The sequence below is a fragment of the Streptomyces sp. NPDC059003 genome, assembly GCF_042740445.1.
Taxonomy (GTDB): Bacteria; Actinomycetota; Actinomycetes; order Streptomycetales; family Streptomycetaceae; genus Streptomyces.
Window position 1 is genome coordinate 1 of record NZ_JBHYJH010000058.1, and the last position, 51,935, is coordinate 51,935.

Annotated in this window: 37 protein-coding genes; 16 read left to right on the forward strand and 21 right to left on the reverse strand. The window is 73.7% G+C overall.

Annotation, left to right across the window (positions count from 1 at the left end):
* The first annotated feature begins 171 nt into the window (after window positions 1-171).
* Entirely contained in the window at window positions 172-1,215 is a 1,044-nt protein-coding gene (locus tag ACFWZ5_RS21120; RefSeq protein ID WP_384792851.1) for a Ppx/GppA family phosphatase, read from the forward strand.
* 89 nt (window positions 1,216-1,304) lie between these two features.
* On the opposite strand, the gene ACFWZ5_RS21125 is transcribed toward ACFWZ5_RS21120, so the two are convergent.
* From ACFWZ5_RS21125 to ACFWZ5_RS21170, 10 genes are all read right to left on the reverse strand, one after another.
* On the reverse strand, window positions 1,305-2,507 hold the full coding sequence (locus tag ACFWZ5_RS21125; protein WP_384792854.1) for a Rieske 2Fe-2S domain-containing protein: 1,203 nt from the start codon (window positions 2,505-2,507) through the stop codon (window positions 1,305-1,307).
* A gap of 73 nt (window positions 2,508-2,580) precedes the next feature.
* Window positions 2,581-5,349: a PEP/pyruvate-binding domain-containing protein gene (locus ACFWZ5_RS21130; protein ID WP_384792857.1), complete on the reverse strand. Its 2,769-nt coding sequence runs from the start codon at window positions 5,347-5,349 to the stop codon at window positions 2,581-2,583.
* Window positions 5,346-6,443 carry an SAM-dependent methyltransferase gene (locus ACFWZ5_RS21135; RefSeq protein WP_384792860.1) on the reverse strand — a complete coding sequence of 366 codons (1,098 nt, stop codon included), beginning with the start codon at window positions 6,441-6,443 and terminating at the stop codon, window positions 5,346-5,348. Before ACFWZ5_RS21135 ends, ACFWZ5_RS21130 begins: the two co-directional genes overlap by 4 nt.
* A complete protein-coding gene (locus tag ACFWZ5_RS21140) occupies window positions 6,431-7,303 on the reverse strand; it encodes a thioesterase II family protein (protein ID WP_384792863.1) in 873 nt (290 codons plus the stop codon). Before ACFWZ5_RS21140 ends, ACFWZ5_RS21135 begins: the two co-directional genes overlap by 13 nt.
* A 54-nt stretch (window positions 7,304-7,357) precedes the next feature.
* Complete coding sequence (locus ACFWZ5_RS21145; protein ID WP_384792866.1) at window positions 7,358-15,232, reverse strand: aminotransferase class I/II-fold pyridoxal phosphate-dependent enzyme; 7,875 nt, start codon at window positions 15,230-15,232, stop codon at window positions 7,358-7,360.
* A gap of 11 nt (window positions 15,233-15,243) precedes the next feature.
* Window positions 15,244-16,914, reverse strand: a complete 1,671-nt coding sequence (locus ACFWZ5_RS21150) for an amino acid adenylation domain-containing protein (RefSeq protein ID WP_384792869.1) — start codon at window positions 16,912-16,914, stop codon at window positions 15,244-15,246.
* Between the two features lie 5 nt (window positions 16,915-16,919).
* Window positions 16,920-18,818, reverse strand: coding sequence for an aminotransferase class I/II-fold pyridoxal phosphate-dependent enzyme (locus ACFWZ5_RS21155; protein WP_384792872.1), 1,899 nt, complete (start codon window positions 18,816-18,818; stop codon window positions 16,920-16,922).
* Complete coding sequence (locus ACFWZ5_RS21160; protein WP_384792875.1) at window positions 18,815-19,099, reverse strand: acyl carrier protein; 285 nt, start codon at window positions 19,097-19,099, stop codon at window positions 18,815-18,817. The genes ACFWZ5_RS21155 and ACFWZ5_RS21160 overlap by 4 nt, the downstream gene beginning before the upstream one ends.
* The gene (locus tag ACFWZ5_RS21165) at window positions 19,096-19,344 is read right to left on the reverse strand and encodes an acyl carrier protein (RefSeq protein ID WP_384792879.1); all 249 of its coding nucleotides are present in this window, start codon (window positions 19,342-19,344) and stop codon (window positions 19,096-19,098) included. Before ACFWZ5_RS21165 ends, ACFWZ5_RS21160 begins: the two co-directional genes overlap by 4 nt.
* A 78-nt stretch (window positions 19,345-19,422) precedes the next feature.
* Window positions 19,423-20,454 (reverse strand): beta-ketoacyl-ACP synthase III, encoded by a 1,032-nt coding sequence (locus tag ACFWZ5_RS21170; RefSeq protein ID WP_384792882.1) that lies wholly within the window; start codon window positions 20,452-20,454, stop codon window positions 19,423-19,425.
* 1,583 nt (window positions 20,455-22,037) lie between these two features.
* Between ACFWZ5_RS21170 and ACFWZ5_RS21175 the strand changes: the two genes are divergently transcribed.
* The 6 genes from ACFWZ5_RS21175 to ACFWZ5_RS21200 all read left to right on the forward strand — a co-directional run bounded on the left by ACFWZ5_RS21175 (window position 22,038) and on the right by ACFWZ5_RS21200 (window position 27,821).
* The gene (locus ACFWZ5_RS21175; protein WP_384792957.1) at window positions 22,038-23,246 is read left to right on the forward strand and encodes a beta-ketoacyl-[acyl-carrier-protein] synthase family protein; all 1,209 of its coding nucleotides are present in this window, start codon (window positions 22,038-22,040) and stop codon (window positions 23,244-23,246) included.
* Window positions 23,247-23,319: 73 nt separating this feature from the next.
* On the forward strand, window positions 23,320-23,757 hold the full coding sequence (locus ACFWZ5_RS21180) for a DUF6041 domain-containing protein (RefSeq protein WP_384792885.1): 438 nt from the start codon (window positions 23,320-23,322) through the stop codon (window positions 23,755-23,757).
* Window positions 23,758-23,766: 9 nt separating this feature from the next.
* Window positions 23,767-24,657 (forward strand): DUF6206 family protein, encoded by an 891-nt coding sequence (locus ACFWZ5_RS21185; protein WP_384792888.1) that lies wholly within the window; start codon window positions 23,767-23,769, stop codon window positions 24,655-24,657.
* 4 nt (window positions 24,658-24,661) lie between these two features.
* Window positions 24,662-25,423 carry a 4'-phosphopantetheinyl transferase family protein gene (locus ACFWZ5_RS21190; protein WP_384792891.1) on the forward strand — a complete coding sequence of 254 codons (762 nt, stop codon included), beginning with the start codon at window positions 24,662-24,664 and terminating at the stop codon, window positions 25,421-25,423.
* Window positions 25,424-25,497: 74 nt separating this feature from the next.
* Window positions 25,498-26,730: a RedV protein gene (locus tag ACFWZ5_RS21195; RefSeq protein WP_384890933.1), complete on the forward strand. Its 1,233-nt coding sequence runs from the start codon at window positions 25,498-25,500 to the stop codon at window positions 26,728-26,730.
* A 422-nt stretch (window positions 26,731-27,152) separates the two neighbouring features.
* Entirely contained in the window at window positions 27,153-27,821 is a 669-nt protein-coding gene (locus tag ACFWZ5_RS21200; protein ID WP_384792897.1) for a response regulator transcription factor, read from the forward strand.
* Between the two features lie 131 nt (window positions 27,822-27,952).
* Here ACFWZ5_RS21200 and ACFWZ5_RS21205 read toward each other — a convergent pair whose 3' ends face one another.
* The 4 genes from ACFWZ5_RS21205 to ACFWZ5_RS21220 all read right to left on the reverse strand — a co-directional run bounded on the left by ACFWZ5_RS21205 (window position 27,953) and on the right by ACFWZ5_RS21220 (window position 33,828).
* On the reverse strand, window positions 27,953-28,285 hold the full coding sequence (locus tag ACFWZ5_RS21205) for a RedY protein (protein ID WP_384792900.1): 333 nt from the start codon (window positions 28,283-28,285) through the stop codon (window positions 27,953-27,955).
* Between the two features lie 16 nt (window positions 28,286-28,301).
* Window positions 28,302-29,531 carry an L-prolyl-[peptidyl-carrier protein] dehydrogenase gene (redW, locus tag ACFWZ5_RS21210; RefSeq protein ID WP_384792903.1) on the reverse strand — a complete coding sequence of 410 codons (1,230 nt, stop codon included), beginning with the start codon at window positions 29,529-29,531 and terminating at the stop codon, window positions 28,302-28,304.
* A complete protein-coding gene (locus ACFWZ5_RS21215; RefSeq protein ID WP_384792906.1) occupies window positions 29,528-32,887 on the reverse strand; it encodes a polyketide synthase in 3,360 nt (1,119 codons plus the stop codon). The genes redW and ACFWZ5_RS21215 overlap by 4 nt, the downstream gene beginning before the upstream one ends.
* Before the next feature lie 236 nt (window positions 32,888-33,123).
* Window positions 33,124-33,828 carry a BTAD domain-containing putative transcriptional regulator gene (locus ACFWZ5_RS21220; protein WP_384792909.1) on the reverse strand — a complete coding sequence of 235 codons (705 nt, stop codon included), beginning with the start codon at window positions 33,826-33,828 and terminating at the stop codon, window positions 33,124-33,126.
* A gap of 370 nt (window positions 33,829-34,198) precedes the next feature.
* Between ACFWZ5_RS21220 and ACFWZ5_RS21225 the strand changes: the two genes are divergently transcribed.
* The 3 genes from ACFWZ5_RS21225 to ACFWZ5_RS21235 are packed head-to-tail and all read left to right on the forward strand — an operon-like array spanning window position 34,199 to window position 36,310.
* Window positions 34,199-34,867, forward strand: a complete 669-nt coding sequence (locus ACFWZ5_RS21225) for a TetR/AcrR family transcriptional regulator (RefSeq protein ID WP_384792912.1) — start codon at window positions 34,199-34,201, stop codon at window positions 34,865-34,867.
* Complete coding sequence (locus tag ACFWZ5_RS21230; RefSeq protein ID WP_384792915.1) at window positions 34,864-35,526, forward strand: ABC transporter ATP-binding protein; 663 nt, start codon at window positions 34,864-34,866, stop codon at window positions 35,524-35,526. Before ACFWZ5_RS21225 ends, ACFWZ5_RS21230 begins: the two co-directional genes overlap by 4 nt.
* On the forward strand, window positions 35,513-36,310 hold the full coding sequence (locus tag ACFWZ5_RS21235; RefSeq protein WP_384792918.1) for a hypothetical protein: 798 nt from the start codon (window positions 35,513-35,515) through the stop codon (window positions 36,308-36,310). Before ACFWZ5_RS21230 ends, ACFWZ5_RS21235 begins: the two co-directional genes overlap by 14 nt.
* Window positions 36,311-36,344: 34 nt before the next feature.
* Here the strand turns inward: ACFWZ5_RS21235 and ACFWZ5_RS21240 are convergent, their stop codons facing one another.
* The 6 genes from ACFWZ5_RS21240 to ACFWZ5_RS21265 form a co-directional block, all read right to left on the reverse strand.
* Window positions 36,345-37,853, reverse strand: coding sequence for a SufS family cysteine desulfurase (locus tag ACFWZ5_RS21240; RefSeq protein WP_384792921.1), 1,509 nt, complete (start codon window positions 37,851-37,853; stop codon window positions 36,345-36,347).
* Window positions 37,840-39,243, reverse strand: coding sequence for a family 2B encapsulin nanocompartment shell protein (locus ACFWZ5_RS21245; RefSeq protein WP_384792924.1), 1,404 nt, complete (start codon window positions 39,241-39,243; stop codon window positions 37,840-37,842). The genes ACFWZ5_RS21240 and ACFWZ5_RS21245 overlap by 14 nt, the downstream gene beginning before the upstream one ends.
* Before the next feature lie 297 nt (window positions 39,244-39,540).
* Window positions 39,541-40,611, reverse strand: coding sequence for a mechanosensitive ion channel family protein (locus ACFWZ5_RS21250; RefSeq protein ID WP_384792927.1), 1,071 nt, complete (start codon window positions 40,609-40,611; stop codon window positions 39,541-39,543).
* Window positions 40,612-40,746: 135 nt separating this feature from the next.
* Window positions 40,747-41,646: a hypothetical protein gene (locus ACFWZ5_RS21255; RefSeq protein ID WP_384792930.1), complete on the reverse strand. Its 900-nt coding sequence runs from the start codon at window positions 41,644-41,646 to the stop codon at window positions 40,747-40,749.
* Window positions 41,643-42,671 carry an SPFH domain-containing protein gene (locus ACFWZ5_RS21260; RefSeq protein ID WP_384792933.1) on the reverse strand — a complete coding sequence of 343 codons (1,029 nt, stop codon included), beginning with the start codon at window positions 42,669-42,671 and terminating at the stop codon, window positions 41,643-41,645. The genes ACFWZ5_RS21255 and ACFWZ5_RS21260 overlap by 4 nt, the downstream gene beginning before the upstream one ends.
* Window positions 42,672-42,743: 72 nt before the next feature.
* The gene (locus tag ACFWZ5_RS21265; protein WP_384792936.1) at window positions 42,744-43,553 is read right to left on the reverse strand and encodes an SAM-dependent methyltransferase; all 810 of its coding nucleotides are present in this window, start codon (window positions 43,551-43,553) and stop codon (window positions 42,744-42,746) included.
* Window positions 43,554-43,805: 252 nt separating this feature from the next.
* Here ACFWZ5_RS21265 and ACFWZ5_RS21270 point away from each other — a divergent pair, with 252 nt between their 5' ends.
* The 6 genes from ACFWZ5_RS21270 (at window position 43,806) to ACFWZ5_RS21295 (ending at window position 50,219) form a co-directional block, all read left to right on the forward strand.
* Window positions 43,806-44,933, forward strand: coding sequence for an ROK family protein (locus ACFWZ5_RS21270; RefSeq protein WP_384792939.1), 1,128 nt, complete (start codon window positions 43,806-43,808; stop codon window positions 44,931-44,933).
* Window positions 44,934-45,011: 78 nt separating this feature from the next.
* The gene (locus ACFWZ5_RS21275; RefSeq protein WP_384792942.1) at window positions 45,012-46,274 is read left to right on the forward strand and encodes an ABC transporter substrate-binding protein; all 1,263 of its coding nucleotides are present in this window, start codon (window positions 45,012-45,014) and stop codon (window positions 46,272-46,274) included.
* A complete protein-coding gene (locus ACFWZ5_RS21280; protein ID WP_384792945.1) occupies window positions 46,274-47,218 on the forward strand; it encodes a carbohydrate ABC transporter permease in 945 nt (314 codons plus the stop codon). Before ACFWZ5_RS21275 ends, ACFWZ5_RS21280 begins: the two co-directional genes overlap by 1 nt.
* The gene (locus ACFWZ5_RS21285; RefSeq protein ID WP_384792948.1) at window positions 47,211-48,104 is read left to right on the forward strand and encodes a carbohydrate ABC transporter permease; all 894 of its coding nucleotides are present in this window, start codon (window positions 47,211-47,213) and stop codon (window positions 48,102-48,104) included. Before ACFWZ5_RS21280 ends, ACFWZ5_RS21285 begins: the two co-directional genes overlap by 8 nt.
* 82 nt (window positions 48,105-48,186) lie before the next feature.
* On the forward strand, window positions 48,187-49,203 hold the full coding sequence (locus ACFWZ5_RS21290) for a Gfo/Idh/MocA family protein (protein WP_384792951.1): 1,017 nt from the start codon (window positions 48,187-48,189) through the stop codon (window positions 49,201-49,203).
* Window positions 49,200-50,219 (forward strand): Gfo/Idh/MocA family protein, encoded by a 1,020-nt coding sequence (locus ACFWZ5_RS21295; protein WP_384890936.1) that lies wholly within the window; start codon window positions 49,200-49,202, stop codon window positions 50,217-50,219. Before ACFWZ5_RS21290 ends, ACFWZ5_RS21295 begins: the two co-directional genes overlap by 4 nt.
* A gap of 144 nt (window positions 50,220-50,363) precedes the next feature.
* Here the strand turns inward: ACFWZ5_RS21295 and ACFWZ5_RS21300 are convergent, their stop codons facing one another.
* Window positions 50,364-51,797 carry a hypothetical protein gene (locus ACFWZ5_RS21300; RefSeq protein ID WP_384806921.1) on the reverse strand — a complete coding sequence of 478 codons (1,434 nt, stop codon included), beginning with the start codon at window positions 51,795-51,797 and terminating at the stop codon, window positions 50,364-50,366.
* Between the last annotated feature and the right edge of the window lie 138 nt (window positions 51,798-51,935).

Below are 51,935 nucleotides of genomic sequence, written 5' to 3' on the forward strand. Positions count from 1 at the left end.
GGCTGGATCTTGCCGCAAGATCCAGCCCGTCCGGCGTTTGAGGACGAGGCGCGGAGCGCCGATGAAGCGGGGTGCCAGGGGCGGCAGCCCCTGGTTTTGGGTGAAGGGGCGGGACTGGGGCGCCCCGCGAGGGTCGTGCGTGGCGTGGCGCGCCCTGGGTACTGACGGTGCATGCGAGTCAGCGTGTTGGATGTCGGGTCACGTACGGTGCGCCTCGTCGTGGTGGACGCGGACAGCGGGGCGCCGCTGCCGGTGCACACGGCCAAGTGGAAGCTGCGCCTCTACGAACGGGTGCGGCCGGGCGAACCGCTCGGCTCACGCGCCCAGCGGGACCTGGCGCAGGCCGTCGCCGCCGCGGCCGGCCTCGCCGAACGCTGGGGCTCCGCACCGCCGTTGGCGTTCGCGACCGCCGTCGTACGGGACGCGCCGAACCGGCCCGACGTGCTGCGCACCGTCCACGCGCGCACCGGTGTGCGGCTGTGCACGCTGCCCGGTGAGCTGGAGGCCGAGCTGACGTTCCTCGGCGCCCGGCGGTGGCTGGGCTGGCGGGCCGGGCCGCTGGTCCTGCTCGACCTCGGCGGCGGCTCCCTCGAAGTGGCCTTCGGGCGGGGCCGCCTGCCGGACTTCGCGGTGTCGCTGCCGCTGGGTGCGCACCGCCTGACGTACGAGCACTTCCCCGGCGAAGAACCGCCGTCCGAACAGGCCGTCAAGGAGCTGCGCCGCCAGGTGCGCCACCAACTGCGGGACGTGGCGGCCCGGATCCGCTGGGAGGGACCGCGCAGCGCCGTCGCGACATCGCGGACGTTCCAGCAGTTGGCGCGCCTGACGGGCGCGGCACCCGGGCGGCACGGGCCGTTCGTGCCGCGGACCCTCGACCGGTCGCGGCTCCGCCAGGCCCGGGACCGGCTCGCGGGCCTGCCCGCCGCCGAGCGCGCGCGGCTCCCCGGCATCTCGGCGCCGCGGTCCGGGCAGAGCCTGGCAGGGGCGGTGGTCGGGCACACGGCGATGAAGCTCATGGGGCTCAAGTCGGCGGCCGTCTGCCCCTGGGGGCTGCGCGAGGGCGTGCTCCTGCGCCGGATCGAGGACGGCGCCCAGTGGTGGGACGACCTGGGCGAGGACGGCGAGGACAGCACGGAGGGCGAGGGCAGGGAGAACGGCGAGAAGGGCGCACGGGCCAGGGCAACGCTCCGGGTCGCGAGGCTCGCGACGTCCTGACACTCCCTGCGGCGCACATACGGCCGCACCCCCCACCCACCGGCACGCACGCCCCGGCCCTCCGGCCGGAACCGGAACGTGCGCCGGTGTCAGGACGCGGACACCCCGACGCCTTTCGTGCGGGCCGGGGCCTTCCTGGCGGGCTTCGGCGTGCGGTCGCCCGTGGCGGTCCCGTGGCCGTTGCTGCCGTTCGTGGGGGCCGTCGGCGCCGGTTCCCCGGCGGCGTCCGGTTCCGGCTGCCGCGTCGCCGCGCGGGCCTCCGCCTCGGCTCGGGCCTCGGCCTTCAACCGGTCCCGCATCTGCAGGTACTTGGCGTTCATCTCGTCCACGGCGATGAACTTGTTGACGCCGCGCTCGCTGACCTTGGGCTCCTGACGGGCCATGATGTCGTTGTCCTGGCGGTCCTGCACGTACTGCTCCATCATCAGCGAGAGGCGCAGGATCAGGGGGCGCAGCGGCTTGACCGGGACCATCCACTTCAGCAGCGGATACTCGTAGAGCCGCATGATCGCCTGGGTGTGGTGCTCGTCGATGGGCACGAGCCAGGTCGTGACCTCCAGCAGGCCCTGCCGGACGTGCGTCATGCACGGGGCCTGGTAGATCAGGTCGAAGTGCCAGGTGTTGGAGGGGTTGCCCTCCTCGCACTGGTCGAAGGTGTTGCGGATGACCGTGCCCTCGACGTCCACGCGATGGTTGACGATCTTGTTGGCGGCGATGTAGCGCTCCCGGCCGTCGGTCCACAGCTTGCGCCAACTGCCGTACATGAACGTGTAGTCGATGATGTTCGCCCAGTGATCACGGTGCACGAACGTCACGTGGTAGAACTCGAGCAGGCTCTCGATGTAGCGCGTGTAGTGCACCGGCCTGCTGAAGGTGATGGTCTCGTACGGCCGCGGGTGCTCCGCGAGCTCGTGGGGCAGCTCGATCTCCGGCAGGCTCGCCCGCTTCTCGCCCCACCACAGCCACACCAGGTCGTGCTGTTCGCGCACCTCGTACGTCTCGATCCGCAGCGACGCCGGGATGCGGCCCTCCGTGCCGAGCGCCGGGACCAGGCGGCAGGCGCCCTCGGTGTCGTACCGGAAGCCGTGGTACGGGCAGGCGATCGAGTTGCCCACCAGGCGCCCGTCGGACAGGTTCGCGCCCTTGTGCGGGCAGCGCGCCGACTGACAGACCAGCTTGCCGTCGAGGTCGCGCCAGAGCACGAGCTCCTCGCCCAGGCGGCGCACGCCCGTCGGCTTGTCGCGTGCGATGTCCTCGGTCCGCAGGATCGGATACCACTGGTTGGGGATCACGCGGTTCCTCCTCTTCTCGCTCTCGTTTCCCTCTCGTTGTCCCTGTCGGCCGCGCGACGTGGCGTGCGGGGCCTCAGCCCTCCACGACCTCGACGACACCGGTGTCGCCGTCGACCATGACCATGTCGCCGGTGTTGATCACTTGCGTGGCGTACTTGGTGTTGACCACCGAGGGCACGTTGAACTCCCGGGACACGATGGAGCTGTGCGAGAGCATCGAGCCGATGTCCGTGACGACGCCCCCGGCGATGGCGAACAGCGGCGTCCACGACGCGTCGGTGTGCCGGGTCACGAGGATCTCGCCCGCCTGGAACTCGTCGGCCTGCCACACCAGGTCCTCCACGATGCGGGCACGCCCCACGATCCGCCCCGGGCTCGACCCCAGCCCCTCCAGGCGCGCGCCGTCCTTCACGGGCCGCACCGCCCGCGTGCTGTCGTGCTCGCCGACGAACGTCAGCGGCGGCTCCGGAAGGCGGTTGTGGTACTCGTGCACGCGCCGCCGCTCCTCGACGCGCGCCCGCGGGAACGCCTCGCGCAGCGAGAGCTCGCCGCCCACATAGCGGCGCACGTCTTCGAAGTCGAGGAAGGCGACCTCGTCCAGGGAGTGCAGGACGCCCTCGTCGACAAGCCGCCGCCCCACCTCGTACACGACGTTCCTGACCAGCCAGATCGACGTGATCATCGACATGCGGGTGGTCTCGCGCAGCTCGCTGCAGAGCGAGTACATCGCGATGACGCCCTCGATGGTCTTGCGCCGCGGCAGCGAGAGCTCCTTCAGGACCGCCCAGGTGTCGCCCTCCTGGCGCGCCCGGCTGCGGCCCATGATGTCGTCGGCCGTGAAGCCGTCGGCGGCGTAGCGGCGGATCATCTGGAAGAGGTACGACGGGTCGTCGATCCAGCGCTGGTGCGTGAGCTCCATCTCCTGGCGCCCCCGCGTGCCGTTGGCGCGCAGGAACGGCTCCATCTGCGCGTCCCAGAACGCCCGCCCGTCGGCGTCCTCGCGCAGCCGGTCCGCGACCTCCTCCAGGGGCGCCGCCTCGATGATCTCCATGACGCGCGGCCTGGCCTTCGCGGCCTGCGCGACGCTCCAGATCTCCTGCGCCGACGCCACCGTACGCAGGCTCGACATATCGGTCTTGATGCGGTTCTGGAGGTTGTCGCCCGCCGAGCCGAGCCACTTGGCGCACAGCTCCGTGAGGATGCCGTAGAACCCGAACGCGTTGATGTAGTACGGCATGTAGCCGACGTGCGCGTCGTGGAAGTAGTCCAGATAGCGGGTGAGCTCGGCGGCGAGGTCGCGGCGGCTCATCCGGGTCAGGTCAAGGCGCCGGGCGCGGTCGAACTCGTAGAGGCGGGTCGTGACCATGGCGCGGGCGCGGCCCTTCATGACCAGCATCTCGCGCGCCGTCTCGCGCAGCCAGTGCGCCGTGGAGAGCAGGTCCTCCATGCCGCCGGGGAAGGTGCCGAACGGGTTGGCGTACGTCGCCAGGTCGACCTCCTCGCTGACGAAGCGGCGCGTGAAGTGCCGCTGGTCGCGCGTGGGCAGGGCCTGGCCGAGCAGATACGCCGTGTAGGAGATGTTCAGATACACATGGCCCTGGAAGTAGCCCATGTGCAGGCCCACGTCCCCGATGTCGCGCACGCCGAGGGCCCGCGCGCAGTCGCCGTGCACATGGTCCTGGTAGTAGCGGGCGAAGCTCAGGCCGAGCGGCGACATCAGGCCGACGAAGATCTCGCCGATGTCCATGCGGGACCACAGCGTGCCGCCGCGCACCTCGTCGGGGACGGCCTCCAGGTGCCGGGGCAGATACGGGCTGTGGGCGCCCGCGGCGGCCTCGGGCCGCGGCTGCGTGGTGATCGGCCGCGCCTGCAGCAGGTGCAGCGCCCCGTCGCGCAGCGCCCACTCGATGTCCTGCTCGCAGCCGTAGCGGGTGCGCACGTCGAGGGCGAGCCGGGCGAGGGCGGCGAGCTGGTCCCCCGTCAGGCAGGGGGCGTCGCGGTCGGCGGCGTCGACCTTCGTCATGCCGATGCGGCCCGGCGCGATCGGCGCGCACTTGGTGACCTTGTAGCGCACGCGCTCCTCGACGACGTCGAACGTGCGGTCGTCCACGACGAAGAAGTCACTGGAGACCCTGCCGGACACCAGGCCCTCGCCGAGCCCGCAGCAGGCCTCCACCACCAGGCGGTGCGGCCGGCCGCCTACGGGATCGACGGTGAACAGGACGCCGCTGACGTCCGCGTCCACCATCTCCTGCACGACGACGGCGATGGCGTCCACGGCCCCCGGCTCCGCCCGGTACGCGGCGGCCCGGTCCGACCACAGCGACGCCCAGCAGACCTTGACCGCCTCCAGCAGCGCCGCGTCGCCCGCGACGTCGAGGACCGTGTCGTGCTGGCCCGCGAAGGACTGCCCGGCGGAGTCCTCGCGCACCGCGGACGAGCGCACCGCGACGCGCGGCCGGCCCAGGTCCTCGTACGCCGCGACGACCGTGCGGGCGATGGGCTCAGGGATGTCCCGGGCAAGGATCAACTCGCGTACGACGGAGGCGGGTTCGGCGCGGGCCTCGGCCGCGCGGAGCTCGGCGCCGACGCCGCTCTCGCGCAGGAACGCCTCGAAGAGGCCGGTGGTCAGACAGAACGCGGGCGGCACCGGAAGGCCCGCCTGTGTCAGCTCGTCGAGCCGGGCGCCCTTGCCGCCGAGCTCCTCGGGCGCCGCCGTGTGCGGGCGGCCGAGGACGACGACCAGGTCGGCGTGCGGGGCGGTGGTGGTGGGGGCCGGGGACTCCTCCGTGCTCTGCGTCGCCTGAGTCGTTTCCGTCGCCTTCGTCGTATTCGTCGTCACGACGCGGCCTCCTCGGGGTGCGTGTTGGTGCCGGTGAACGCGCGGAACGGCTGGCCGGGGACGGGACGCGTGGCCCGTACGTCGTCGAACCCGGCGGCGCGCAGCTGGCCGAGCAGCTCGTCCTCGCGCGGCAGCGGCCCGCCGAACCCGGCGTACTCGAACCACAGGTTGAGCACGTCGAGGCCGAGGACGCCGCCGCCCCGGCACGACGAGGTGAGCAGGAGGGTGCCGCCGGGGGCGAGGAACGAGCGGACGCGGGCGAGGACGTCGGCGCGCTCGTCCTCGGGGAAGTAGTAGATGTTGTTGTGCAGCGTCACCACGTCGAACTGCGGCTGGAGCTCCAGGGTGCGCAGGTCGGCCTGCCGGGTCTCGACGCGGTCGGCGAGGCCCCACTGCGCCATGTTCTTCGCGGCCCGCTCGGCGACCTCGCCCTGGAGGTCGACGGCGAGGGCGGTCAGGCGCGGGTTCAGCTCCGCCGCGTACCGGACGTAGGCGCCGCTGCCGCAGCCGACCTCCAGGAGCCGGACGGGCGCCGTGCGCGGCAGTGTCCTGCCGAGCGCCTCCTCCACCATGCGCCGCACCACGAGCGAGGAGCGGGCGATGACCAGGCCGTCCTGGTCGGACAGGTCGAAGCGGCCGCCGTCCGCCAGCATCCGCGGCGCGTCCCGCAGGGCCGGCACGTGGAAGCGGAGGAGCTCCTCCAGGGTCGCGGCGACGGCGTCGTTGCCCGGCCTCGCGAGCGCCTTGGCGGTGCGGCTGCGCAGGCGGTAGCAGCCCTCGCCGCGGCTCAGCTCGCCGAGGCGCACGCCGATCTCCAGCCACGCGCGCAGGCGCTGCCGGTCCTCGGGTGCGGCCCCGATCCGCTCGGCGATGCTCTCCAGGTCGCACGGGCGCGTCGCCATGCAGCCGAGCACGCCGGAGCCCGCGGCCGCCGCGAGGAACGACGCCCGGTACAGCGGCGTGAACAGGGTGCGGTTGAGCACGAGCAGCAGCGGTATCCGCGGGTCCGTGACGATCCGGGCGACGGCGAGCGCGTCCGTGAACGGCTCCTGCGCCCGGTCCTTGACGGCCCTGGCCAGGCTCAGTAGGTCCATGAGGGTTCCTTCTCCTCGGTGCTGCGGGTGAGTTCGGTGCGCAGGTCGCGCAGGAGGGGCTGCCGTCCGGTTCCGGTGAGGAAGAAGTGGTCGCCCGCCACGTGGCGGCGCAGCAGCGATGCCCTTGTGTACGCGCGCCACGCCTCGACGAGCGGGGCGGGCGCGAGCGGGTCACGGGTCGCGGAGTACGCGGTCATCGGGCAGTCCAGGGGGCGGCGCGGCCGCCAGCGGTAGCGCTCGCACGCCGTGAGGTCGGCGCGCAGCACGGGAAGGCGCCGCTCCAGGTACGCGCCGCCGACGCGGTCCCCGGGGTCCAGGGCGCCCAGGTCGTGGACGAGGCGGCGCAGGTCGGCGTCGGCGAGCGTGTGGTCGGACCGGTCGCCGTACAGGTGCGGCGCCCGGCTGCCGGACACGAACAGATGGCGGGGCTCCGGCTCCCCGCGCTCGCGCAGGGCGCAGGCCACCTCGTACGCGAGCAGCGCGCCCATGCTGTGCCCGAACAGGGCGTAGTCGTGGGCGAGTCCGGCCGCGAGCAGCGCGTCCGTCAGGTCGGTGACCAGCGCTTCCAGGTCTGTGTACGGCGCCTCGCCGAGCCGCGGCCCACGGCCGGGCAGCTGCACCGGCACGACCCTTATGCTCCGGCCCAGGAGGCCCTGCCAGTCGCGGTACACGGACGGGGTGCCGCCCGCGTAGGGGAAGCAGATCAGGCGTGGCGGGGCGGCGGTGGCGGGGGCGGGGCTCCGGGCGCCGTCGGGACTCCGTCCGGTGTCGGGGCCCGGCTCGATGCCGGGGTCCGGTGCGAAGCCGGGGCCGGAGAACCAGGCGCGGGCCGGCGCCGTGGGCCGCTCGGTGAGGTGCACGGGTGGGGTCCTCTCGATGAGCGGGAGCGGGAGCGGGGAGGCGGGGGGAGGTGGTCAGCGTGCGACGTGGGCGCGGCCCTCGGGCGAGTCGAGCCAGTCGAGCGTGAGCCGCACCCCCTCCTCGAAGCCGACCTCGCTCTTGAAGCCGAAGTCGTCCCGGGCCCGGTCGGTGGCGTACGACTGGTCGCGGTCGAAGAGGTGCACGGCGTGGCGCGTGAGCACGGGCCGGGACTTCACCCGCAGCGCTCCGTAGACGCCCTCCGACAGGGTCGCGACGCCGCGCGCCACCGGCGCGGGCAGGCTCAGGCCCGGCGGCTTCACGCCGAGGCCGCGGGCGAGCGCCTCGACGTACTCGCGCCAGGTCGTGCGGTCCGGGTCGCGCAGGTTGTACGTACCGCCCGCGGCGGCCTCCGACGCGCAGGCGGCGATCATCGCGTCGGCCGCGTTGCCCACGTAGAGCAGGCCCGCGGGGACGTGGCCGCCGCGGATGTACACCATCTGCCTGGCAAGCAGGAGCGTCGCGATCTCGATGACGAAATCCTTGCTGCGCGGGCCGTAGACGCTCACCGGCCGCACCACCGTCAGCGGGATCCCGGCGCGGGCGGCGGCCGCGCGCACCGCCTGCTCGCCGAGGAGCTTGCTGCGGTTGTACGGCAGGCCGATGTCGCGCGGCGGGGCGCTCTCGTCGCACGGCCGCACCGGATAGCCGTACACGTCGGTGGTGCTGACGTGCAGGAACCGCTCGACCGTGCCCGCGTGCCGCGCCGCGTCGACGAGGTGGCGGCTGCCGTCGACGTTGACGCGCCGGAAGTCCTCCCAGGGGCCCCAGTCCGCGGACAGGCCCGTGCAGTTGTAGACGTGCCGCACCCCGGCGGCGGCGCGGCGCAGGCTCGCCGGGTCACCGAGGTCGCCCACCGCCACGTCCACGTCCACGCCGTGGAACCCCGAGCGGTCGCTTCCGTCGCGCACCAACACCCGTACGTGGTGGCCCTGTTCGGCGAGGCGCCGCGTGAGGTGCCCGCCGATGAAGCCGCTCGCCCCGGCGACGAGGACGTCGGGCGCCGCGACCCCCGAGGACGCGGGGGCGCGTTCGAGGGCCGGGGCGGACTCGGTCGCGGCGCTGGAGGAGGCCGTTCCCCGCGCCGTGCGCGCGTCCGCTCCCGGCCCGGTCCGGGAGGTTTCGTTGCTCCGCTGCTGTGCTGCCATGGCTCGTCCCAACAGGTCGAGGGCGTGGTCGAGTTCGTCCGGGGTGTGGTCGGCGTTGATGAAGAAGCGCAGGCGGCACTCGTCGGGCGGTACCGCCGGATGGCCGATCGGCATGACGTTCACGCCGAGGCGCAGCAGCGCGTTCGACAGGGCCATGGTCTCGGCCCAGCCGCCGATGACGACCGGGACCACCGCCGACGCCCGCGACACGCCGATGTCGAGCCCGCGGGCCCGCGCCGCGTCGCGGAAGTGCTCGGCGAGCCCCCGCAGCCGGGCCACGCGCTCCGGCTCGTCCCGGATGACCCGCAGCGCCTCCAGTGCGGCGGCCGTGTTCGCGGGCGAGATGCCGGTGCTGAAGATGTGCAGCGGCGCCGTGAACTTCAGGTACTCGACGATCGGCTGTCGCGCCGCCACATAGCCGCCGAGGCTGCCGACGGCCTTGCTGAGCGTGCCCATCCACAGGTCGACGTCGGCGCGGTCGACGCCGAAGTGCTCGCCGATGCCGCGGCCCGTGCGGCCGAGCACCCCGAGCGAGTGGGCCTCGTCGACCATGAGGACGGCCCCGTGCCGCCGCTTGACGTCGATGAACTTCGGCAGGTCCGGCAGGTCGCCGTCCTGGCTGTACGCGCCCTCGACCAGGACCAGGGCGCGCCGGGCCCCGGACCGCGACGCGCTCAGCATGCGGTCGAGGGCGCGCCAGTCGTTGTGCGGGAAGGGCCTGCGCCGCGCGCCGGACAGGACGCTGCCGCGCACCGCGCTGTCGTGGATCCACTCGTCGTGCAGGATCAGGTCGTCGGGCCCGAAGAGGTGCCCGATGGTGGCGACGTTCGTGGCGTGCCCGCCCGCGAAGACGATCGCCGCCTCGGTGCCGAGGAACGCGGCGATCTCCGCGTCGAGCTCGTGGTGCAGCGGCGTCTCGCCGAACAGGAGCGGCGTCGCCGAGCACGACGTGCCGTACCGGTCGACGGCGGCCTTCGCGGCCGCGCGGACCCGCGGGTGGTGGGACAGGGCGAGGTAGTTGAAGGCCGAGAAGTTCAGGACGGTGCGTCCCTCGACGCGGCACCGGGCGCCGTTGTACGTCTCGTGCGTGCGGCCGTACGGGTTCGCCCCGTCGGCGGTGGCCTGCCGCAACCGGCCCTGGAGCTCCACGTATTCGGGCCACTCCTCGAAGACCCGCTCTTGGGGAACGGGGGCCCGCGCCGGGGCTTCCTCGGGGAGCGGCGCGGCAGGGCCCGGTCCGGCGCCGTCGAGCAGGTCCATCAGCTGCCCGACGGTCGGGTCGTCGGGCAGCCGGTCGCGGTTGCCGTTGAGCCGGTCGGGGAACCGCCGCGCAAGCGCGCGCTCCAGCTCCTTGCGCATCAGCGAGTCGAAGCCGAGGTCCATGCCGAGCCGCGCGTCGTGCGGGATCTGCCGCGCGTCGTATCCGCAGACACGGGCGACGTGGGCGACCACCTCGTGCCGTAGCGGGGACGGCTCGCGCGGAGGGGCGGGGGCGGGGGCCTGTGGTGCGGCTGCCTGCGGTGCGATGGCCTGCGGTGCGATGGCCTGCGGTAGGGCGTTCTCCGGTACGGCCGTCTCCGGTGCGGCGTTCTCCCGTACGGCCGTCTCCGGTACGGCCGTCTCCGGTACGGCTGCCTCGGGCGCGGCGGTCTGGGGCGCGGGCGCTTCGGGCGCGGGTGTCTCCTCGGGCGGCGTGAACCAGTACGGCTCCCGTTCGAGCACCGCGTGCGGCACCGGCACGTGCGGCGTCCTGCGGCCCTCGTCGAGCGCCGCCCAGTCGACGTCACCGCCCGCACAGTGCAGCCGCCCGAGGGACTGGAGCAGGGAGTGCCAGTCACCCGTGTCGCGCGCGGCACCGGCGCGGACGCGGCGCAGCGACGGCAGCCACAGCGGTGGCCGCTCGCCGTCCGGGGGCGCCGCCGCGCGGGCCAGGCCGAGCAGCGTCGGGTGCGGTCCCACCTCCACGAACGCCGAGCAGCCGAGGCGGCGCAGGGCCGCGAGGCCGTCGGCGAAGCGGACCGTGCCGAGGAGATGGGCCGCAAGCGCGTCGGCGTCGACGCGGTCCACCGGCTCGCCGGTGGCGTCCGACACCCACGGGATCACCGGCTCGGCGAACCGCACCGCGCGCGCGGCCGCACGCAGCGGCTCGACGGCGCCCGCCATCAGGGGCGAGTGGAAGGCGTGCGACACGGCGAGCGGCCTGACCGTCACCGACCGCTCCACCAGCTCCGCCCCCGCCCGCTCGACCTCGCCCCGCTCGCCGGAGAGGACCAGGTGGGTGGGGGAGTTGACGGCGGCGACCGCCAGCGTGCCGCACCCGTCGGCGACCGCCCGCACCGCGTCCGCGTCCCCGACGCAGGCGATCATCGCGCCGTCGCCCGGCTGTTCGTCCATGAGCCGCCCGCGCACCGCGGCGAGCGTCAGCGCGTCCTCGAAGGACAGCGCCCCCGACACGCACGCGGCGGCGTACGCGCCGACGCTGTGCCCGAGCACGGCGGCGGGCCGCACCCCGAGCGACTGCCACAGCTCGGCGAGCGCGACTTCGAGGGCGACGAGCGCGGGCTGGCAGTACCGGGTGGAGCGCAGCCGCTCGGCGCCCGCTTCGGCGAAAAGGAGCTCCGTGAGCGGCACGCCGAGGTGGGGCCGCAGCACCCGGTCGGCGCGGTCGACGCTCCGCGCGAAGCCGGCGTGCGCGTCGTACAGGCCCTGCCCCATGCCGGTGTACTGCGCGCCCTGGCCGGTGAACAGGAACGCCACCTTCGGCGCGGGCCCGTGCCCGGTCACGCCGCGCACCACGGCCGTCGACGCCTCACCGCGGGCGAGGGCGGCGAGCCCGGCGTCCAGGGCGGCCGCCGACCCGCCGACGACCACCGCCCGGTGTGCGAGGCGCGCGCGGCCCGTGTGCGCGGCCCGGCACAGGTCGGCCAGGGGCGGGTCGGCGTGGGCGGCCAGATGGGTGCGCCAGTGCCGGGCCAGGGTCGTCAGGGCGGTCGGCGTGTGGCCCGACAGGCACAGGGCGTGCACCGGCCGCGCGGGCGCGGGCTGCGCGGGGAGCGCGGGTTCGGGCGGGGACTCCAGGACCACGTGCGCGTTCGCGCCGCCGAACCCGAACGAGCTGACCGCGGCCCGCACCGGACCCTCGCCCGCGAGCGGCGTCGGGCGTGTCGGTACGTGAAGTCCCGCTCCGTCCCAGTCCAGTTGGCGGTTCGGCGTGTCGAGGTGGAGCGTCGGCGGCACCGCGCGGTCCCGTACGACGAGCGCCGCCTTGATCAGGCCCGCCACGCCCGCGGCCGCCTCCAGGTGCCCGATGTTCGTCTTGACCGAGCCGACCAGGCAGCGCGCGCCGTCCGGGCGGCCCATCCCGTACACGGCCGCGAGGCCCTCCCACTCGACGGGGTCGCCCAGCGGGGTCCCGGTGCCGTGCGCCTCGACGTAGTCGACCTCCTTGCCGCTCAACTCCGCCTGGGCGAGGGCCCGTTCGATCACCTCGCGCTGGGCCGAGCCCCGCGGCGCGGTGAGGCCGTTGCTGCGGCCGCCGTGGCCGGTGGCCGAGCCCTTGATGACGGCGTGCACGCGGTCGCCGTCGGCGAGCGCGGCGGACAGCGGCTTGAGCAGGACGAGGCCCGCGCCCTCACCGCGTACGTAGCCGCCCGCCGCGTCGTCGAAGGTGCGGCAGCGGCCGTCGGCGGACAGCATGCCGCCGTCCGCGAACGCCACCGAGAGGCCCGGCGTGAGCATCAGGTTCACGCCGCCCGCGAGCGCCAGGGAGCACTCGCCGCGGCGCAGCGCCGCGCACGCCAGGTGCACGGCCGTCAGGGACGACGAGCACGCCGTGTCCAGGGCCAGGCTCGGGCCGCGCAGGTCGAGGGCGTAGCTGAGCCGGTTGGCGGCGATGGCGTGCGCGTTGCCGGTGGCCCCGTGCACGTCGACGGTGTCCAGGCGGCCCATCTGCAGCTCGGCGTAGTCGTGGCTGCTGATCCCCGCGAACACGCCGGTGGCGCTGCCCGCGAGCGACGTCGGGTCGAGACCGGCGTCCTCCAGGGTCTGCCAGGCGACTTCGAGCAGGAGCCGCTGCTGCGGGTCCATGCGGACCGCCTCGCGCGCGGAGAGGCCGAAGAAGCGCGCGTCGAACTCCTCGACGCCGTCCACGAACCCGCCGTACGCGGGCGCGTCGACGCGCCGGGCGTCCCACCGCCCCTGCGGCACCTCGGTGATCGCGTCCCGGCCGTCCCGCAGGAGCCGCCCGTAGCTCTCCGGGTCGGGCGCGCCGGGGAAGCGGCAGCCGATGCCGATGACGGCGACGGGCTCGTGCGCGGGCCGGCCGTCGGGCGTGCCGTCGTCCTCGGGGGCGGCGGCCGGGGTGGTCGCGAGATGCGCGGCGATCGCGCGGATCGTGGGGTGGTCGAAGACGACGGACGCGGGGATCTCGCGGCCCGTGCGCGCGCCCAGCTCCCCGAGGACCGCCACGGCCTGCCTGGAGTCGAGGCCCAGGGACGCCAGCGGCTTCGTCGGGTCGACGGCCGCGGCGGGCAGGCCCAGGCGGTCCGCGACACGCGCGGTCAGCCACGCCTCGACGGTGTCGGACGCCCACGCCTCGCCGGCGGGCGCCCGGTCCGCGAGCAGGTCGACGAGGGTCGCGACACGGGGCCGTACGAGCAGGTCACCGACCGGCAGCACGATGCCGCAGCGCCGCTCCAGGTCCCGGACGACGGCGAGAAGGCGGGGATAGTCGAGCCCGAGCTCGGCGAAGGAGCGCTCCATGGCGCCGGTGGTATCGGTGGTTTCGTCGAGGTGGTCGCGCAGCACCTCCGCGACGGCGGCGGGCCCCAGTGCCCCGGGCGTGGCGGACCTCGCGGTGCCGGGGCCCGGCGGGCGGTTCTCCGGCGTGTCGCGGGCCACGCTCGCCGCCACGACCTTCAGGCCGAGCCCGAGGAAGTCCTTGCGGCAGGCCTGGCGCTGGATCTTGCCGCTGGTCGTCCGGTGGACCGTGGACCGCTTGAGCAGCACGACGGCGTGCGGCGCGACCTCGTGCTCCTCGGCGATCGCGGTGCGCAGCCGGGCGAGCAGCTCCGGCGCGTTGTCGGGGCGCCGCCCGTCGATCTCGTACGCGACCACCAGCTGCTCGGCCCCGTCGACCTCCACGGCGAACGCCGCGCCGCAGCCCGCGCGGACGGCCGGGTCGGCCCGCTCCACGGTGAGCTCGATGTCGTGCGGGTAGTGGTTGCGGCCCCGCACGATGACGACGTCCTTGGTGCGGCCGACCACGTGCAGCTGTCCGGCGCGCTCGAAGCCCAGGTCGCCGGTGCGCAGGTACGGCGTGTCGCCCTCGCCCGCGACGCGCGCGCGGAACGTCGCCTCGGTCGCGTCGGGCCGCCGCCAGTAGCCGCGCGCCACGCTGCCGCCCGCGATCCAGATCTCGCCGACGGTGCCCTCGCCGGTGACCCGGCGCCCGGTCGCGGCGTCCACGACCGCCACGTCGAGGCCGTCGACCGCGGGGCCGCACCCGACGACCCGGGTGACCCGGCCGCCGGTGGCCGCTGAGCCGGTGGCCGCTGCGGCGGCGGCCGGTGTGGCGGTGCCCGCGCCGAGCGCCGCCGCGTCGAACTCCCCGGTGACGGGTGCCTCGTCGGCGCGTACGCCCGTCACCATCAGGGTGGCCTCGGCGAGGCCGTAGCAGGGCAGGAGCGCCGCGCGCCGGAACCCGCACGGCGCGAACCGCTCCACGAACCGGTCGAGCGTGTCGGCGCGCACCGGCTCCGCGCCGTTCAGGGCGAGCCGCCAGTGGCTCAGGTCGAGCCCGGCGCGCTCCTCGTCGGTGATCCTGCGGACGCACGCCTCGAAGCCGAAGTTGGGGGCGACGCTGGTGGAAGCGCGCGTCTCGGACAGCGTCCGCAGCCACAGGAGGGGCTTGCGCACGAACGACATGGGCGCCATCAGATGCGCGGGGAACCCGCCGTACAGCGGCGACAGGATGCCGCCGATCAGGCCCATGTCGTGGTACGGCGGCAGCCACGACACCATCGCCGACGCGGTGTCGTGGGCCAGCCTGCGGTGGATGGAGGCGAGGTTGTGCAGCAGGTTGCCGTGGCTGACCATCACGCCCTTGGGCGCGGCCGTCGACCCGGAGGTGTACTGGAGGAACGCGAGGGCGTCACCGGTGACGTCCGGCTCGCGCCAGTCCCGCGCGTCGGGGCCGTCCGCCGCGTCGCGGCCGCCCGTCACCAGCCACCGCAGGCCGCCGAGCCCCAGCGCGGCGAGCTCGTCCTTGCGGCCGCCCGCGAACCGCGAAAGGCCGCCCGTGGTCAGCGCGTGCGTCGCCCGCGAGTCCCGCGCGATCGCCGCGAGCCGCGGCATGGTCTGGCCGAAGCGGCGGGTGTCCGGCGGATACGCGGGCACGGCGATGGCGCCCGCGTACAGGCAGCCGAGGAACCCGGCGAGGTAGTCGAGCCCCGGCGGATGCAGCAGCAGCACGGGCTCGCCGGCGACCCCCTCGGCCTGGAGCAGCGCGGCGACGCGCCGGGCGCGCAGGTCGAGCTCGGCGAAGGTCCACGCGTGCTCGCCCCTGCCGCTCTCGGGGCCCTCGGGCCTTTCGGCGTCGTCGGTGCCGTCGGTGCCGTCGAGGAAGCGGTACGCGAGCGCGTCCGGCCGGTGGGCGGCGTGGTGGCGCAGCAGCGCGACCATGCTCTGCGGGGGCTGAGGGGTCTCGGTCGGGCCTTGGGTCATGTACGTCTCCGTCACTCGCCGGGCACGGCCCGCGGGGTTCGGGCGGGCGCGGGTGCCGTGCCGCCCAGGCGGTGGTAGTCGGTCTTGCCGTTGGCGTTGTGCGGCAGCTCGTCGAGGCAGGTGGCGGTGCGCGGCAGCATGTAGCGGGGCAGGTGCCGGGCGCAGTGCCGCTTGAGCTCGACGAGGCCGGGCCGCGGGGTGCGGCCGTTGAGCGTGAAGTACAGGGCGATCCCGGTCTCGCCGCCGCGGGTCTCGGCGACGACGGCGGCCTGCGCGATGCCGGGGTGGCGCAGGACCGCCGCCTCGACCTCGCCCAGCTCCACGCGGTATCCGGCGAGCTTGACCATGCGGTCCTTGCGGCCGCGGTAGACCAGGCTCGCGCCCTCGTACCGGACCAGGTCGCCGGTGGCGTGGCGGCCTTGACGGTGCCCCGCCGACGCGGGCTCCGACTCCCGGCGCCAGTACCCGGGCGTCACGCAGTCGCCCTCGACGACGAGTTCACCGAACGCGTCGGGCCCTTCGACGACACGGCCCGCGTCGTCCACGACGGACACCCGGGCGCCGGGCAGCGGCGTGCCGATCGGCACCGGCTCGTGCCGGGACAGGTCGGCGAGGCGGACGCGGTGGTACGTGCAGACGTTGGTCTCGGTCGGCCCGTACAGGTTGTAGAGGTCCACGTCGCCGGGCAACAGGGCGGCGAGGGAGCGCAGTTGGGCGATCGGGAACACCTCGCCCGCGAACAGGACGTACCGCAGGCCGCGTACGGTGTCGGCGGTGAGCGCCCCCGACACGGTGAGCAGGTGCAGGACCGACGGCACCGAGTACCAGACGCTGACGCCGTGCTCGCGGATGCCCGCGGCGAGCGCGCCCACGTCGCGGGCCTGCTCGTCCGGCACGATCCACACGGCCGCGCCCACCGACAGGGCGGTGAACAGGTCGAAGGTCGACAGGTCGAAGTTGAACGACGCGTGGCCCGCGAACACGTCGTCGGGGCCGACCGCCAGCTCGTCGCGGGCCCAGCGGATGAACGCCGCGAGGTTCCGGTAGGTGATCCGCACCCCCTTGGGCGTGCCGGTCGAGCCGGAGGTGTAGAGGATCGCGGCCAGGTCGTCGCGCTCGAGCGGGGGCAGCAGGACGACGTGCCCGGCGGCGGACGCGGTGAAGGAGGCCCAGTCGTGCGGGGGCGCGGCGGGCGCCGCGCCGTCGTGGGCCGTGGGCTCCTCGTCCGCGGGTTCCTCGTCCGCGACCACCACGGCCCGTACGGAGGACGGCAGTTGACTGCCCTTGAGCAGTGCCAGATGGCGGCGGTCCGTGAACAGGACGACCGGCTCGGCGTCCGCGAGGATCGTCGTCACGCGGGCCACCGGCTGCCCGCCGTCCAGCGGCACGTACGCGCAGCCCGCGTGCAGCGTGGCGAGGATCGCCTCGGCGTAGCGCGGCTGTTTGTCCATCCAGATCGCGACCCGGTCGCCGACCTCGGCACCGAGCCCGAGCAGGCCGGACGCGAGGCCCGCGACGTGCGCCGCGAGCTCGCCGTACGTACGCGGCGACGGGCCCACGAAGGCGGGCCGCGCGGCCTGTTCGGAGGATTGCGGCCACGGCTTGCGGATCAGGGTGACGTCGGAGAGGCCGGTGTGGGGCGGAGCTTCGGTACGGGCCGTCGGGCCGGTGTGGGTGGTCATCGCGCTCACCCCGCCGACGGCAGGACGCCGGTCTCGCGGGCGGCCTCCACGAAGATGCCCGCCGCGGTCTCCAGGTCGTCGCGCGTGTGCTCGCACGTGACGCTGACCCGCAGGCGCGCGTCGCCGAGCGGCACGCCGGGGAACACCACCGTCTGGCAGAACAGGCCGCGGGCCCGCACGGCCCGGCCCATCTCGAGTGCCTTGCGCTCGTCGCCGATGACGAGCGGCAGGATGGCGCTCTCCGTGTTCTCCAGGTCGAAGCCCGCGTCGACGAGCTGCCGGTGCAGGAAGCGGATGTTGGACCAGAGTCGGGCGACGCGCTGCGGCTCCGCCTCGATGACGTCCAGCGACGCGATGAGGCCGGCGGCGACGCCCGCGGGGATGTTGGCGGCGAAGACGTAGGAGTTGGCGTAGAAGCGCAGGTACTCGACGACGTCCTCCTCGCCGACGACGAAGCCGCCCATGCCGGCGAGGGTCTTGCTCATCGTGCCGAGCTCCAGGTCGACCTCGCCCTTGAGGCCGAAGTGCTCGGCGGTGCCCGTGCCGCGCTCGCCGAGCACGCCCGTCGCGTGGGCGTCGTCGACCATGACGCGGGCGCCGTACTCCTTGCCGAGCCGGACGATCTCCGGCAGGTCGCAGAGGTCGCCGTGCATGCTGAACACGCCGTCGGCAACGATGAGTCTGCCCGCTGACGCGTCGTCGCAGCGCTTGAGGATGCGCTCCAGGTCCGCCATGTCGTTGTGCTGGTAGATCTTGCGGACGCCGCCGGAGAGCCGGGCGCCGTCCACGATGCTCATGTGGTTGAGCTTGTCGACGACGAGCGTGTCGTAGCTCTTCACGAGCGCCGAGATCGTGCCGAGGTTCGCCGCGTACCCGCCGGGGTAGACGATGCACGCCGGGCGGCCCTTGAACGCGGCCAGGCGCCGCTCCAGCTCCTTGTGCAGCATGTTCGTGCCGCCGATGAAGCGCGATCCGGTGTGCGTCGCGCCGAACGTCCTGGTGGCGTCGCAGACGGCCTCGATCACCTTCGGGTGGTTGGCGAGCCCCAGGTAGTTGTTGGAGGCGAACATCAGGAACTCGCGCGTGCGGCCGGTGAGTTCGTCGAGGATCCGCGCCCGGTTGCCGCACCGGGAGTGCAGCGGCATGCCGTACCAGTAGAGGTGCGCGGCCTCGCGCCCGCGCAGGTACGAGCGGAAGCTGCGGGTCTTGGCGAACAGGTCGGCGTCGCGCTCCTCCACGAAGTCCTTCATGGAGCGGCCGTCCCAGCCGGGCGTGCCGTTCGCCGGGGGCGTGCCGTCCTCGACGGGCGCCTCGGCGGGCGTGCCGTCCTTGGTGGGCGTGCCGTCCTCGTGGAACGGGCGGAGTTCGGCGATCAGGGCGCGCAGCGTCGGCGCCGTCACCGTGCCCGCGAGATTGTCGGGCAGGCCGAGCGCGCGGGCGCAGTCGGCGACGATCGACACGAGGACCACCGAGTCGACGCCGAGCTCGCCCTCGAAGTCGGCGTCCAGGGGGAGCTGTTCGCGCGCGTACTGGGTGTGGCGCATGGCCGCGCCGACGACGGCCTCGACGAGCGGGTCGCCGGGGGCCGGGTCGCCGGGGGCTGGATCGCCGGGGGCTGGATCGGAGACACGGACAGGGGCGGGGGCCGGGGGCGGGGCGTCCGCGAGGGCCCGCTCGACCGCGTCGACCAGCTCGCCGATCGTCGTGAGCCCTGCGGGCAGCGCCGCGTCGAGCGCGAAGCGCTCCCGCACGGTCGCCAGGATGGACTCGAAGATGACGGAGTCGATGCCGAGTTCGGCCTCGAAGTGGCTGTCGGGCAGCAGGTACGACTCGTCGTACAGCGTCCGTGAGGCCACGATGTCCACGATCCGGCGGTGGACGGTGCCGTCCGCGATGTCGGTCATCGCACGCTCTCCCCTTCGGCGGCTTCCTTGACGGCTGCCGCTGCCCGCAGCCGTTCGACGAGTGCGGCGATGGCGTCGACGGTCCGGAAGTTCGCCGGGGAGATCTCCTGGAGGGGAACGGTGACGCGGAAGTCGCTCTGCAGGTAGTGCACGAGGTCGAAGATCCCGGCCGAGTCGATGATGTTCAGCTCGGCGATGGGCAGGTGGGCGTCGAGCCCCTCGGCGTCGCCGTCGAGCCAGACGTCGGCGATGTAGTTGATGATCGACTGCTCGGTGCTCATGGGCGGCTCTCCAACAGGCCCTGGCTCTCGATGAGCTCGGCGACCGACGCGACGGTGTCGCCGGGCGACGCCGCGTCCTCCGCGACGTCGACCTCGAACTCGGACTTGATGACCAGCAACAGCTCGACGAGGAACAGCGAGTCCATGTCGAGGTCCTCGAACTTGGTGTCGGGACCGATCTCCGCGCGGTCCACCTCGAAACGGTCGACGAGGAGGTCGACCAGCCTGTCGTACGTCGCGCTCATGTGGTTCTCCTGCTCTCTCGGGCTCTCTCGGGCTCGGGACCCCCGGGCCGGGGCTCGGGACACGGGGCTCGGGGCTCCTCAGGTGCGGTCGAGCCGTGGCCAGGTCAGCACCGTCGACCCCCAGGTGAGCCCGCCGCCGAACGCGGTGAGCAGCACGCGGCCGCCCGCGGTCAGGACGCCGTCGGCGTGCGCCTGGTCGAGGGCGAGCGGGATGGAGGCCGCGGCGGTGTTGCCGACGTCGGCGATGTTGCTGAAGCAGCGCTTGCGGTCCACGCCGACCTCGTCGGCCACGTGGTGGGTGATCCGCAGGTTGGCCTGGTGGCCGACGAGGTGGTCGACGTCGTCGGGCCGCCACCCGGCCCGGTCGAGCACGGCACGCGCCGACGCGGACATCCGCAGGACCGCGTGCCGGAACACCTCCTTGCCGTCCATCGCGAAGTACCGGTCGGTGTCCCGCGGCGCGACACCGGAGAGACGCTGCCGCGAGCCGCCCGCGGCCACCGTGATCAGGTCCTCGCGACCGCCGTCGCTGCCCAGGTCGAAGGGGCCGAGCGCGCCCGGCTCGGCCGGGTCGCCCGCCCGCAGCACCACCGCGCCCGCGCCGTCACCGAAGATCACCGACGTGGAGCGGTCGTCGGGGTTCAGGAGCGTCGAGAAGGTCTCGGCGCCGATCACCAGGACGCGCTGTGCCGCGCCGGCGGCGATGAGTCCGGCGGCGCTGGCGAGCGCGTACACGAAGCCCGTGCACACCGCGGACACGTCGTACGCGGCGACTCCCGTCAGGCCGAGCCGCGCCGCCACCGCGGGCGCCGTCGCGGGACACGGCCGGTCGGGTGTGGTGGTGGCGAGAAGGACGGCGTCCACGTCGGGGCTGCCCGAGGACTTCAGGGCCTTGGCGCCCGCGCCGACGGCCAGGTCGGACGTGGCGGTGCCCGGCGGGGCGAAGTAGCGCTGCCGGATGCCGGTGCGCGAGCGGATCCAGGCGTCGGAGCTGTCGAGCCGCGCGGCGAGCTCGTCGTTGGTGACGGCGGTCGGCGGCAGGCAGCCGCCGACTCCGGCGAGGACCGCGGCCCGTGGCAGTGGCGGCTGGCTCGGTGGGGGTGCGGTCACGCGGGCTCCTCGGTCTCGTCAGTCCCGCCCGCTGCGCGGACGGCAGGACGTTGGTGCGCACACCGAGTCTCGCGGGCCGCCCTGACGGGACGCGGTCACGCACGCTGACGTCTCGCTGACGGGGCGCTGATCGGGGTGGGGTGGGGGCGGGTTGGGAGTGTTGGGGGGTGCGGGGGTGGCTCGGGCGGTTCGGGGGCGGGTGGGGGCGGGTGGGGGGGGCGTTGAGTGTGTGGGGTGGCTTGGGGGGCGTGGGGGTGGCTGGGGATCGTTGGGCGTCCGGGGTCGGCCTGGGCCGTCCGGGGTGGCCAGGGTCCGCAGAGCGTCCGGGGTGGCCAGGGTTCGCCAACCGTCTGGGACTGTGCTGGGCCCTCCGGGCGCGGCAGGGGACGCCGAGTGAACGGGACCGGCAGGGGCCGCCGAGTGTCCGGGACCGGGTGGGAGCGCCGAGCGTCCGGGGTCGCCAAAGCCCCGCCGCATTCGGGACAGCCAGGGCCCACCGAGCCCCAGGACTGCCGAGCGTCCGGGACTGGGAGGGACCACCGAGTGTCCCGGGTTGCCGGGGCGTTGCCGACCGTCTGGGACCGGCAGGGGCCGCCGAGTGTCCGGGACGGGGAGGGAGCGCCGAGCGTCGGGGGTCGCCAAAGCCCCGCCGCATCTGGGACGGCTAGGGCTCGCCGACCCTCAGGACTGCCGAGCGTCCGGGACTGGGAGGGACCACCGAGTGTCCGGGGTTGCCGGGGCGCTGCCGACCGTCTGGGACCGGCAGAGGCCGTGCCGTCCGCTCGGGGCCGCTGGGGCGCCGCCGACCGTCCGGGGTGGCCATGGTTCGCTCACGGTTCGGGACCGGCAGGGTCCGCCGTGCGTCCCGGATCGTCGGGGCGCTGCCGAGTGACCTGGAGCGCCAGGGCCCCGCCGAACATCTGAGGTGGCCAGGGGGGCCGTCCATCCGGGACCAGCAAGGACTGCCGACCGGCACGGACTGGCAGGGACGCCGGTCGTCCGGGCCCCGCCAAGTCCCGCCTCTGTTCGGGCCTCGGCAAGCTCCGCTCCTGTTCGGGCCCCGCCAAGTCCCGCCTCTGTCCGGGCCCCGGCAAGCCCCGCCCCGTCCGCGACCCGCCGCCCGTCCCCGCCCCGTCCGCGACCTGCCGCCCGTCCACGCCCCGCCGGGACCCGCCGACCGTCCACGCCCCGCCAGGAACCGCCCGGGCCCCCGCCCGGAGCACCCACGCACCCACGCGGTCGCGCGGTCAGCCATCGGTCAGCGTCCTGCGCGGTGGCCGGTCAGGAGTGCACCGCAGACTCGACCCCAAGCGACCGAGAGGTGGGGCGCATCCCATGAGCGTGATGTACGGCAGGCCGGCCGCCGTCCCGGTGCCGGTGTCATGACGGCGCGTACACCCGGCGACCGCCCGAGCCCCCAGCCCGGAACCCGCATCGGCCCTCGTACGGGCGCCGACACGGGCGCCCACACCGGCACCCGTACCCGCGTCGGCGCCGACACCGGCGCCCCCTCCGCACGCCCTGCCCCCTCCGTAACTTCCGCACCTGCCCCGGCACCCACCCCACCCCCACCCCCACCCCCCATAGCCGTCACCGGCATCGGCCTCGTCACCGCCGCCGGCATCGGCGTGGACGCCACCTGGGCGGGCGTGTGCCGCGGGGAGTCCGCCGCGGCCACGGACCCGGGGCTCGCGGGGCTGCCCGTGGACATCTCCTGCACCGTGCCGGGGTTCTCGCCCCGTCACCACGTGGGCAGGCGCAGCGCGTTGACGCAGGACCGGTTCATCCAGCTGTCCGTCGCCGCCGCGCGAGAAGCCGTCGCCGACAGCGGGCTCGACCCGCGCACGTGGGACGGCGCACGCGTCGGCGTCGTCGTCGGCTGCGGCCTCGGCGGGGTCGCGACCTGGGAGGCGCAGCACCGGCGCATGCTCGGCGACGGACCCACGTCGGTGTCGGCGCTGCTCATCCCCATGCTCGTACCGAACATGGTCGCCGGACACCTGGCCATGGACCTGCGCGCCACCGGACCCAACTTCGTGACCGCGACGGCCTGCGCCTCCGGAGCCACCGCGATCGGCACCGCGCTGCAGCTGCTGCGCGACGGCAGCTGCGACGTGGTGGTCGCCGGAGGCGGCGAGGCCGGGGTGACCCCGCTGATGGTGACCGGCTTCGCGCAGATGGGCGCGCTGTCGCGGCGCTGCGACGAACCGGCCGCCGCGTCCCGGCCCTTCGACCGGGACCGGGACGGCTTCGTCATCGGCGAGGGCAGCGGCATGCTCGTCCTGGAGCGGGCCGCGGACGCCCGCGCGCGCGGCGCCGCCGTACGGGCCCGGATCGCCGGGTACGGGGCGTCGGCCGACGCCCACCACCTGACGGCACCGGACCCCCAGGGCACCGGCGTCCTGCTCGCCCTGCGCACGGCCCTCGCCCGCGCGGGCGTCATGCCGGACGAGGTCGACCACGTCAACGCGCACGGCACGTCGACGCCGCTCAACGACGCCGCGGAGGCCGCCGTGCTGCGCAAGTTCCTCGGCGAGGGCGCCGCGGTCACCTCCACGAAGGGCGTGCTCGGCCACACCCTGGGCGCGGCCGGCGCGATCGAGGCCGCCCTGACCGTGCTCGCCGTCCAGCACGGCACGGTCCCGCCGACCGCCAACCTGCGCCACCAGGACCCCGACGTCGAGCTCGACGTCGTCACCGGCGCCCCGCGCGAGCGGCCCCTGGAGGTCGCGGTCAGCAACTCCTTCGGCTTCGGCGGCCAGAACGCCGTCCTGGTGGTGACGTCCGCGTGAGGCGGGGAGACGCGTCGTGCGACGACCGGAAACAGCCGGGCGCCCCGGCCCCGGCGGCGGCAGACTCGGACCCGTGTCCGGCAGGGATCTGCTGCTCCAGCGCACCCTCGGCGTCCTCTACGTCCTCGCGGGGCTCGCCAAGTTCTTCCCGCGGATCGAGTCGGTCGAGGACCGCCTCGACGAGGCCGCCGACGCCAACGACGGCATCGCCGTCCTCGGCCCGCTCAGCGCACGGCTCGCCGACCACCCGGGCGCCGTCGCCGCCCTCGTCGCCGTGGCGATGGCGGCGAGCGGAGCCGTCCTGGTGGCGAACCGCGGCCGGCGCCTGGTCGTCGCCGCCCTGTGGGCCCAACTGGCCCTGCTCGGCTGCTTCGTGGCCTTCCTCGTCACCAGCGTTCCGCAGATCCTCCTCTTCGACGCCGCGTTCTTCGCCGCGGGCGTCCGTCTCCTCCGCGCCCACCGCGCCCGTCGCGCCGACCGCGCCCCCCGCACCCGCCGGATACGAGAGTGAGGGCACCCCATGACCTTCACGGTCCCGCACGCCGAACTCGCGCAGCTGGAAGGGCGCGTACGGCACGCGCTGCGCACCGCCGACGACAGCGCACTCGACGTGCTCGGCTACGGCGAGATCACCCTCGTGCTGCGCCTGCGCACCGCCGAAGGGTCCTTCGCCTGCAAACGCCTCCCCGCGTTCCCCGACGGGCACCGCTTCGACCGCTACCGCGCCTCGCTCGACGAGTATCTGCGCCGACTCACCGACCGCGGCCTGACCGTCGCGCCCACCGAGGTGTGGCACACCCGCGGGCCCGGCGGGCGGATCACGGCGTACTGCGTGCAGCGCGAACTGCCGCCGGAGCGCCTGTGCTCACGGCTCCTGCACACCCAGGACGAGACCTGGGCGAAGAACTTCTTCGTCCGCTTCCTCGACCGCGTCGAGGCCGCCGTCGACCCCGCGCTCGGCCTCGACGCCCAGGCCTCCAACTGGATCGACACCGACGGCGAGCTGACCTATCTGGACGTCACCACGCCGCTCATGCGCGACGCACAAGGGCGCGAACGCCTCGACGTACGGCTCTTCTTCACCTCGCTGCCGTGGATCCTGCGCGACGCCGTGCGCCTCTCCATGGCCAAGTCGATCTTCGACAAGTTCTACGGGACCCGCGGCGTGCTGCTCGACTTCCTCGGCAACCTCCACAAGGAGCGCCTGGACGCGCTGGTCCCGGCGTTCCTCGAAGAGGCCAACGCCCGCCTCGCGCACCCGCTCACGGCCGGTGAGGTCGCCGCGTACTACCGCGCCGACGCGCGGATGTGGGAGCTGATCCAGCGCCTGCGCGCCGCCGACCGCTTCTGGCACCGCAAGGTCAGACGCCGTACGTATCCGTTCCTGCTGCCGCCGCCCGTGGACCGCTGAGGCGATGGGCCTCCTCGTACGTGTCCCCGCGCCCGGACTCGACGACAGCGTCACGCTCGATCCGGCGTGTCCCCTGCGCGTCAGCCACGTGCGCGGCCCGCTGACGCTCGCCGTCGTGTCGATCGCGTGGGTGCGCGCGCGGGGCGAGGCGGGCCGCGCCGCGCTCCAGGCCCGGCACCTCACCGCCGAGGAGCGCGCCCGCGCCGCCGAACTGCCCGTGCCCAAGCGGCGCGTGGAGTGGATGGCCGGGCGGCTCGCCGTGAAGCACGGCGTCAGCGCGTATCTGCGGCGGCACGGCGGCGGGTGCGTGCGCACGCGGGACGTCAGCGTGGGTACGGTGGCGCGCGGCATCCGCGCGGGGAAGCCCACCGTCGACGGGCCCGTGGAGGTGGGTCTCACGCACTCGGGCGATCTGGCCGTCGCCGTCTGCGGGCCGCGTGCCGTCGGCATCGACCTGGAGCGCACCCGCCAAGTACCGCGCCCGCTCGCGGAGTTGCTGACCCATGTGCCACGTCGCTGCCCTGTCCTCGACACCATGCCGCTGTCGCTGCGCTGGGCGTGCAAGGAGGCCGTGCTCAAGCACCTCGGCTTCGGCCTGCGCGTCGACACACGCGAGGTCGAGCTCACCGCCTGGCGCCCCGACGGCCGCTTCTCCTGGCGCCCGGGCCCCGACCTGCGCCGCCACGCCCCGACCCCGTCCACCACCCACCTGGACAGCTGGGCCCGCGAGGTCAACGGCTACTCCCTGGCCCTCGTGTGGAGCTGACCGCGCCGCGCGGACGGGGCCGCACTGTGCCGACCGGGCCGTACAGCCGCCGCGAAGCTGAGGAGACCACCACCATGCCCCCCGACCACCAGCCACCGCCCCCCACCCCCACGCCGCCCCCGCCTGCACCACCACGCCCCGCTGCCCCCCGAGCCCTCTTCGCGGCCGCCCTCCGCGAGGCCGTGCGGGTTGCCGCACTCGCTCCCTCGTCGCACAACTGCCAGCCCTGGGGCGTGGTCTGGGCCGAGGGGGGCGGTGCGCGGGACGCGGTTGCGGGGGTCGTGGGCGGGGGTGATGATCCGGCGGCCGTGTATCTGGTGCTTGCTCTCGACGAGGGGCGCAGTCTGCGGGCGTTGGCCGCGCATCAGGTGGAGATGCTGGTCAGCTGCGGGGCGTACGGGCAGCTGCTGCTGCGGGCCCTGGCCGCGCAAGGGTGGCGGGCCGGTGCCCCGAGGTTCGCCGAAGGGGGACTGGCCGACGCAGCGTGGCCGTGGCCGGGCGCCCGGCCCGCCGACTGGCCGCGCTCCTGGACCCCGCTGTGTGCGATCCGGCTGCACCAAGGGCCGCCCCCCGGCCCCGACGGCCTGCGAGCCCTGCGCACCACCGCCGAGGCCCGCCGCACCAACCGCGCGCCCTACCGCCCCGGCGCCGTCGAACCGTCGCTCCTGGACGGCCTGTTGGAACAGGGCGGCACCGGCCTCGCGCACGGCGCGGACGTGCGCGTACGGCACCTGACCTCGGGGGCCGACCGCGCGGCCGTCGCCGACTTCGTGGCCCGGCACGCCGGACGTGACTTCAGTCACCGCGCGGCCTGGCGCGAGACCCACTCGTACCTGCGGTTCAGCGAGGCCGAAGTCGCCGCCCGCGGTGACGGGTTCACCCTGAGCCAGCTGTTCGGGCCGCTGTCGTGGCCGCAGGAGCGGGCCCGGCGGATCGCCTTCGCGCCCCTGACGATGCGGCTGCTGCGGCACGTCGGCTACCCCGGCCTCCTCGCCCGACAGCTCGCGCACCTCGTACGCCCGACCCCCGCCCTCACCGTCATGAGCTTCGCCGGCCCGCGCCCCTCGCGCGCCGACGCCGTCAAGGGCGGTGCGCGACTGGCTGATTACTGGCTGTGTGCGACCGAGGTGGGGCTGGCCCTGCACCCCGTGAGCGCCGTGCTCCAGCACGAGGATCCGCGGACCGCTCTGGAGGACAGGCTCCGGATTCCCGGGCGCGCGTTCTTCCTGAGCCGTCTCGGCCATCCGGCCACCGAGTTCCCGCGCTCGCCCCGCCGCCCCGCCGACGCGCCCCTGCGGACGATCTGAGTTTCGGGTTCGCGTCGTTTCGAGCCATCTTCATGCTTCTTCCAATAACCCTCGCCCAGAAGCCAGTTGCGCCCACATACTGTTGCAGTGCGGACTGAATATTCCGCCCCCATGTGCCTGCCCCGATACCGGAGAGGAGGGGAGCGAAGAGCAGGGGAGGGGAGGCGCCCCGGGGAAAGACGCAGAATCGAACAGTAGACGGATCCATGCGATGACGGGCAGCAGCGACGAGGGGTACCCGAAGACACATGGTCGTGTCATTAAAAAGGGGGCGGCGAGATGGGGAACTGCTGCAAGGGGCACCTTACGGAAGTCACCGCGAGGCCAGGGAGGCCGGACCGCCCGGGCGTGATGCCGTGACATCAGGCGCGGTCGGGTCCCAGCGGCGCGGCGGACCGCGCCCGGACGAGATGCGGTGAGACATGAAGATCCGCGTCCTGGTGTGCTGTGACGAGTCGATCATGTCCGCCGCGATGCGCGCGCTGCTCGACCAGCAGCCCGACATCGAGGTCATGGGCTTCACCACCGGCCGCGAATCCGCGGCGGCCGTCGCCGAGCTCGCGCCCCACGTCATGATCGTGGTGGCGCCCGCACTCGGCTTCGAGGACAAGCGTGAGCTCGCGGAACTCGCGGCGCTCACGAAAATCGTCCTGATCGCCAAGGGCGAGTCCGCGCACCGCTCCGTCGAGGCCCTGTGCGTCGGCGTCAGAGCGGTCCTGGCCACGGACTCCTCCGCGGACGACCTGATCCATGTGCTGAGGACGGTCAGCGCGGGCGCCACGATGGTGATGCCCGCCGCCGCCCGGCGCAGCCTGGAGCACCTGCCGGAGGCCGCGCGCCGCACCACGCGCATGGCCGCGGAGCTCACCCCGCGCGAGTCCGAGGTGATCGTCCTGCTCGCGCAGGGCAAGTCCAACGCGGAAGTCGCCGAGAAACTCTCGGTGTCCATGGCGACCGTGAGATCCCATGTCCACCATGTGCTCCGAAAGTTGGGTGTGGGCACACGCGCCCAAGCCGTAGCCATTGCCTATGAGACCGGTTTGATGGCGACAATAGGACGGGCCACTGAATTCCGTGGCCAAGACGGATGAACAAACAAGGGTGAACGAACAAGGGCGAGCGGACAAGGGCGGCCCCGGTGGGTTGAATCGTATTCACCGGCCGTCCTTGTTTCCGGTGTTGTTTCCGGTGTTGTTTCCGGTGTTTCGAGGCCGTTAAGTCCTCAGGCCCGGTATCCGTCACCCACGCGTTCCCCGGTCAACTCGGCCACCACCGAGGCCATCTTCTCGAAATCCGCGACCAGTTGCCGGAACGTTTCGGAGCGCATATCGCGCTCGAAGGCCGCCCGCCCGGTCACCTCGATGATCTCGAAGTACTCGGCGTACTCGGCATGCGCGACCGGCTCGCCCTCGGCCCCCGTGACGCGCTGCACGCCGAAGGACACGACGGCGGGCAGCCGTGGACAGGCCGCGTAGTCGACCTCCCGCACCCAGGACTCGAAGCGCTCCGGGTCCACGCCGTCGTGCAGCCGGATGCGGTGAACGATGATCTCCATATGACGTCCCGTCGGTTCAGCGGCGGGCACCCGCGCGGCGGCCGCCGCCCAGGCCCAGCGCGCGAGCGATGTTGTTCCGCTGGATCTCGTTGGTGCCGGAGAAGATGCGCGCCGGCAGCGCGTCCCGCAGCAGCGTCTCGGCCTCGCCGCCCAACACGCCCAGGGCGCCCCGCAGTTGGACCGCGTCGAGCCCGATCCGTACGGCCGCCTCGCTCACCGCGAGCTTCGCGAGGGCGGGCCCGACCTCGTCCTCGCTGCCCCGGTCGAGGCCCCACGCGGCCTTGTACAGGAGCAGCCGCGCCGACTCCAGGGCGAGCGTCATGTCGACGATCCGATGGCTCACGGCCTGGAACCCGCCGATCGGCACCCCGAACTGCTCGCGCTGTCCCGCGTACGCGACCGTGGAGTCGAGCACGCGCCGCATCGCGCCGAGATAGGCCGCGAACAGACAGGTGCGCTCCCACTTCATGGACGCCGCGAACACACTGGCCCCCGCGCCCTCCGCGCCGAGCAGCTGCCGGGCCGGCACCACGCACCCGTCGAGCCGCACGTCGGCCGTCGGCGAGCCGCGCAGCCCCACCTTGTCGTACGCGGGACCCACCGTGAGCCCCGGCGTGCCCGCCTCCACGACGAACGCGGACAGGCCGAAGAACCCGCCGCCCGGAGCCGTCACCGCCTGCACCACGAACACGTCGGCGACCGGCGCGTTCGTGGTGAACGCCTTGGCGCCGTCGAGGACGTAGTGGTCGCCGACCCGCTCCGCGCGCGTGCGCAGCGCGAGCGTGTCGGAACCGGCCTCAGGCTCCGTGATGCCGTGCGCCGCGATCCGCTCGCCCGAGCACAGCGCGGGCAGCCAGCGCCGCTTCTGCTCCTCGGTGCCGAACTCGACGAACGGTGTCACGGCCGCGAACAGGTGCGCCGCCACGGAGAACGCGAACCCCGTGTCCGGCGAGCCGTACCCGAGCGCCTCCATGACGGCCGCGGCCGTCACCGCGTCGAGCCCGCTGCCGCCGTAGGCCTCCGGCACGACGCTGCCGACCAGGCCCTGCTTGCCCGCGAGCTGCCAGCGCCGCCGGAACTCGGCCTGGTCCAGGGCCCCGTCCACGAGCGGCACGTCGCCGAGCTCGCGCCGGGCGAACCGCTCGACGGTCAGCCGCATCTCCTCGGTGTCGGCGTCGAAGGCGAAGTTCAGCGAGTTCAACGAGTTCGTGGGGTTCGTGGTGCTGGTGGGGTTCGCGGGGTTCATCGCGGCGCGGAGCCTTCCTCTCGGTCCTGCACGTTCCGTACGTCCGATACATCCCGCTCGTCCTGCCGGTGTTCCTCGACGAGCACGTGGTAGTTGATGCCGCCGGTGCCGAACGAGCTGACGGCGGCGCGCCGCGGCCTGCCCGGGGGTGCGGGCCAGGGCTCGGGGCGGGTGGTGATCTCGGCCGGGATGGCGGCGAGGTCGAGCGCCGGATTCAGCGTCCGGAGGAGGGCGTTGGGCGGCAGCGTGCCCGCCCGCAGGGCGAGCAGCGTGCGCAGCAGGCCCGCGCTGCCCGCCGCCGCGAAGGTGTGCCCGAAGAACGACTTCGCCGAGCCGATGCGCAGCGGCCGCGCCCGCGGCCCGCCCGCGTACAGGCGGCCCGCCGCGGCGATCTCGACCCGGTCGCCGACCTTGGTGCCGGTGCCGTGCGCCTCCAGGTAGTCCACGGTGCAGGGCTCGAAGTCGACCTGGGCGAAGGCGCGTTGCATGGCCCGCACCTGACCCGCCACGTCCGGCGCGATCAGCGACTTGGCGTCGTTGGACGCGCCGATCGCGCGGATCACGCCGTGCACCGTGTCGCCGTCGCGCAGCGCGTCGTCGTACCGCTTGAGCAGGAACAGGCCGCAGCCGTCGCCCGGCGTGAAGCCGTCGGCGGCCGCGTCGAACGGCGCGTTCCTGCTGTGCGAGAGCAGGCCGAGCGCCGAGCAGAGCACCATGTCCCTGGTGGTGCAGGCGAGTTCGACGCCGCCTGCGACGGCGAAGTCCGCGGCGCCCGAGCGCAGCGCGCCGACGGCGACGTCCAGGGCGGCGAGGGAGGACGCGCAGGCCGCCTCCACCGCGACCGGCACCGCGTCGAGGCCGTACTCGTTGGCGAGCAGCGCGGCGACGCCGCTGGCGAGACAGCCGTCGAGGAGCGCGGGCGAGAGCTCGGTGTCGCCCCGTGCGGTGCGCTCGCGCAGCCGCTCCAGGAGCTTCTTCTTGCGCAGCGCCGAGAGCCCGTCGAGCGCCGCGAGCGAGGCGACCGTGTCGTCGAGCCCCTGGAGGACGAGCTCCGTGTGCGCGCGCCGCTCCCTGGTCAGGCCCAGCGTGCTGCCGACCGCGACGATGCCGTGCCCGGTGGGCAAGCGGTGCCCCGCGAACAGCTCGGCGGACACGTCGAGCGCGAGCCGCTGCGCGCCGTCCATCGCCGCGTACCGCAGTGGCAGGACCGGCAGGTCGTCCGGCGGCTCGTCGGGCACCGGGACGTGGCCGCCCTGGTCGGTGTAGGTGTGGGTGAGGCTGAGCGCGCCGGGGGAGTGGTAGAGGTCCCGGTCGAGCACGGACTCCGGTACGGGGCCGATGCGGGTGCGGCCGGAGCGGACGGCGCGCCAGAAGGCCGCGGCGTCCGGCGCCCCGGCGAACCGGCCGCCGAGCCCGACGACGGCGACCGGCACGGCCCGCGCGGCGACGGCCCACGCACCGCCACGGGCCCGCGGGCGCGCGGAGCCGGACGCGGGCCGGTCACGCTCTCCGCGCCGGGACCGGTCGCGCACGGGGAGTACGGGCCGACCGCGCTCATCGGTTACGGCTCGGCCGCGCTCATCGGCTACGGGCCGGGCACGCTCATTGCGCCGCGACCGGTCGGGAACGGCGAGTTCGGACTGGCCACGCTTGTCGACTACGGGCGGGACGTGCCCTTCGGTCGTGGATGGAGTGCGCCCTTCGACCACGGGTGGGGTGTGTTCCTCGGTCACGGGCGGGGTGTGCCCTTCGACCACGGGTGGGGCGTGTCCCTCGGTCACGGGCGGGGTGTGCCCTTCGACCACGGGTGGGGCGTGTCCCTCGGTCACGGGCCGGGCGTGTCCTGCGAAGACGGACCGGGGGTGTCCTTCGACCACGGGTGGGGCGTGCCCCTCCGCCACGGGCCGAGCGCGCCCCTCGGTCACGGACAGGCCGTGCCCCTCGGCCACAGCCCGTGCGTGCCCGCCGGTCACAGCCCGTGCGTGCCCGCCGGTCACAGCCCGTGCGTGCCCGCCGGTCACGGACCGTGCGTGCCCGTCGGGCACAGGCCCAGGCCCGCCGTCCTCGTCGAGTTCCGGCCGGGCGTGTTCTTCGAGTACGAGATGACAGAACGTGCCCGTGAGGGACGCCCCGTGGATCACGGCTCGCCGTGGCACCTGGCCCTCGCCGGGCACCCGCCACTCCTCATCCGCCTGAGCCCGCCGGAACGGCGTCCCGTCGGGCCGCCCCGCCCCGCCGTCGGCGTCCGGCGCCGGAAACCGGCGCCGGTGGAGCGCGAGCACGACCCTGCCGAGCCCGGCGAGCCCCGCGTACGCGAAGGCGCGCCCGGCGCCGCCGCCCAGGACCACGGACCCGGGCGCGCGGCCCGCGTACAGCCGCGTCAGGGCCTCGAGCTCGGCGGCGGCCTCGCGCTCGACGCCGGAGCCCGCCCGCTCGACGTACTGAATGCCGTCGACGTCGACCCCCGCCGCGCGGAGCGAGTCGGCGGCCGTCTCCTGGCGGAGGCGCGCGGAGTGCGAGTGGCGGAAGCAGCCCGGACGCGGGTCGTGGCGCAGGGCGCAGTCGAGGACCGTGGCGTAGACGCGGTCCCCGTCGCGTACGGCGGTCGAGAGCCGCTTCAGGAGGACGGCGCCGACGCCCGCGCCGACGGGGCGGTCCGGCGGTGCGTCGAGGTACGGCGGTCCGTCGGGCCCGAAAACGCCTTTGGCGCCCAGGGCCTTGGCGACGAACGGGGACTCCGCGCGCTGCCCGGCGAGGACGAGGACCGCGTCCGACAGGTCCGCGCGCAGCTGGCCCACGGCGTGCGCGAGCGCCACGAACGACGTCGCCTCGGCGGACTCCACGGCGAGGGTCCGGCCGCGGAGCTTGAACGCGGTGGCGATCCGCGCCGGAATGGTGCTGGCCATCTCGCCGACCCGGTCGTGCGGCGAACCGCCGAGGCGCCGCGCCATGAGCCCGCGCAGCTCGGCGGCGGCCCGCGCGGCGCTCTCCGGCGCGGCACCCGCGGCAACCGCGGCGCGCGCCACCTCGCGGGCGTAGTGCGGCAGTTCGACGCGTACGGCGTTGGCGTGCTGGCGGTCGAGGGCGAAGCACAGGCCGGTGACGACGTCGGTGCGCTCCGCGGGCAGCGGCCGCTCGGGGTGGCCCGCGTCGCGCAGGCACCGGCGGGCCGCCTCCAGCATGAGCAGCTGCATCCGGTTCATGGACTTGGCCTGCATCGGCGGGATGCCGAACCGGGCGACGTCGACCACGACGTCGTCGAGCCCGTCCGGGTCGAGCTCCGCGACCCCCACGATCGCGATGGGCTCCCCGGGCCGCGCGGGGATGGCCCGGCGCACTTGCGGATCGGACGTCATGACGCGGCTGCTCCTGCGGTCGCTGCGGGTCCCGCCGGGACGGCGGAAAGGACGGCGCGTGGTCGGGGTGCGGGTCGGAGTGCGGGTCGCGCGTACGCGCGTTGAATTGTGGTCAATGTGCGACCACGGAAATTCCGTTTAAGGCGCAAGGAATTCCGCTGCCGCACCGTGGAGATTTCGTGCCGGAATCGGGTTTGAGTGGGAGAATGTGGCCGCTGTGACGTCTGAGGTGCTTTTCACGTGGCCATCGTGACCGTCGAAAGGGAGAGCGCGGGATCCTGCGACAGGATTTCCGTGTGGCGGCGCTGGAGCACGAGGCCCGGCTGCACCCCGAGCTCCTCGTCGAGGCGGCGGCGCGTCGCGTGGAACAGCTCAAGGGCCTCCGCCTGCCGGCTGGTGCGGTACAGGGCGAGCATCAGGAGCTCGCAGAAGCGCTCGCGCAGCGGGTGCTGGGCCACCAGGCGGCGCAGCTCGGCCACCGCGCGCGAGGCGTCACCGGTGGCGAGCCGGGCGCTGACCAGGTCCTCCCAGACCGTCAGGCGCCGCTCGTCGAAGAGCGCCGCGGCGCCCCGGCAGCGCAGCCCGTCGCCCGCGTCGAGCAGCGCGGGCCCCTGCCACAGCTCAAGGGCGGCCTGGAGCAGCTCGATCGCGTGCCCGGGGCGCCCGGCCAGCGCCGCCGCGCCGCGCGTGGCCAGGTCGAGGAAGGTGTTGCCGTCGACGCAGCCGGGCGGCACGTCCAGGAGGTAGCCGCCGCGCACGGCGCGCAGGACGGTCGCGCCGCGCCGCCGCGGACCGTGGCCGTCGAGCGCCTTGCGCAGCCGGGTCGCGTGAGCCTGAAGGGCGTTGCGGGCGTTGCCGAGCGGCTGGCCCGCCCACAGCTCGTCGGCGAGGTCCGCGTGCGCGACGGCCCGGCCCGCGTCGAGGGCGAGCGTGGCGAGCATGGCCCGCACTTTGTTGGCCTGAATTCCGTGACGTTCTCCGTCTCCGTCCATGGCCACCGAAACCGGTCCCAGGATATGGATGTGCACGTCGCTCCCCCCGGCGGACTGCAATGGGTGGCCCTGGCACGTTCCTCGTTCCGATAAGGGGAGTCGGGCTCCCCTTATTCGCTCCGTACGAGTTTCGCAGGAACGGCAGTGCGGTGCCATCCATCACCTGACGGGTTTCCCGCGCGGGGTACCGGATCAATTTCCCGAGAACCTCTCCATCATTCGTTGATGCGGATCGTCCGCGCCTCAACGGACGCACGAGTGGAGCCCAGGATTCCGGCTTCCTGGACATGAGGCTGAACGAGCGTTTAGTCTGCTGTACATGCGTTCAAAGCTCGATGACAGGACCGCGCGGGCCGTGATCAGGGACGAGGCCCTGCGCCTCTTCGCGGAGAACGGCCCCGACGTCGTCACCGTCCGGCAGATCGCGACCGCGGCGGGCGTGTCGCCGGGGCTCGTCGTGCACCACTTCCGCTCCAAGGACGGCCTGCGCACGGAGGTCGACCAGTACGTACTCGACGTCTTCGAGAACCTCCTGAGCGAGCTCACCGGCGACGGCGGTACGGAGCTGTTCGAGGGCCCGGCGCGGGCCACCGCGGGCTCGCTCGGCGAGGTGTTCCTGCGGCATCTGCCCGTGGGCTCGCCGCTGCCCGGCTATCTGCGCAGGCTGCTGCTCTCCCACTCGGAGGCGGGCCGCGGCCTGTTCCGCCGTCTGTACGCGATGAGCCGGGAGACGCTGGACGAGCTTGCCGAGTCCGGCGCCGCGTCGCGCGGCAACGACCCGCAGGTCAGGGCGGCGCTGCTGCTCGTCAACGACCTGTCGGTGTTCCTGCTGCGCGACCAGCTGACCGCGGTCCTCGGCGTCGACCCGCTGTCCGCGGCGGGCCTGGCCCGCTGGGGCCCCGAGCTCCTGAGCATCTACGCGGGCGGTCTGAACGCAGTGCCCCAAGATCCGCAAGCAGCACCGGAAGCAGAAGGAGGCCAGGCATGACCACAAGGCCAAAGCCCGCACTCACCGCCCGGGACATCCACAAGGCATTCGGCAAGCACCAGGTCCTGCGCGGCGCCGACCTCACGGTCGAACCGGGCCAGTTGGTCGCCGTGGTCGGCGAGAACGGCGCGGGCAAGTCGACGTTCCTCAAGGCGATCGCGGGCACCCTGTCCGTCGACCGCGGCGAGGTCGAGCTCGGCGGCGAGCTCGGCTACTGCCCGCAGGACCCCGTGCTCAACGCCAACCTCACCGTGGACCAGCACCTGCAGTACTTCGCGGCCGCCCACCGCCTCGGCAGCCTGGACCGCGCCGACGAGCTGGTGAAGCTCCTCGGCTACGACAAGTACCGCTCGACGCCCGCCGGCGAGCTCTCTGGCGGCACGCGGCAGAAGCTCAACCTCACGCTCGCGCTCCTGCACGACCCGGACGTGCTGCTCCTGGACGAGCCCTACCAGGGCTTCGACTGGGAGACATACCTCCGCTTCTGGGACCTGGTCGACGAGCTGCACGACCGCGACAAGGCTGTCGTCGTCATCACGCACCTCGTCTTCGAGCAGGAGCGCTTCGACGTCCTCGCCGACCTCGTCGACGGACGCCTGAAGCCGCGTACGGCCGAGGGACCGCACGAGCCGAAGGAGCGCAGCCATGCCGCAGCTTGACGTCTTCACGCCCCGCCCGCTGTTCGGCCAGTTCCCGACCGCCCTGAAGTTCTCCGTGCGCGAGCAGTCCCGCAACCGCCTCGCCGCGCTGCTCCTCGTGCTCTTCGTGCCGGCCTGGTACCTCCTGATGACCTCGCTCGCGGGCGACAAGTCACCGGAGTTCAAGCTGTACGCGACCGACCAGCTCCTGCACGTCGACGCCCAGCACATCATGCTGATCACCGCCGGGCTCAACTCCCTCACGATGATCTCCGGCTTCGTCGTCTTCGACGCCGTGCGCAAGGTGCTCGCCTTCGACAACCGCCTCGCCTTCGCCGGGTACCGGCAGTCCACGCTGATCGGCGCCAAGATGCTGGCCATCGGCATCGTCGCGGGCACCATCGCGGTCTACACGTCGCTCGCCCTGCTGTTCTACTGGCGCCCGGGGTTCACCGGCTGGGGCACGCTCCTCGCGGGGTTCCTCGCCGTGTCGCTCACCTACGGCTCGCTCGGGCTGCTGCTCGGCGTCCTGGTGAAGCGGGACCTCGAGGGCTTCTTCCTCATCATCATGGTCGGGCTCACCGACACGTTCCTGCAGAACCCGCTCGGCAACCCGGCCGCGAACAAGCCGGTCCTGCAGTACTTCCCGTCGTTCGGCCCGATGCAGTTCTCCGTCGGCGGCTCGCTCGGCGACACCGTCCTGTGGCGCTATCTCGGCCTCGGCCTCGCCTGGGCGGCCGCGTTCGCCGTGGTCGGCCTGGTCGTCTTCTACTTCAGGACCCGGAGCCGCCGCCCCACCGGCTGACGGCCGCTCCGGGTCCCGGGCGTCCCCGCGCCGCTCAGGCGCTCGCCTGCAGACGGAGCAGGGACGCCACCAGCTGGTCCACCTCCTCGGACGTGTTGTAGAGCGCGAGCGAGGCGCGGGCCGCGGACTCCAGGCCGTAGTGCGCGAGCGCGGGCTGCGCGCAGTGGTGGCCCGCGCGGACGGCGATCCCGTCGCGGTCGAGCCAGTCCGCGATCGCCGCCGGGTCGTGGCCCGCGAGCGTGAACGTCATGACCGCGATCCGCTCGGCCGCCGAGCCGATCACCTCCAGGCCGGGCACGGTCGCCATGGCCTGCATCGCGTACGTCATCAGCGCGTGCTCGTACGCCGCGATGGCCTCCCGGTCGAACGCGCTCAGCCAGTCGATCGCCGCCAACAGGCCGACCACGCCCGAGATGTGACCGGTGCCTGCCTCGAGCAGATGCGGCATCGGCGCGAACGTCGTCCGCTCGAAGCTCACCGAATCGATCATGTTGCCGCCGCCCTGCCACGGGCGCATCGCCGCCATCACGTCCGGCTTCGTGTACAGCGCGCCGATGCCCGTCGGGGCGAACAGCTTGTGCCCGGAGAACGCGTAGAAGTCCGCGTCGAGGTCCGTCACGTCGACCGGCATGTGGGCCACCGCCTGGGCGCCGTCCACCAGGACCTTCGCGCCGTAGCGATGGGCGAGCGCCGTCATCTCGCGCACCGGCGGCACGGTGCCGAGGACGTTGGAGGCGTGGCTGATCGCGACGAGCTGGGTGCGCGCCGAGAGCAGGTCCGCGTACGCGGTCTGGTCGATCTCGCCCTCGGGCGTGAGCGGCACCGGCACGACGCGCGCGTGCGTCTCCTTGGCGATCAGCTGCCAGGGGACGATGTCCGAGTGGTGCTCCAGGACGGACACGAGGATCTCGTCCCCGGGCTCCAGGGTGGCCCGTCCCCAGCTCTGCGCCACGAGGTTCACGGCCTCCGTGGTGCCGCGCACGAACGCGATGGTGTCGGGCGACGGCGCCCCCAGGAACCGGGCGACGGCCGCGCGGCCCGCCTCGTACAGCTCCGTTGCCTCGCGCGCCATGGTGTGCGCGCCGCGGTGGATGTTGGAGTTGGCCGCGCTGTAGTACGCGGTCAGCGCCTCGATCACCTGGCGCGGCTTCTGCGTGGTCGCCCCGTTGTCGAGCCAGACCAGCGGATGCCCGTTGACGGTCCGGTGCAGGATCGGGAAGTCCTTGCGGGCGGTCTCGGGGGAGAAGCCGCCGGGCGGGGCGGTGGCGGGAAGCCCTGCGGGCAGCGCGGCCGGGGGTGTGGTGGGGACCTCGGCGGGCGCGGCCGGTACGCCGGTGGTGGGTACGTCGGTCGCGGGCAGGCCCGGGACTTGGGCCGTGGGCACCGTGGGCACGGAGGGTGCCGTGGGCATTCCGGGCACCTGGGGTGTTGGCGTCGCGGCCATGTCCGGCGCCTGGGTCACGGGCTCCGTCGGCGGTGCCGCCGCGGTGGCCGGCACCTGCTCAGGGGCCCGCAGCAGCGCCCTGAGATCAGGAGTAGTCATGGTAGTTGTTCACCTCGACGTTCTGGAGCACGGCGATGGCGTCCTCGACGAGTACCGCCGTGTTGAAGTACGCCGTGAGCAGGTGCGAGGTGATGCCCTTCTGGTCGGTGCCCATGTTCCGCATGGACAGGCCGGGCTCGACCTCGTCGGCGACCTCGCCGGGCCGCAGGCCCACCACGCCGCGGTCGGCCTCGCCCATCCGCATCAGGAGGATCTCCGTGGTGCCGATGGCCGCGCCCGAGCCGTTCGTGTGCACGCCGTTGCTGAACGGCACCTTGTCGGAGGGGAGCAGCGGCACGCCGCGCCAGGTGAGCAGCGGGCTGCCGAACCGGCTGTCGGTCACCGGGGGCACGCCCCGGCGCGTACATTCACGCCCGAACGCCGCGATCGCCTTCGGGTGCGCGAGGAAGTAGCTCGGCTGCTTCCAGACGCGCGACAGGAGCTCGTCGAGGTCGTCGGGCGTGGGCGAGCCGGTGCGGGTCTGCACGCGCTGCCCGGGCGCGACGTTGTGGAAGAGGCCGAACTCGGGGTGGTTGAGCAGCGCCGACTCCTGCCGCTCGCGCAGCGCCTCGATGGTGAGCAGGGCCTGCTGGCGGGTCTGGTCGAAGTCGCCGCTGTACACGTCGTGGACGCGGGTGTGCACGCGCAGGACGGTCTGCGCGAGCGTCATGTGGTACTCGCGCGGCGCGTCCTCGTAGTCGACGTACGTGGCGGGCAGGTCGGGCTCGCCGACGTGGCCCGACGTGAGGTCCACCGGCACTTCGGCGCCCGGCCGGTGACCGTTGCCGTTCGCGTACGCGGTGAGCGAGGAGCGGACCCGCTCGTCGCGGTCGGCGATCGTGGCGAGCGCGCCGCGGTCGGCGCACAGGGCGGTGCCGGGCGTGAGCGCCTGCACCCGGTACGGCGTGGGCTCCTCGCGGGTCCACGCGCCGAGGTCGAAGAACTGGCCGTCGCCTATGACTTCGAGCAGCTGCTCCTCGCCGTAGCGCCCGGTCACGCGCTTCTCGGCGCGGCCCTGCACGATGATCCACAGCCGGTCGGCGCGGTCGCCCTCCTGGGCGAGGACCTGGCCGGACTCGAAGCGGACCTCGGTGAACGCGTTCGCGAGCTCGCCGAGGCAGTCCTCGCCCGCGTCCCGCAGATACGGCAGTTCGCGCAGGTCGCCCGGTACGACGCGGTGTGTGCCGTTGTCGGAGTGGGTGGCGATGCGGTCGTCGCCGAGGACGAAGGTGCGGCGGCGGTTGACGCGGTAGACACCGGACTTGAGGTCCACCCAGGGCAGGGCGCGCAGCAGATAGCGCGGGGTGGTGCCGAGCATCTGCGGCGGCGTCTTGGTGGCGCTGGCGAGCTGCCGTGCTGAATCCGGTGCGAGCGAGAGGCGGTCGGTCACGGGAGTCTCCTCGGGGAGGGCTGAGGACGGTCGGTCGAAATCGGGCAGGGCCGATCGTCTTCATGCGGTCCCGTGACCACAAGGTGTAACTTTTCAACTACTTTTGGCGTTCGGCCGGAAACGACCGGCCTTGGGGCTCCCGCGGAGCGGGGATCCGGGCGCTGTACGGCGGGTGTGCCCTGCCCTGTGCGTGGGCGCCGGACACTCCCGCATGTCATATGCGACTGAATTTGCTCCTATACGGGCCGTTCGCACCCCCTAAAGAGCCACTTATGCAAGGGCTTTCGGGAACTCCGCTCACGCCCGCTGGTGCGGGATCGGCGCGACCTCCACGGGCAGTTCGCCCTGCCGCACGGTGACCGTCCGCGTCGGCGCGGGGACGGGGATGCCCTCGGCGCGGTAGCGGCGGTGCAGACGCTTGATGAACTCGTGCTTGATCCGGTACTGGTCGCTGAACTCCCCGACGCCCAGGATCACCGTGAAGCCGATCCGGGAGTCGCCGAACGTGTGGAAGCGGATCGCCGCCTCGTGGTCGGGCACGGCGCCGGTGATCTCCCGCATCACCTCGTCGACGACCTCGACGGTGACCTTCTCGACGTGGTCGAGGTCGGCGTCGTACCCGACCCCCGCCTGCACCATGATCGACAGCTCCTGCTCGGGGCGGGTGTAGTTGGTCATGTTGGTGCCCGCGAGCTTGCCGTTCGGGATGATGACGAGGTTGTTGGAGAGGTTGCGCACCACCGTGTTGCGCCAGTTGATGTCGACGACATAGCCCTCCTCGCCGCTGGTGAGGCGGATGTAGTCGCCGGGCTGCACCGTCTTCGCGGCGAGGATGTGCACGCCCGCGAACAGGTTCGCGAGGGTGTCCTGCAGCGCGAGCGCCACCGCGAGGCCGCCCACGCCGAGCGCGGTGAGCAGCGGCGCGATGGAGACGCCGAGCGTCTGCAGGACGACGAGGAAGCCGATCGCGAGCACCACGACGCGCGTGATGTTGACGAATATGGTCGCCGAGCCCGCGACGCCGGAGCGCGACTGGGCCAGGGACTTGACGAGCCCCGCCACGATCCGCGCGGCGGTGACGGTGGCGGCGAGGATGAGGAGTGCCGTGAGCACGAGATTGACGTTGCGTCCGGTGCGCGGCGTCAGCGGCAGGGCCGTGGCCGCCGCGGCCAGGCCCGCCGCGATCGCGGCGCACGGCAGGAAGGCGCGCGCGGCGTCCACCAGGACGTCGTCGCCGCCCCACTTCGTCCGGCTCGCGCGCTCGCCGAGCCAGCGCAGGGTCGCCCGCAGCAGCAGGGCCGCGGCGAGTCCGGAGAGCGCCGCGATACCGGCGATCGTCAGGTCGTGCAGGGTCAGGGCTCGGTCCATCAACGTTCTCCCGTGGTCGGCCGGTACGCTCCCGTGGTCGGTGCCACCTGCCCCGACACGGCCGCCCATCCTGCCCTACCCGCGTGCCCCCTCGGCACCGGGCCCCACCTGCGATCTTGCCGACCGGGGGCGGGCTCAGCCGACGAGCCGCAACGCGACCCCCGACACCCCCACGCGCACGCTCTGCCCCCACCCGATGCCCACCGCGTCGCCCTCCATCCCGTCCCCGAAGGCCACGAGCCGGTCCGACTCGGCGGTGAGCCACAGCCGCTGATCCCCGGTCAGCTCCCCGCGCACGAGGGACGTGCCGGTCGCCGGGGACGGCCACGCCTCCCGCACGAACCACAGCAGCCGGGCCTCCCGCGGCGCGGGCAGCCGGAGCCCGCCGTCGCCCTGTCCCCACAGCGACCGCAGCCAGCCGGTCGCCCCGGTCCCGGTGCCGACGAGGACGCCGGAGGAGGCCTGGGCCTCGGCGGCGTCCTGGCCCGCGCCGGAGCTGAGCCGGTACCGGGCGGTCTGGTGGCCCGCCGCGCCGACGTAGATCTCGTTGAGGGCGCGAAGGCATTGGCCGTCGTCGGTGACGGCCTCCACCATGGTGAGCTCCTCGGCCCCGGCCGCGCCGGCCGCCGCGTGGGGCAGCAGCTTCGCGGCGTCGGCGGGCCGGTGCCGCACGAGCACGCCGGGGTTGCGGCCCGGCTCGGCGTCGATGCCCAGGACCGGCTGGCCCGTCAGGTACTTGGCCGCGTTGGCCACCAGCCCGTCCTGCCCGACCACGACCACCACGTCCTGAGGCGCGAACAGGAACCGGTCGAGATCGGCGCGCTCCACCCGCGTCTGCCGCCAGCGCAGCGGCACCGCGGCCGCGACGTCGGCGAGCGCGCGGCGCGTACGGCGGTGCCGCCCGGCGACCTCGTCGATGTCCCGCCCCCGCGAGCCCAGGAAGAACGCGGCATGCCCGTGCGTTCCATGACGGGCGATCAGCTCCTCGTACTCGGTGACGCGGTGCACGAGCACGGCGCGCGGCGCGAGGCTCATGTGCGGTCACCGCCTGCCGCGGTACGGCCGCCCCCGCGCCCGAGGCCCGCGAGCAGCGCCGAGATCACGTCCGGTGAGACCGTCACGCTCTCGACGCGCGGCATGTTCTCGGCGAGGCGGGTGGCGGCGAGGGCGTGCAGGGTCGTGGTGTCGGCGTGGGCGTGGGCCGCGAGCCAGGACGTCTGGGCCGCCGCGCGGGCCTCGCCGACGGTGCGGGCCGCCTCCGCCTCGGCGCGGGCGATGCGGACCGTGCGGGCGGCCTCGGCCTCGGCGCGCACGGCGTCCGCGGCGGCGTTCTCCTCGGCCTCGCGACGCGCGTTGGTGCCGCGCTGCTCCACCAACCGCTCCTCCTGGCGGGCCAGTTCGATGCGGCTCGCGAGCTCGTTCTCGGCGATGGCGCGCTCGCGCTCGACGGCCACCGCCCTGCGCTCGTACGTGGCCCGGTCCGCGTCCTGCTGGACCCGCTCGCGCGCGGGGGTGCGCAGGGCGCGCTCCACCTCGGGCTCGGGCCGGACGGCGACCACGCGGACGGCGACGACCTCGATGCCGGTCGCGGGCAGCCGGGGCTCGGCGCCAAGCCCCTCGGTGATCCGCTCGCGGACCGCGCCGACACCGTCCGCGAGGGCCGCCGCGAGCGGTGTGCGGGCCAGCACGTCCAGGGCGTGCTGCTGCGCGGACTCGGTGAGCAGTGTCGACAGCTGCTCCAGCGGGGCCGAGCGCCAGGCGCCGGTGTCGGGGTCGACGGAGAAGTCGAGGCGGGCCGCCGCGAGCGCCGGGTCGCCGATCCGGTACGTCACCGTGGCCTGCACGGTGACGTCCTGGAAGTCGGCGGTGCGGGCGTGGAAGACGACCGCCAACTCCCGGTCGTCGACCGGTATTTCTGACAGTGCGGCGCTCAGCGGCCGGAACCAGAAGCTGAGCCCGGGGCCGTCGTGGACGAGCTTGCCGTGCTGGTGGTGGCGGATGTGGGCCGTGGGGGCTGAGCGCAGGTGGCGCAGCCCGAGGCGCCGGGTGATGTCGGCCATGAGGAGCCCTCCCGTTTTCGTCAGTACGACGATATTGGGCGAGCCCTCTTATCGTCAAGATGACGGAAATGCTTACGGCTTGCGCGCCACCCCCGCGTACAGCGGCACCGTCCGCCCTTCCCGCACCTCGCCCACCCCCAGCTCCGGCCGCCAGTCCGGCGGGGACACCAGGCCCGGCGGCAGCAGGTCGAGCCCCGTGAAGAACCGCTCCGTGGCCGCCCGCGAGCGCGGCACGAGCGTGACCCCGCTCTCCACGTACCGGTCCACGGCCTCCTTGACCCAGCTCAGCTCCACGTCGCCCGCCACCTGCGAGAGCACCAGATGGCTGCCGGGCGCGAGCGCGTCCACGAGGTGGGCCACGATGTCGTACGCGCCCTCCTCGTCGCTGACGAAGTGGATGAGCGCGACGAGCGAGAGGGCCACCGGCTCCGTGAAGTCCAGGACGTCCGCCGCCAGTTCGAGGATCCGCTCCGGATCGCGCGCGTCCGCGTAGAGGAAGGCGGTGTCGCCCGCCGGGGCCTCGGCGAGCAGGGGTGCGGCGTGCGCGCGGACGACCGGGTCGTTGTCGACGTACACGACCCGCGCGTCGGGGCAGACACCCTGCGCGATGGTGTGGAGGTTCGGCTCGGTCGGGATGCCGCTGCCGATGTCCAGGAACTGGCGGATCCCGGCCGGGCCCGCCAGGTGACGCGTGGCGCGCTGCATGAACCACCGGTTGTGCCGCGCGCCGTGGACGGCGGCCGGGTCGAGCGCGACGATCCGCTCCCCGAGCTCCACGTCCGCCGGATAGTGGCTGGTGCCGCCGAGGAACCAGTCGTAGACGCGGGCGGGGTGGGGCCTGCCGGTGTCGGGGCGTTCGGCGGCGGGAGGGTCTGCGGCCATGCGGCAACTCCTCGGACGGTGGGCGGCATCGGGGCCCGAGCGCTCTCGGGGCCGGACCCGAGACCGTACCGGGCGTGGCCCGCGCGCCGCCCCGGAGCGCGGCGGGCGGCTCGTCCGCCTGTTCGGGAAAGTCCGTGCGCGGGGTCTTCCCGGCGCCACCGCTTTATGCAACTCTCCTCCCGAATCCCGGTGTTGGGCGGGCCGATGCCGTCCACCGGGCCGCTCCTTCACGCCTTTCGGAGTGCAGAAGTGATGCGTAAACGGACGCGCGGCCACGACCTCGCCGATCTGCGCCGGCTGAACACGACGGTCGTCCTGCGCGCCCTGCACCGCCGCAGCCCCCAGACGCTCGCCGAACTCGCCACGGGCACCGGCCTCTCCCGGCCCACCGTGGAGGCGGCCCTCGAAGAGCTCGGCGGGCAGGGCCTGGTCACCGAGGCGGGCGTGGGGGAGCGGGTCCGGGGGCGCCCCGCGCGGCGCTTCCGCTTCCGCGGCGAGGCCGGGCACGTCGTCGGCGCCGACATAGGGCTGCACAAGATGGTCCTGCTCCTCGCCGACCTCGGCGGCACCGTGCTCGCCGCCGAACGCGCCGACATCGACCCCGGCCTCGGCGGCGGCCCCCGGCTCGCCTTCCTGCGCGGCCGCGTCGACGCGTTCCTCGACGCCCACGGAGTGCGCCGCGACACCGTGCTCGCCCGCTGCGTCGGCGTCCCCGGCGTCGTGGACGCCGGCGGCTACATCACCTCCGTCGTCGTACCCGAGTGGTCCGGCGTCGACCTGGTCCGCCTCCTGGCCGACGGCGAGAGCGGCCACACGCTCGTCGAGAACGACGTGAACCTCGCCGTGCTCGCCGAGCGCTGGCAGGGGGCCGCGACGCTCGCCGGGGACGTGGTGTGCGTCCTCACCGGGTACCGCGTCTCGTGCAGCCTGACCATCGGCGGGCGGCTGCACCGCGGCGGGCGCGGCGGCGCGGGCGAGCTCGGCCTGCTCCCGCTGCTCGGCATGAACACCGCCCACGAGGCCCTCACCTGGCCCGGCGCGCGCCGCTCCGGCGAGTCCGAGGTCGCAGCCCTCGCGCGCGCCGCGGACACCATGGACCCGCGCGCCCTCGCCGCCATCGCGGACTTCGCCGACCGGATCACGCCCGGCATCGCGGCCCTCGCGCTCGCCGTCGACCCGGAGCTCGTCGTCCTCACCGGCGGCGCGACCCCGCTCGGCGCCCACCTCGTGCCGCTCCTCGAAGAGCGGCTGCGCCCCCTGACCCTGCACGTCCCCCGGATCGCGCTCAGCTCGCTCGGCGAGCGCGGCGTGGCCCTGGGCGCCGTGCGCAAGGCACTCGACCGCGTCGAGGAGGAACTGCTCGCGGACCCGGCCGACTAGCGGCCCCCGGCGGCCCGACCTCTCCGAAGCGGCGCCGCACCCACCTCCCCCGAACCCCAACCCGAAGCGGAGGCGCGCATGCACAGGAGGACCCTCCTCCGCTCCGGCCTTGCGGCGGCGTCGGCACCCGTGCTCGCCGCCTGCTCGGACCGGGGCGGCGGCACCGGAAGCGGCGGCCGCACCACCCTGTCGTACGGCATGTGGGACCCGGCGCAGGTGCCGGGCATGAAGCAGATCATCGCCGCGTTCCACGAGCGGAACCCGGACGTCGACGTACGCATCGAGCTGACGCCCTGGGCCAGCTACTGGACCACCCTGAAGACCTCGATGCGCGGCGGCACCGCACCCGACGTGTTCTGGATGAACGCCGTCAACTTCCAGCTGTACGCGGCCAACGGCGTCCTGGAGCCGCTGTCCGAGCACATCGAGCGCGACCGGACCCCGGTGGACCGCCACCCCGAACAACTCGTGAAGCTCTACGCGTACGACGGCACCCAGTACGGCCTGCCCAAGGACTTCGACACCATCGGCCTCTGGTACAACAAGGCCCTCTTCGACAAGGCGGGCATCGCGTACCCCGACCCCACCTGGACCTGGGACGACCTGCGGGACGCCGCCGCCGAGCTGACCGATCCGCGCGAGCGCGTGCACGGCTTCGCCGCCGAGATGCAGCGCCAGATCGTCCTGTACCCGGCCGTCTTCGGCGCGGGCGGCTACGTCCTGCGCGACGGGCACTCCGGGTTCGGCGACGAGCGGTCCATCGAGGGCCTGCGCTTCCTCACCGACATGATCGACCGCGGCTGGTCGCCGCCGCAGAGCGCGATGGTCGAGAACGTCGCCCGCGTGCGCTACTGGTCGGAGAAGACCGCCATGGTCTACGACCTGTCGGCGATGGCCGGGCAGATGTACGCCGTGCCCGCGCTCAAGGACCACGGCGGCGTCACCGTCCTGCCCAAGGGCCGCCGCCGGGCCACCGTCATCCACGGCCTCGCCAACGTGATCTCCGCCAAGAGCGACAGGAAGGCGGCGGCCTGGAAGTTCGTGCACTTCATGGCGGGCCGCGAGGCCGCCGAGATCCAGGCCAAGTCGGGCGTGACGATCTCCAGTTACGCGGGCACGCAGGACGCCTGGCTGAAGTCGATGCCCGAGTTCGACCTCAAGTCCTTCATCGACATGGAGGAGTACGGCGTCCCGTACCCGAGCTCGAAGAACACCGCCGTCTGGGAGAACCTCCAGTACCCGCTCCTCGGCGCCGCGTTCAGCGGCAAGGGCGGCATCGAGGACGCGGCCCGCACCCTCGGCGAGCAGATGGACCGGGCCCTGAAGGAGGAGCGCGCCTGATGAGTGTCTTTCCGGCGACGGCGGCCGCGCGGGCCCGGGGGCGCGGGGCCCCCGCGGCGGGCGCGCGGCCGAAGTCGCGCAACGAGAAGGCCGCGTACTGGTTCATCGCCCCGCTCGGCATCGGCTTCGCCGTCTTCTACTTCTGGCCGATGATCCAGACGTTCTACTTCAGCTTCACCGAGTTCGGCCCCTTCGGCGGGCACACCTGGACCGGCGGCGACAACTACGCGCGCGTCGTCCGCGACGTCACCGTCTGGCAGGCCCTCGGCAACACCCTGATCTACTGCGGCATCGGCCTGACCGCGCTGCCCGTCGCGATCGTGGTCGCGGCCCTGCTCAACCGGCGGGGCCTGCGCGGGGTCGCCGTCTACCGCGCCCTGTACTTCGTGCCGTTCGTGACCCTGCCCGTCGCCGTCGGCCTGGTCTGGAACTGGCTCTACAACGGCGACTTCGGGCTCCTCAACGAGGTGCTCGGCTGGGTCGGCGTGGACCGCCACTACTGGGTCTCCGACCCGTCGACCGCCGTCTTCGCCATCGGGGCCGTGATGGTCTGGTCGACCACCGGCTACTACTTGATCATCTTCATGGCGGGCATCAAGGGCATTCCGCAGGACTACTACGAGGCCGCGGAGCTGGACGGGGCGGGGGTGTTCCGGCGCTTCTTCACCATCACGCTGCCGCTGCTCAGCCCCACGATCTTCTTCGCCTCCGTCATCTGCATGATCCAGTCCCTGCAGACCTTCGACCTGATCTACATCATGATGGCCGAGCGGAACCCGGCGGTCGGCGACACCCAGTCCGTCGTCGGCCTCTTCTACAAGTGGGCGTTCGTCGAGAACGCCCAGGGCGCCGCGGCAGCCCTCGCCTTCCTCCTGATGCTGCTCATCGCGGCCCTGACATACCTTCAGTTCCGGCTCCAGAAGAGGTGGGTGCACTATGGCTGACGGCACCGCGGCCGAGCAGGCCGAAGGCACCGCGGCCGGGAGCAACGGGTCCGCCGCGCGCCCGCGACGGTTCGACCCCGGCTCCGTCGCCACCCATCTGGCGCTCTCCCTCGGCGCGCTCGTGATGGTCTTCCCGTTCCTGTGGCAGCTGCTCACCGCGCTGAAGTCCCTCGCGGAGGTCTCCCGGGTCCCGCCCACGTTCCTGCCCGACGACTGGAACGCGTCGAGCTTCGACGAGGTGTTCACCGCCCTGCCGTTCCGCGAGATGCTCACCAACAGCGCGCTGAACACCCTGGGGCGCACCGCGGGCCAGCTCGTGTTCTGCTCGCTCGCCGCCTACGCCTTCGCGCGCATGCGCTTCCGCGGCCGGGACGTGCTGTTCGGGCTCTTCCTGTCCGTCCTGATGGTGCCGAGCTCGCTCCTGGTCCTGCCGCAGTACGACATCATCCAGCGGCTCGGCCTGCTCAACTCGGCACCGGCGCTCTTCCTGCCCGGCATGTTCAGCGCGTTCGGCACCTTCCTGCTGCGGCAGGCCTTCCTCGCGCTGCCCAAGGAGCTCGAGGAGGCCGCCCGCATCGACGGCGCGGGCTCCTTCCGGATCTTCTGGTCCATCATGCTGCCGCTGATCCGGCCCGCGCTCGCCGCCCTCGCCGTCATCACCGGCATGGCCGCCTGGAACGACCTGCTGTGGCCGCTCATCGTCAACACCGACCCCCAGGCCATGCCGATCAGCGCGGGCCTGACCTCCCTGGAGGGCCAGTACGAGACCAACTACCCGGTGATGATGGCGGGTTCGCTGATCGCGAGCCTGCCCATGCTGCTCGTGTACGTCTTCCTGCAACGCCACTTCGTACAGAGCGTGGCCGCCACCGGATCCAAGGGCTGACCCGCGCCCGCCCGACGACCGACAGACCCGCCCGACGACCGACGGATCCGCCCGACGACCCACAGAAAGGACCGCACCCTCCATGCCACCGCTTCACATCGGCCTGCTCGGCGCGGGCGGCATCGCCCGCGCCCACCTCCCGGGCTGGCTGGACCTGGGCGCCACGGTGAGCGTGCACACCCACGACGGCTCCGCCGAGAAGCTCGCCGCCGAGTACGCGGAGCGCGGTCACGACGTCACCGCCGTGCCCACGCTCGACGACCTCCTCGCCCGCTGCCGCGCCGTCGTCATCTGCACCCCCACCCCCACCCACAAGGACCTCGCCCTCGCCGCGATCGGCGCGGGCCGGCACGTCGTGTGCGAGAAGCCGCTCGCGCTGACGGTCGCGGACGCCACCGACATGGCCGCGGCCGCTGACGCGGCGGGCGTACGGCTGCACCCGGCGCACGTGGTGCGCTACTTCCCGGCGTACGCGGCCCTGCGCGAGGCCGTCGTGCGGGGCGAGGTGGGCGCGCCCGCCGTGCTGCGTTTCACGCGGGGCGGAGCCCGGCCGCAGTGGGCGCCGTGGTTCGGCGACCCCGCCAAGTCCGGCGGCGTGATCATGGACCTGATGGTGCACGACCTGGACATCGCCCGCTGGGTGGCGGGCGACGTCGTCCGCGTCCACGCGCAGACCCGCGGCACGGAGCACGCCACGGGCACCCCGGCCGAGGTCGTCACCGCCACCGCCGTACTCACCCACGCCTCCGGCGCGATCAGCCACGTCAGCGGCCTGTGGGGGCTGCCGGACCAGCCGTTCCGCACCACGTTCCGGGTGGCCGGGGCCGACGGCGTCCTGCACCACGACTCGGCGGCCGTGCCCGGCTTCCGCATCACCGCGCAGGGCGTGCGCGCCCCCAACGAGGGCATCCCGTCGTCCCCGATGACGGAGAGCCCCTACCTCAGCGAACTGCGCGAGTTCGCCGCGTCCTGGGACGACCCCGACGTCGTACCGCGCGTCGGCGCCCACGACGGCATCGCGGCCGTCCGGATCGCGCGCGCCGCGATCGAGTCCAGCCGCACCGGCCGCGCCGTCGCCCTCGCGGAGGTCACACGATGAAGGTCGCCGTCCTGTCGTTCGCCCACGTCCACGCGGCCACGTATCTGCGCCTCCTTCGCGACATGCCGGGCGTGGAGGTCCTCGGCAGCGACCCGGACACCGCCCTGGCCGCCCCCGGCGAGTCCCGCGGCCGCGCCGTCGCCGAACCGCTCGGCGTCCGGTACGCCGACACGTACGAGGAGGCCTTCGCCTGGCGGCCCGACGCGGTGATCGTGTGCTCCGAGAACGCCCGGCACCGCCCGCTCGTCGAGCGCGCCGCCGCCCACGGCGTCGACGTGCTGTGCGAGAAGCCCCTGGCCACCACCGTCGCGGACGGCGAGGCGATGCTCGCGGCGTGCCGCGCCGCCGGAGTGCGGCTCGCGGTGGCCTACCCGGTGCGCTTCAGCCCCGCGTACGCGGCGGTGAAGCGGGCCGTCACGACCGGCGGCACCGGCCGGGTCCTCGCCGTCTCCGGCGCCAACAACGGCTCGATGCCGACCGGCGCCCGGCGCTGGTTCGCCGACCCCGAACTCGCGGGCGGCGGCGCCCTGATGGACCACACCGTCCACATCGCCGACCTCCTCGACGACCTCTTCGCCGCCCGCGCGGTGGAGGTGTACGCGCAGACCAACAACCTCCTGTACGAGGGTGAGGTCGCCGCCGAGACCAGCGGCCTCGTCACCGTCACCTACGACAACGGCGCCGTCGCCACCATCGACTGCAGCTGGTCCCACCCCCGCTCCCACCACTCCTGGGGCGGGCTCCACCTCACCGTCGTCGGTGAGCGCGCCACCCTGGAGATGGACGCCTTCGACCAGCAGGTCCACGGCTTCAGCGAGCGCCGTCGCACGGGGCTCGGGCTGCCGTTCGGCGTGGATCTGGACGAGCGGATGCTGCGGGCGTTCCTGTTCGGGGCGGGGGCGGGGGCGGGGGCGGACGGGATGGATGTGGCGGATGGGGAAGGGGGGTTGCGGACGTTGCGGATCGTGGCGGCGGCTTATGCGTCGGTGGGGGTGGGGGGTCCGGTGCGGGTGTAGGTGCCTCGCGGGGCGCCCCAGGCCCGCCCCTTCACCGAAACCAGGGGGCTGCGCCCCCTGGACCCCCCTTCGGGTGCGGGTGTGTGGGGGTTGCTCGCGCAGTTCCCCGCGCCCCTTCGGGGCGCGTTCCCTGACCTCTGTCGTTCAGGAGCTGCCTTCCGCCAGCTTCCACTCTCGGTGCAGGGTGCCCAGCGGGATTCTCTTCTCGAAGACCGGTGTGCCGAAGATCTTCAGATGGAACAGGAGTGCTCCGGACAGGTCCATGCCGCCGGCCACCAGCCAGTGGCCCACGGCCTTGCCGGTGCCGTCGCTCGCCCCGGTGGCGCGGGCCTCGGCCTCGCCGCGCAGGTACGGCGCCAGCTCGGCCGTCACGCCCGTGACGCCGTAGAGGCCGACCGTGGCCTCCGCGCCGAGCGTGGCCTTGACCTTGCCCGCCGCCTCGACGCGGGCCTTGACCGGCGACGCCTTGATGTCGGACTCGCTGACGGCGTGCCAGCCCCGCGCGCGGCTGTAGCTGCCGCCGACCCGGAAGTCGCCCTTCACGTTCTCCTTGACCTCGACGCTGACCCGGCCGTCGGCGTCCACCGCGACGTAGCAGGTCAGGTCGAGGTTGACCACGACAGGGACGGGGCCGACCTGGATGACAGGGTCGGCGTGCAGCTTGGCGAACGGCATCCGCAGCGGCTTGCCGTCGGGGGTGTGGGCGGCCGCCCGGCCCTTCAGCTGCCACTGCGAGGACCAGTCGCCGGACAGGCCCAGATAGGCACCGCCCGGCGCACCGGAACCGCCCGTTCCGTCGTAGCCGAACTCGACCTCCGGTGCGAGCTGCACGAAGCCCGACACCGACGCGGCCGCGCTGGCCGGGGCGTCATCGGCCGTGGCGATCCCGGCGCCGACGTCAAGGCGCAGACTGCCGAGCGGAACGCTCGTGCCGTGCGGCCCCGACCGCGCGCCGCCCGCCTTCGACCACGACACCTTGACGCCCTTGACCAGCGGCTCGACGTCCATGGAGGCCGGGTCGACGGGCACCTTGCCCTTGGCCTCGGCGGCGCCGAGCACCGTGTCGAGCGTGGTGGGGGCGGTCTTGACCTCGGTGCCGCGTTCGCTCGTACCGAGCACGTGGGTGACCTTGGCGAGGACGCCGTCACGGGCCCCGGGCACCGGCCCGCTGGCGATGACGTCACCGACGGCGAGGGAGCCGCGCACCCTCGTCTTGTCTGTGGGCGTCTTGTCCGTGGGCGTCGGCTTAACGGGCCGGGTCGGCGCCGCGACGACGGCGCGGCCGCTGCGGCGGTCGAACGACGTGATCTTCAGCGCCGACTTCCGGGCGGGACGGCCACCGCTGGTGGCCCCGGCGACGGCGGTCGGGGTGGCCGAGGCCACCGGGCCCTTGCCGACGGCGAGTTGCCCGGCGGAGCGGGGGCCGGGGTCCGTGGGCGCGGAGGTGCTGGTGCGCGCGGGAGCGGCCTGCCCGGCGCCGGACGGCTCGGGCGACGACCCCGGCGCCGAGCAGCCCACGGCGAGCAGAGCCAGGGCGGTGAGAGCGGGAAGTAACGCGGTCCGTGGGGACGTGAACACGATGGCTGATCCTCGGAGCGGAGACACAAAAAGGGAGACACAAAAAGACGGCCGCTCCCCGGAGTTGGACTCGGGAGCGGTCGCTACATGATCATGTCATGCGCGGGGAACTCCTCAGCCCGTCCGGCGTTTGAGGAC

What these genes read in the sequence shown, in the direction of transcription:
- ACFWZ5_RS21120 (WP_384792851.1), top strand. Translation starts at nt 172, where the DNA reads ATGCGAGTCAGCGTGTTGGATGTCGGGTCACGTACGGTGCGCCTCGTC.
- ACFWZ5_RS21135 (WP_384792860.1), bottom strand. Translation starts at nt 6,443, where the DNA reads ATGGACCTACTGAGCCTGGCCAGGGCCGTCAAGGACCGGGCGCAGGAG.
- ACFWZ5_RS21145 (WP_384792866.1), bottom strand. Translation starts at nt 15,232, where the DNA reads ATGACCCAAGGCCCGACCGAGACCCCTCAGCCCCCGCAGAGCATGGTC.
- ACFWZ5_RS21150 (WP_384792869.1), bottom strand. Translation starts at nt 16,914, where the DNA reads ATGACCACCCACACCGGCCCGACGGCCCGTACCGAAGCTCCGCCCCAC.
- ACFWZ5_RS21155 (WP_384792872.1), bottom strand. Translation starts at nt 18,818, where the DNA reads ATGACCGACATCGCGGACGGCACCGTCCACCGCCGGATCGTGGACATC.
- ACFWZ5_RS21160 (WP_384792875.1), bottom strand. Translation starts at nt 19,099, where the DNA reads ATGAGCACCGAGCAGTCGATCATCAACTACATCGCCGACGTCTGGCTC.
- ACFWZ5_RS21165 (WP_384792879.1), bottom strand. Translation starts at nt 19,344, where the DNA reads ATGAGCGCGACGTACGACAGGCTGGTCGACCTCCTCGTCGACCGTTTC.
- ACFWZ5_RS21185 (WP_384792888.1), top strand. Translation starts at nt 23,767, where the DNA reads ATGACCTTCACGGTCCCGCACGCCGAACTCGCGCAGCTGGAAGGGCGC.
- ACFWZ5_RS21190 (WP_384792891.1), top strand. Translation starts at nt 24,662, where the DNA reads ATGGGCCTCCTCGTACGTGTCCCCGCGCCCGGACTCGACGACAGCGTC.
- ACFWZ5_RS21195 (WP_384890933.1), top strand. Translation starts at nt 25,498, where the DNA reads ATGCCCCCCGACCACCAGCCACCGCCCCCCACCCCCACGCCGCCCCCG.
- ACFWZ5_RS21200 (WP_384792897.1), top strand. Translation starts at nt 27,153, where the DNA reads ATGAAGATCCGCGTCCTGGTGTGCTGTGACGAGTCGATCATGTCCGCC.
- ACFWZ5_RS21205 (WP_384792900.1), bottom strand. Translation starts at nt 28,285, where the DNA reads ATGGAGATCATCGTTCACCGCATCCGGCTGCACGACGGCGTGGACCCG.
- redW (WP_384792903.1), bottom strand. Translation starts at nt 29,531, where the DNA reads ATGAACCCCGCGAACCCCACCAGCACCACGAACCCCACGAACTCGTTG.
- ACFWZ5_RS21215 (WP_384792906.1), bottom strand. Translation starts at nt 32,887, where the DNA reads ATGACGTCCGATCCGCAAGTGCGCCGGGCCATCCCCGCGCGGCCCGGG.
- ACFWZ5_RS21220 (WP_384792909.1), bottom strand. Translation starts at nt 33,828, where the DNA reads ATGCTCGCCACGCTCGCCCTCGACGCGGGCCGGGCCGTCGCGCACGCG.
- ACFWZ5_RS21225 (WP_384792912.1), top strand. Translation starts at nt 34,199, where the DNA reads ATGCGTTCAAAGCTCGATGACAGGACCGCGCGGGCCGTGATCAGGGAC.
- ACFWZ5_RS21230 (WP_384792915.1), top strand. Translation starts at nt 34,864, where the DNA reads ATGACCACAAGGCCAAAGCCCGCACTCACCGCCCGGGACATCCACAAG.
- ACFWZ5_RS21235 (WP_384792918.1), top strand. Translation starts at nt 35,513, where the DNA reads ATGCCGCAGCTTGACGTCTTCACGCCCCGCCCGCTGTTCGGCCAGTTC.
- ACFWZ5_RS21240 (WP_384792921.1), bottom strand. Translation starts at nt 37,853, where the DNA reads ATGACTACTCCTGATCTCAGGGCGCTGCTGCGGGCCCCTGAGCAGGTG.
- ACFWZ5_RS21250 (WP_384792927.1), bottom strand. Translation starts at nt 40,611, where the DNA reads ATGGACCGAGCCCTGACCCTGCACGACCTGACGATCGCCGGTATCGCG.
- ACFWZ5_RS21255 (WP_384792930.1), bottom strand. Translation starts at nt 41,646, where the DNA reads ATGAGCCTCGCGCCGCGCGCCGTGCTCGTGCACCGCGTCACCGAGTAC.
- ACFWZ5_RS21260 (WP_384792933.1), bottom strand. Translation starts at nt 42,671, where the DNA reads ATGGCCGACATCACCCGGCGCCTCGGGCTGCGCCACCTGCGCTCAGCC.
- ACFWZ5_RS21265 (WP_384792936.1), bottom strand. Translation starts at nt 43,553, where the DNA reads ATGGCCGCAGACCCTCCCGCCGCCGAACGCCCCGACACCGGCAGGCCC.
- ACFWZ5_RS21270 (WP_384792939.1), top strand. Translation starts at nt 43,806, where the DNA reads ATGCGTAAACGGACGCGCGGCCACGACCTCGCCGATCTGCGCCGGCTG.
- ACFWZ5_RS21275 (WP_384792942.1), top strand. Translation starts at nt 45,012, where the DNA reads ATGCACAGGAGGACCCTCCTCCGCTCCGGCCTTGCGGCGGCGTCGGCA.
- ACFWZ5_RS21280 (WP_384792945.1), top strand. Translation starts at nt 46,274, where the DNA reads ATGAGTGTCTTTCCGGCGACGGCGGCCGCGCGGGCCCGGGGGCGCGGG.
- ACFWZ5_RS21285 (WP_384792948.1), top strand. Translation starts at nt 47,211, where the DNA reads ATGGCTGACGGCACCGCGGCCGAGCAGGCCGAAGGCACCGCGGCCGGG.
- ACFWZ5_RS21290 (WP_384792951.1), top strand. Translation starts at nt 48,187, where the DNA reads ATGCCACCGCTTCACATCGGCCTGCTCGGCGCGGGCGGCATCGCCCGC.
- ACFWZ5_RS21295 (WP_384890936.1), top strand. Translation starts at nt 49,200, where the DNA reads ATGAAGGTCGCCGTCCTGTCGTTCGCCCACGTCCACGCGGCCACGTAT.